Here is a 53,498-nt window from a genome sequence, read left to right as displayed (position 1 = left end):
GGCCATGTCATAAGGCGCGGCCAGCTCGCCGACGCTGGCGGGACCCTGGCCCAGACGGCTCAGAATGGCCCGCCGCGTGGGATCGGCCAGCGCCTGGAAGGTGTCATCGAGGGCGGCGGCATGCTTATCCATACGGCTAAGCATGCCCGCTAAGCGCCTATTTTGCCAGAGAAATCCCCAGCACCTTCCGCAGAAACTGGGTCTCCACCTCGCGGCGGCGGTCGTTGTTGGCTTTCTTGAGGAAGCCGTGACCTTCGTCCTTGAACTGGACGTACCAGGTCTCGACGCCCTGGCCGCGCAGCTTGGCGACGACCTGGTCGGATTCGGACTTGGGCACGCGGGGATCGTTCCAACCCTGCATGACCAGCATCGGCTTTCTGATCTTATCCACGTTGTTCATCGGCGAGATGGTCTCGAAGGCCTTCAGCATCTTCGGGTCGCGCTCGTCGCCATATTCGACGCGGCGCAGGTCGCGGCGATAGGCCTCGGTGTTCTGCAGGAACGAGACGAAGTTGCTGATGCCGTAGCGCTCGACCCCGCCGGCCAGACGGTCGGAATAGTGAGTCATCACGGCCAGCGACATGTAGCCGCCGTACGACTGGCCGTAGACGACGACGCGCGACGGATCGAGATCCGGCTGCGTCTTGATCCAGTCCAGCAAGGCGCCGATGTCCTTGACCGAGTCTTCGCGCTTCTCGGCGTTGTCGAGGTTCAGATAGGTCTTGCCGTAGCCGCTCGAGCCGCGAACATTGGTGACGATCACCGCCGCGCCCAGCTCGGCCACCGTGTGCTGGTGGAAGGCGTTGAAGGTCGGGCGCGACTGACCCTCCGGCCCGCCGTGGATGTCGATGATCACCGGAGCCCGCTGGCCAGCGGCCAGCTTGGGCCGATAAACAAAAGCCGGGATCGAGCGCTTGTCGAACGACGGGTAGCGGACCAGCGTCGGGGTCGCCAGGGCCTTGGCGTCCAGGCCGCCCAGCTCCGAGGCCGTCCAGCGCTCCAGCTTGGCGTCGGTCACGCCCCAGCTCCAGACGTCGCTGGCGGCGGTCGGGGTGGCCAGGCTGAAGCCCAGCTTCGACCCGTCCGGCGAGAAGGCAATGTCGCCGACCACCCCGGCCGGCAGCTCCGGCCGCGGCAGCGCGCGACGGGTGCGGAAGTCTTGCACCACCAGCTTCGAATAGCCGTCCTCGTTGACGACATAAGCCAGGATGCGGCCGTCGTCGGACAGAGCGAAGTCCTCGATGTCCCAGGGACGCTCACCCGAAAGGGTAACCTTCGCGCCCGTCGCCAGGTCGATCTGCACCAGGCGCTGGAAGTCCGAGCCCTCGTCCGACAGCAGCAGCACGCTACGGCCGTCCGGCGTGAACTTGCCGCCGCTGTAGGCGATTTTGGTCTTGCCGGGGGTTGAGCTCGGTCAGCTTGCCGGTGGCCACGTCCAGTAGCCAGCGCTTGGACTCCGAGATCGAGAAGTAACGGCCCAGCAGCACCGTCTTGCCGTCGGCCGACACCGCCAGCGGCGAGACCTGACCCTGACCCTTGTGGATCACCTTCGCCCCGCCGGCGCCGTCGCGCATCAGCACGTCGGAGTCGCCCGAGCCCTTGGTCAATCGCGACCAGACCAGGACCGCGCCGTCCTTCGACCAGGCCGGCGAGCCGTTGCGCGTGCCGGTCTCGGTCAATTGCGTGGTCTTGCCGTCGGGGCCGCGCAGGAAGAGCTGGAACCACTCGTCGCCGCCGGTGTCCTTGGAGAACAGGATCTGCCCCCCCGGCAGGGCGTGGGCGCCGCCGACGGGCTCGTCATAGAAGGTGATCTGGCTACGGTCGGAGCCGGGCGCGGCGACGATATGCAGCTGGTTGGTGTTGCCAAACCGGGTGGTGATAATGACACCACCATTGGGCGCCCAGTCGCCGAAATAGGCCGAGCGAGCGTTCTGGTAGCGGGCCAGGCTCTCGTGGATCGCCGGCGGCGCGACCGGCACGTTCTCGAGAATCTGATTGCCCATCTCCCGGCGATCCACCGCCTGCTGGGCAAGCGCGGGAACGGCGGCGGCGAGGGCCAGCACGGCGGCCGAGGCGGCGAGCAGCTTCTTCATGACGGGACCCCAACAGCAGAACGGGCGCCCAAGAGCGCCCGTTCATTGTTCTCACAAAACCAGCGCGGATCAGACCCGCAGCGGCATCAGCACGTACTTCACGCCCGGATCGACCGGATCGACCACCAGGGTCGGGCTGGCCGGGTCGGCGAAGCGGAACTCGGCTTGCGGACCGGCGATCTGGCCGCAGACGTCCAGCAGGTAGCGGGCGTTGAAGCCGATCTCGAAGGGCTCGCCGTCGTAGTCGACCTCGACCTCTTCGACGGCCTGGCCGGCTTCCATGTTGCGGACGGTCAGGGTGATGCGGCCCGGCTCGATGGCCAGCTTCACCGAACGGCTCTTCTCGGCCGAGATGGTGGCCACGCGGTCGACGGCCTTGGCGAACAGGTCGTTGTCCAGGGTCAGGATCTTGGCGTTGTCGCGCGGGATGACGCGCAGATAGTCCGGGAAGGCGCCGTCGATGACCTTGGAGGTCAGGGCGGCCTGGCCGAACTCGAAGCGGACCTTCTGGGGCGACAGCTGCAGGTCGACCGTCTCGCCGGCCGATTCCATCAGGCGGCGGGCCTCGGCGATGGTCTTGCGCGGGATGATCACGCCGGGCAGGCCGGCCGCGCCTTCCGGCGCCGGCATCTCGGCCAGGGCCAGGCGGTGGCCGTCGGTGGCCACGGCGCGCAGCTTGGTCTCGCCGCCCTCGTTGACCGTGTGGACGTAGAGGCCGTTCAGATAGTAGCGGGTCTCTTCGGTCGAGATCGCGAAGCGGGTCTTGTCGATCAGGCGGATCAATTCGTTGGTGTCGACCGCGATGCGGCCCGACAGGCCGTCGCTGCTCATCACCGGGAAATCGCCGGCCGGCAGCACCGGCAGGTTGAAGCGCGAACGGCCCGCCTGGATGACCAGGCGCGGATCATCGCCGCTGAAGCTCAGCGAGACGTCGGCGCCGTCGGGCAGCTTCCGAACGATTTCATACAGGGTGTGGGCCGGCGCGGTGATCTGGCCGGGAACGTCGATCTGGGCGAAGCCCTCGTCGATGATCTCCATGTCCAGGTCGGTCGCCGAGAAGGACAGACGATCGCCCTCGGCCGACAACAGGATATTCGACAGGATCGGGATGGTGTTGCGGCGTTCGACGACGCTCTGCACGTGACCCAGCGCCTTCAGGAGCGCCGCCCGTTCGATGGTAAGCTTCATAGTCGGTCCAGATCGCGCGGGCGGCCGATGGAATCGCCCGCTACCCCCGTTGAGAATGGACCGCCGACATTATCGCAATGCGCGAACGGGGAAAGGGGGCGCGGCGGTCATTTCCGCGCCCGCTAGACCTAAAGTCAGGCTTTCGTGTCGAACGAACCGCCCGAATTGTCGCCATCCGCGCCGGCGCCGGCATAAGGGTTGGCCGAAGCGCCCGACGGCTCACCGGTCGTCGATCCCGCGGAGGGGCCCGTGGAACCCTTGGCCGCCACGGCGACCATGGCCGGGCGCACCAGGCGGCCCATCAGCTCGTAGCCGGCCTGCAGCACGGCGACCACGCCGCCAGCGGCGACCTCGGTCGACGGTTGCTCGGTCACGGCCTGGTGCAGGTGCGGGTCGAACTTCTCGCCCTTGGCCGGGTCGATCTTTTTCAGGCCGTTGCGTTCGAAGGCGCCTTGCAGCTCCTTCTCGGTCATCTCGACGCCGATGATGAAGTTCTTCACCGCCGGGTCGGTCGACTCGCGCGGGCTGTGGGCCGTGGCGCGCGACAGATTGTCGGCGACGCCCAGCAGGTCGCGGCCGAACTTCTGGATCGCGTAGGCGCGCGCGTCGTTCATCTCGCGCTCGGCGCGGCGCTTGGTGTTCTCGGCCTCGGCGGCGTAGCGCAGAGCCTGCTCCTTCAGAGCGGCCACTTCCAGCTTCAGCGCCTCGATCTCTTGCGACGCGTCATCAGCCTCGAAGGCGACGTCTTCAGCCGGCGTTTGCTCGTCGGTCATCTCGTAAAGTCCTTATCCATCCATCATCCGCCCCAGCACCCGGGCGGTATAGTCCACCAACGGAATGACTCGAGCGTAGTTCAATCGCGCCGGACCGATCACGCCGATCGCGCCCAGCACCTTCTGTCGGCCCGTCATATAGGGCGCCGCGATCACCGAGGAACCCGAAAGCGAAAACAGGCGCGTTTCGGCCCCGATATAGATGCGCACGCCCTCGGCGTCACGAACGTCGTCGAGCAGGCCGATCAACTGACCCTTCTGCTCCAGGTCATCGAACAGCTGGCGCACGCGGTCGATGTCCTCGCGAGCCCGGGCGTCGGCCAGCAGGTTGGCCTGTCCGCGCACGATCAGCGAGCGGGCGTCGCCCTCCCCCCCGCTCCAGGCGGCCAGGCCGTCCTCGACCAGGCGGGCGGCGGTCTCGTCCAATTGCCGGCGGGCGATGTCCAGCTCGCCGCCCATCTCGGTCCGCGTCTCGGAAAGGGTGCGGCCGCGCAGGCGGGCGTTGAGGAAGTTGGAGGCCTCCTGCAGGGCCGAGGGCGTGACGCCGGGAGCCTGGCGCATCAGCCGATTCTCGACCTGGCCGTCCTCGAACACCATGACCGCCAGCACCTGGCCGCCGCCCAGCGGCACGAACTCCACATGCTTGACCCCGCCCTCGCGGACCGGGGTGACGACGATGCCGGCGCCGCCGGCCAGGCCCGAGAGCACGGACGAGGCCTCGGACAGCGCCTCCTCGAACGAGCGGCCCTTCACGGCCAGCCGCGCCTCGATGGCCCGCTTGTCGGCCTCGGCGACGTCACCGACCTCCAGCAGGCCGTCGACGAACATCCGCAGGCCCGCATGGGTCGGCATCCGGCCGGCGCTGGTGTGAGGCGCGTCCAGCAGGCCCAGCTGCGCCAGGTCCTGCATGGTGTTGCGGATCGACGCCGGCGACAGCGCCAGCCCGGCCTTGGACAGGGTGCGCGAGCCGACCGGATCGCCGGTCTCCAGATACGACTCGACCACGCGCCGGAAAATGTCGCGGGCGCGGGTGTCCAGCTCGGTGAGGCCCGGCGTACGGACGATCGGACCCGGGAAAAGATGCGTCATGCTCTAAAAGGCCATAGGGGCGTGTTCTTTGGGGGCGTGTCGTTTGGGACCCGGTCGGCGGACAAAAGCTGTCGGCCTCTTTCAAGTTCGGCTCTCAATAGGATAAGCGCCAGCCCACACACATTCAAATAGCCCTGAAATCAGGAGTTTCCCATGCGTCCGTCCGAACGCGCCCCCGACCAGCTGCGCGCCGTCACGCTGGAAACCGGCGTCAACCGCTACGCCGAAGGCTCGTGCCTGGTCAGCTTCGGCCACACCAAGGTGCTGGTCACCGCCACGGTCGAGGAAAACGTCCCCGGCTGGATGCGTAACAAGGGCGCCGGCTGGGTCACGGCCGAATACGGCATGCTGCCCCGCGCCACCCACACCCGCGGGCGCCGCGAAGCCGCCGCCGGCAAGCAGAGCGGCCGCACGCAAGAGATCCAGCGCCTGATCGGCCGCTCCCTGCGCGCCGTGGTCGACCTGAAGGCCCTGGGCGAACGCCAGATCAGCCTGGACTGCGACGTCATCCAGGCCGACGGCGGCACCCGCACCGCCGCCATCACCGGCGCCTGGGTCGCCCTGCGCCTGGCGGTCAACTACCTGCTGGAAGAGGGCGTGCTGAAGGCCGACCCGATCCTGGGCCAGGTGGCGGCCGTCTCGTGCGGCGTGTTCAAGGACACCCCGGTCCTCGACCTCGACTACGAGGAAGATTCCAGCGCCGAGGCCGACAGCAACTTCGTCCTGACCGGCGTGGGCGACATCGTCGAGATCCAGGCCACCGGCGAAAAGCGCGGCTTCACCCGCGCCGAATTCGAGTCGCTCTACGCGCTCGCTGACAAGGGCATCAACGAGCTGTTCGTGATGCAGCGCGCGGCGATCGGCGGTTAAGCCGCCCGTCACTCTTGTTCGAACGGGGTAACGGTCCCAGATTCCTAGTCTGAAGATCAGGAGTTTCGCGTGACCACCCCGTTCGAAGGCTACGAAGTCGAAGCCCGTCTGCGCCCGTCGGCCGAGGCGTATCGCTTCGACCTGGACCAGGCGCTGGCCTCGATGGTCGCGCTGGAGGCCCAGGTCCCGCCCGACGCCTACACGGCCGGCATCCTGGGAACCGAGCGGGTCGGCAACGGCGTGGTCGTCGGCCCCGGCGGCCTCGTCCTGACCATGGCTTACCTGATCACCGAGGCCGAGGAAGTCACCCTCACCCGCAACGATGGCCGGCGCGTGCCGGCCCACGTGCTGGGGCTGGACGTCCGCTCGGGCCTCGGCCTCGTCCAGGCGCTGGAGCCCCTAGACCTGCCCGTCATGACCATCGGCTCGGCCAAGGATCTCGAGGCCGGCTCGTCGGTCATCGCCGCCGGCGCCGGCGGTCGCGCCCACGCCGTGGCCGGCAAGGTCCTGGCCCGCATGCCCTTCGCCGGCTACTGGGAATATCTGCTGGACGACGCGATCATCACCGGCCCCGCCCACCCGCACTGGAGCGGCGCGGCCCTGATCGGTCCCAAGGGCGACCTGGTGGGCCTGGGCTCGCTGACCCTGGAGGGCCGCGACCAGAACGGCGACGCCAAGCCGATCAACATGTTCGTGCCGGCCGAACTGCTGCCGCCGATCCTGGACGAGCTGGCCCGTGGCCGCAGCCCCCATCCGCCGCGTCCGTGGCTGGGAGTCTTCGCCCAGGAGATGGAGAACCACGTCGTCATCGTCGGCATCTCGCCCAAGGGTCCGGCCGCCCGCGCCGAGCTGCGGGCCGGGGATCTGATCCTGGCCGTCGACGGCCACCCGGTCGCCGACCTGGCCGAGTTCTACGACCGGATGTGGGACCTTGGCCCCGCTGGCGTCAGCGTGCCCCTGAAAATCCTGCGCGAGGGCGACGCCTTCGAGCTGGAAGTGCGCTCGATGGACCGCGCCAGCCTGCTGAAGAAGCGGCGGCTGAATTGACCAAGGGTCCCTGGGAGCAAGCCGATCCGCCGGCCGTAGCGCCGTCCCGGCCGCCGTCGCCACCTCGTCATCGCCTGTGGCTGTGGCTGGGCCTGCTGGCCGCCGTCGGCGTGCTGGCCCTGGCCCTGATGCGCGCCTATCCCGAGGCGATCCAGACGGGCGACGACCAGGCCAGCCTGTTCCTGCGCCTCGGCATGGTCGTGCTGGTCTCGACCGTCCTGCTACGCGGCCTGCACGGCTCGCCGCGCCAATACCTGAAATACGCGGCGATCTGGACCAGCATCATCGCGGTCCTGGCCCTGGGCTATGCCTATCGCGCCGAGCTGATGCAAATCCCGCAGCGGCTGCAGTTGGCCTTCAACGTCGGCACGCCGGTGACCGTCGGCGAGCGCACGCTGGTCGTGCCGCAAGGCGAGGACGGCCACTATGTCGTCGACGGCCTGATCAACGGAAAGCGCGTGCGGTTCATGGTCGACACCGGCGCGACCGAGACCGTGCTCAGCCCCGCCGACGCCCGTCGCTTGGGAGTCCCCGTCGACACCCTGACCTACGGCTACGAGTCCGAGACCGCCAACGGCAAGGGCTACAGCGCCGCCTATGACGCCACCAGCCTGGAGGTCGGCGCCATCCGGCTGGAGGGTTTCCGGGTGATGGTCAACAAGGCCCCGATGAGCGGGTCGCTGCTGGGGATGAGTTTCCTCAAGCGCCTGGAGGCCTTCGAGTTCCGAGACCGCCAGCTGATCCTGAAGTGGCGCGAGGACGGCCAGGGCCGCGCCTACTAGTCCTCGTCCTGCCCGTCGGCGGGGCCGTATTCGAAGGTCAGGAGATCGCCGGGCTGACACTGCAGCTCTCGGCACAGGGCGTCCAGGGTGGAGAACCGCACCGCCCTCGCCTTGCCGGTCTTCAGGATCGAGAGGTTGGCGATCGTCACGCCCACCCGGTCGGAAAGCTCGGTCAGCGACATGCGCCGTTCCAGCAGCACGCGGTCGAGGTTCACGCGGACAGGCATGCGGCGATCGCTCCGGTTCAGATCGTGAGTTCGGCTTCGCGACGAAGGCGGGCGCCCTCGCGGAAGACCTCGGCCAGGACGAAGACGACCAGCACCGAGAACCAGGCGGTCAGGGTGAAGCTGTCGTCGATGACCTTGGCCTTGGGGGCCAGCCAGCGGGCCATGCCCGAAAAGACGTAGCGCCCCACCTCCAGACCGGCCAGGACGAGGCCGATCAGGCGCAGGCGCACCACATTGTCGGGATGGAAGGGGTCGCCCGCCGTCAGGGTCGCGAAGATCTTGCGCAGCCGCTCGACGATGATCATCCAGCCGCCCAGCAGCAGGGCGTAGGCCGCCAGCGCGCCGGCGAACAGCGCGCCATTGCGGCTGATGGCCTCGACGGCGTCGCTGATCGGCAACATCGAGGCCAGCAATTCGGGATTGAAGCTGAACAGCAGGGCGACCAGCGTGAACAGCGACAGAAGGCTCACGAAGATCCACAGCCCGACGTAGATGACGTCGAGGATGATCTTCAGGAAACTCGATACGGAGCCGGGCCCCAACGCACGCATGGCTGCTCCCCAACAGCGACGCTCAAACATGCCCCGCGTCGCGAGGAGACGTCAAAAGCTCGGGCTTGAAAACCCTGGAAACTCTTGGCTCGCCTTAAAGCGTCTGCGCCACGAACGCCACAGCCGACACCGGAACAGCCACGATCAGGGCGGCGGTAATGGCGGTCATGACGACCTTGTCGGCGATGCGGAACAGGCGGGCGGCGGACATCTTGTTTTCCAGTTTGAGAGACGTGGTTGGGGCCGAGCCATTCGGCCCCTCGCCACACGTCAACAGATAGGCGGCGATTTGGGTTCCGCCAATCTCGATTATCGAAAAACGATATTAAACTACGGTAATGATACACAAGGGTTTGGAACAGTTGCCCTTGGGTCACACCGCGGGTTTGGAGCCGGCGAGGCCTTTTTGAGGGCCATGACACGAACCTTGCGGGCAAAGGGCGAAATTGGAGAGTAAAGGAGCCGCGAGACCTGACTTTTCCGGAGTTGATGACATGGCGCTGAAGCTTGAAATGGGATCGAGGCTGGTGGCCGCCACCCACAATCCCGGCAAGGTGCCCGAGATCGCCGCCCTGCTGGACGGCCGCTTCGAGATCGTCACCGCCGGCCAGCTGGGTTTGCCCGAGCCGGACGAGACCGAGAGCACGTTTGTCGGCAACGCCCTCCTGAAGGCCCGCCACGCCGCCGACCTGTCGGGCCTGCCGGCCCTGGCCGACGACAGCGGCCTGTCGGTGGTGGCCCTGGATGGGGCTCCGGGCGTCTATTCCGCCCGCTGGGCAGGTCCCGGCAAGGACTTCGCCATGGCCATGGACAAGGTCGCCGAGCGGATCGAGGCGACGGGGAAGGAAGACTACGCGGCCTGGTTCACCTCGGCCCTGGCCGTCGCCTGGCCGAACGGGCCGGCCGTGGTCGTCGAGGGGCGCGTCGAAGGGACCCTGGTGTTCCCTGGCCGCGGCACGCGCGGCTTCGGCTACGACCCGATCTTCGTGCCCGCGGGCGAGAGCCTGACATTCGGCGAAATGGACCCCTCCGCCAAGGACGCCATGAGCCACCGCGCCCGCGCCTTCGCCAAGCTGAAGGCGGCGCTGTTTGACTGATAGCCTCGGCGTTTATGTCCACTGGCCGTACTGCGCCCGCATCTGCCCCTATTGCGACTTCAACGTCGTTCGCGACCGGGGCAAGACGCGGGAGCAAGCGGCTCTGGCCGACACGATCGTCGCGGATCTGATCGCCCAACGCGCGCTGACGGGCGAACGCCAGTTGCTCTCGATCTTCTTCGGCGGCGGCACGCCCTCGCTGATGGATCCGGCCCAGGTGGCGCGGGTCATCGAGACAGCCAAGCGCCTGTGGTCGCCCGTCACTGATCTCGAGATCAGCCTGGAGGCCAATCCCACCGACGCCGAGGCCGACCGCTTCGCCGCGCTCGCGGACGCCGGCGTCCAGCGACTGTCCCTGGGCGTCCAGGCGCTGGACGACGAATCCCTGAAGGCCTTGGGCCGCAACCACGACGCCGGCGCGGCGCGACGGGCGATCGCGGCGGCGACCAAGGCCTTCCCGCGCCTGTCGATCGACCTGATCTACGCCCGCCCCGGCCAGACCGACGCGGCCTGGCGCGCCGAGCTGGCCGAGGCCATCGCGCTCGGCCCCGAGCACGTCTCGCCCTACCAGCTGACCATCGAGCAAGGCACGGCCTTCGACCGCGCGGTCGGGCGCGGGACCCTGGTCGTGCCCGACGAGGACCTGGCCGCCACCCTGTTCGAGACCACGCAGGAGCTCTTGGAGGCCGCCGGCTTCGACGCCTACGAGGTCTCCAACCACGCCCGGGGCGCGGCGGCCCGCTCGCGGCACAACCTCGTCTACTGGCGGGGTGTCGACTATGTCGGCGTCGGTCCCGGCGCGCATGGCCGTCTGGCCTTGCCCGAAGGCCGCGCGGCCACCGTCGCCCATCGCGCCATCAAGGACTACATCGCCGCCGTCGACACGACCGGCCTCGGCTTCGAGCGCGAGATCCTGACCCCGCGAGAGGCCGCCGAGGAGCGCCTCGTCCTGGGTCTGCGCATCGACGACGGCGTGGGGTTCGATGAGATGGCGCCGCTGGGTCTGAACCCGGATCTGCCCAAGGTCCGCGACCTGGTGCAGACCGGCCTGGTCGTTGACGACCCCAATCGATTGCGCGCCACTCGCGCGGGCCGCCTCGTTCTGGATAGGCTGACAGGGACGCTCGCGACCTGATATGCCTTCATTTTGAGCGCCAAGGACATCGACACGTTGAGCCGCCAGCTTCCCCCGCCAGCCCTGTCCGACGCGCCCCTGGCGCCCGGCCTCTATCTGGTGGCGACGCCGATCGGCAACCTGCGTGACATCACCCTGCGGGCCCTGGACGTGCTGGCCGCCTGCGACGTGCTGCTGGCCGAGGACACCCGCGTCACCGGCAAGCTGCTGTCGGCCTACGCCATCAAGACCAAGCTGGAACGCCACGACGAACACGTGGCCGAACGGGCCATCCCCGGTATCCTGGAACGGCTGGAGGCCGGCGAGCGCGTGGCCCTGGTCTCGGACGCCGGCACGCCGATGGTCTCCGACCCCGGCTATCGCCTGGCGAAAGAGGCGATCGCCGCGGGCCACGCCGTCATCCCGATCCCCGGCGCCTCGGCGGCCCTCGCGGCCCTGACCCTGGCGGGCCTGCCCACCGACCGCTTCCTGTTCGCCGGCTTCCCGCCGCCCAAGAGCGCCGCGCGCCGGACCTTCCTGGAAGAATTCGCCAACACCCGCGCCACCCTGATCTTCTACGAAGGCGCCTCGCGGGTCGACGACTGCCTGGCCGACATGGCCGTCGTGTTCGGCGGGACGCGCCAGGCGGCCGTGTGCCGTGAACTGACCAAGCTCTATGAGACCTGCATCCGCGGGACCCTGGCCGAGCTGGCCGTCGACCCACGCTTCGAGGCCCCCAAGGGCGAGATCGTCATCCTGGTGGGACCCGGCAGCGAGAAGGTCGCCACCGCCGCCGACGCCGAGGCCGCCCTGCGCGAGGCCATGGCCCGCCTGCCCCTGGGCGAGGCCGCCTCCGAGGTCGCCAAGGCCCTGGGCCTGTCGCGCAAGGATCTTTACCGCCAGGCCCTGGCCCTAAAAGACCAAGACATGAAGGAGCAGGCCTGATGGTCGCCCCGGTCCGTCAGGCCATCCGCCAGGTGCGGGGCGCCGCGGCGCGCAGGCTCGGACGGCGGGCCGAGGTCTGGGCGGCGTTGTGGCTGATGGCCAAGGGCTACCGCATCCTGGGCTTCCGCCTGGCCACGCCGCTCGGCGAAATCGACCTCCTGGCGCAACGCGGCAAGGTGCTGGCCGTTGTGGAGGTCAAGCAAAGGACGACGATCGAGGACGCCCTGGACGCCGTGACGCCCACCCAGCGCGAACGCCTGCGCCGCGCCGCCGCCCATGTCAGCGCGCACCGCGCCGGCCTGCGCGACCTCTTCGTGCGCCTCGACCTGATCGCACTGGCTCCCGGCCGCGCCCCGCGCCACCTGCCCGACGCCTGGCCAGATGGTCTTGGGTTGGGAGCATAGGCGATGACCCGCGAGGACGCCGAGGAAATCCTGACCAAGGCCGGCGAAGGAACCGACGCGGACTTCCCGCTGTTCGACGCCGCCCTGGCCTGCGCCGTCCATGACGACCCCAGCCGCGACACCGCGCCCGCCATCAACCTGGCCCGGGAAGCCGTCGACCGCCTGCGCCGCCGGGCCGAGGCCGAGTCGCCCGAGGAGGCCGTGGCCGAGACCCTGGCCGGCGACCTGCGCCTGACTGGCGACGTCCTGACCTACGACCACCCCGACAACGCCGATGTCATCGCCATCGCCGACCGCCGCAAGGGTCTGCCCGTGGCCTTGGGCGTCTTCTACCTGCACGCCGCCCGCCAGGTCGGGCTGGAGCTGCACGGCGTCGACTTCCCCGGCCACTTCCTGCTGCGCATCGAGACCGAGGAAGGCCCGCTGGCCCTCGACCCGTTCAGCGAGGGCCGGGTGGTGCTGCCGTCGGAGCTGTCGCGCAGGGCCCTGCGCACCGGGCTGATGCCCGACGTCGCCTCGCGGCTGGAGCTCTTGATGGCGCCGATCTCGGATCGCGCCGTGCTGATCCGCCTGCAGAACAACATCTTCGCCCGCGCCCAGCAGGCCAAGGACTGGCCCCGCGCCGAACGCTCGGCCCTGCGCCGCGCCCTGCTGAACCCCAACGACCACCGCCCCTGGCTGGACGTCGCCGCCGCCCGCGAAGGCCAGGGCGCCCTGGCCGGCGCCCTCCAGGCCCTCTCCCGCGCCCAGGTCCTGGACGGCGGCGCGGCCATCGCGGCCCGAGCGGCGCGCGAACGGATGCGGTTGCGGTTGAACTAGCGTTCCCGGGAAATCGGCTTAACTACACAGCCACCGCCTTACCGGCCGCTTCACTTCCGGAGTTCCCATGTCGCTGCGAGTCGCCGTCCAGATGGATCCCGTGCTGGGGATCAACATCGACACCGACACGACCTTCCTGATGATGATGGAGGCGCGGCGGCGCGGCCATAAGCTGTGGGTCTACACGCCCGACAAGCTGTCGCAGGAAGACGGCCGGGTGTTCGCTCGCGCTCAGCCGCTGGAGGTGTTCGCCGAGAAAGGCGCGCACGCCAAGCTGGGCGAGACGGGGGTCATCGACATGAAGGACGACATCGACGTCGTCCTGATGCGCCAGGATCCGCCGTTCGACATGGCCTACATCACGGCCACCCACTTCCTGGACAAGATCCATCCGCACACCCTGGTGGTGAACAACCCGACCGAGGTGCGCAACGCGCCCGAGAAGCTGTTCGTCACCGACTTTCCCGGCGTGCAGCCGCCGACCCTGATCACCTCGGACCACGAGGCGATCTATGACTTCCGCGCCCGCCACGGCGACATCGTGCTGAAGCCCCTCTATGGCGGCGGCGGCTCGGGCGTGGCCCGTCTGCTGGCGGACGATCCCAATCTGGACGCCCTGCTGGAACTGCACGCCATGATCGGCCGCGAGCAGGTCATCGCCCAGAAATTCGTGCCGGCCGTCAGCAAGGGCGACAAGCGCGTCCTGCTGGTCGACGGCGAGCCCGTGGGCGCCATCAACCGGGTGCCCGCGGCCGGCCAGGTGCGATCGAACCTGAGGGTCGGCGGCCGCGCCGAGGCCGTGGCCCTGACCGCCCGCGACCTGGAGCTGTGCAAGATCATCGGACCGGAACTCAAGCGCCGTGGACTGATCTTTGTCGGCATCGACGTCATTGGCGAGTATCTGACCGAGATCAACGTCACGTCGCCCACCGGCGCCCAACAGCTGAAGCGCTTTACGGGTATCAACGCCGCGGCCGTACTCTGGGATCGTATCGAGGACATTCGCCGCGCCGGTGGGTAACTCTGCGGAAAGACGGACATTTCCCGAAACGTTCGTTTTTCGTTCTTGCTCCATTTCGCAAGCTATGCTGTGACTTGTGGATAAAGTTCATTGTCCATGAGGGTTTGCGATGGCCGCGAGCGTGGTCACCGTCGCGTTCGAAGGCGTCGAGGCCCGGCGCGTCGACGTCGAGGTGCAGCTGACGACGGGGCAGCACGTCTTCGTGGTCGTGGGCCTCGCCGACAAGGCTGTCGCCGAGAGTCGTGAGCGGGTGCGCGGCGCCTTCGCGGGGCTGGGCCTCTCGCTGCCCGGCAAGCGCATCGTCGCCAACCTGGCGCCCGCTGATCTGCCGAAAGAGGGCACGCACTTCGACCTGCCGATCGCCCTGGCGGTAATGTCGGCCATCGGCGTCATCCCGATGGACGCCCTGGACGGCTGGGCGGCGATGGGCGAGCTCTCGCTGGACGGTCGTATCGTGCCGGCGGCCGGCGCGCTGCCGGCGGCGATGGCGGCGGGGGCCATGGGCCTGGGCCTGATCTGTCCAGAAGCCTCCGGCCCCGAAGCCGCCTGGGCCGGTGAGACCCGCATCCTGGCCCCGCGTTCGCTGGTGTCGCTGATCAATCACTTCCGGGGCAGCCAGATCCTGACCGCCCCGGCGCCCGGCCCGATCGTCGAGGGCGAGCGCCCCAAGGACCTGCGCGACGTCAAGGGTCAGGAGCAAGCCAAGCGGGCCCTGGAGATCGCCGCCGCCGGCGGTCACAACCTGCTGTTCGTCGGCCCGCCCGGCTCGGGCAAGTCCATGCTGGCCCAGCGCCTGCCCGGCCTCTTGCCGCCGCTGAGTTCCAAGGAGCTGCTCGAGACCTCGATGGTCCATTCGGTGGCGGGCTTGATCGCGCGCGGCGCCTTGACCCGCGATCGGCCATTCAGGGCCCCGCACCACAGCGCTTCGATGGCCGCGCTGACGGGCGGCGGGCTGAAGGCCAAGCCGGGCGAGGTGTCACTGGCCCACAATGGCGTGCTGTTCCTGGACGAGTTGCCCGAGTTCGGCGTCCAGGCGCTCGACAGCCTACGAGGGCCGCTGGAGACCGGTGAGGTGATGGTCGCCCGCGCCAACGCCCACATCCGCTACCCAGCTCGCGTTCAACTCATTGCCGCTCAAAACCCGTGCCGATGCGGACATGGAGGCGCCGGCCGGGGCTATTGCGGCAAGGCCCCACGCTGCCAGCGCGACTACCAGGGCCGCGTCTCCGGGCCGCTGATCGACCGTATCGACCTCTCCGTCGACATGCCCGCCGTCACCGCCGCCGACCTTTCCCTGCCGCCGCCCGGCGAAGGTTCGGCCGAGGTCGCCGCGCGGGTGGCGCGGGCTCGGGCTTTGCAGCAGACACGCGCGGAAGATCTCGGCGCGGATGACGGCCTGAACGGCCGGGCCGAAGGCGCATTTCTTGAAAAGATCACCGCCCTGGACGATCGCGCCCGCGCCCTGCTCACCCAGGCCGCCGAGGCCGGCCGGATCAGCGCTCGCGGGTGGACCCGCACCCTGCGCCTGGCCCGCACCATCGCCGACCTGGAAGGCGCGTCTGGCGTCCAGCGCGTCCACGTCGCCGAGGCCCTGGCCTATCGGCGGAGCAGCACGCCGGGCGAGGAAAAGGCCCTGGCTTGACCGCCCGTTAAGCCGGGCCGGGTAAGCTTGATCTCCATGAGCGATCAAAGACCCGACAACAAGAAACCCGGCGTCACGCCCGAACAGCTGGCCACCCTGAGCCATGAGTTCCGCACGCCGCTGAACGGCGTGCTGGGCATGGCGCGCCTGCTGGAAAACACCAAGCTGACGGCCGAGCAGCGGTCCTATGTCACCGCCCTGCGCGAGAGCGGCGATCACCTGCTGTCGCTGGTCAATGACGTGCTGCACTTCGCCCGCCTGGGCGCGGCCTCGATCGAGCTCAGCCTGGCGCCGGTCGATGTCGAGGGTCTGCTGCGGCAGGTCGCCGAGCTGATGAGTCCGCGCGCGCATGAGAAGGGCGTCGAGATCGCCTGGGCCGTGCCCGCGACCCTGCCGACCATCCTGACCGACGAGGGCCGCCTGCGTCAGATCCTGCTGAACTTCGCCGGCAACGCCGTGAAGTTCACCGAGGCCGGCGGCGTCATGCTGACTGCGACGGCTACCGCCGAAGGCCGCATCCGCTTCTCGGTGGCCGACACCGGGCCGGGGGTCGCGCCCGAGGCCCGTCAGCGAATCTTCGAGGCCTTCGTCCAGACCGATATCACCCACGCCACCCAGCTGGGCGGGGCGGGCCTGGGCCTGGCCATCGTCGCCCGCCTGGCCGGGGCCATGGACGGCGAGGTCGGGGTCGGCGGCGAACTGGGCCAGGGCGCCGAGTTCTGGTTCGAGGCGCCTTTTGAGATTTCCGCCCCCGCGCCCCGCGCGGCCCCGCTGGACGGCCGCGGCGTCGCCATCGCCTCGCCCAACGCCATCGTCCGCGCCGCCACCGTGCGCCAGATCGAGGCGGCGGGCGGCCGCGCCTTCGCCGCCGTCGATGTCGCCTCGGCCCTGTCGGGCGCGCCGGCCGACGCCGTGCTGCTGATCGACGCCGCCCTGTCCGGCCCACGCGGAGCCATCAAGCCGCCCGCCGGCCGCAAGGCCGTGGTGCTGCTGACGCCCGAGCAGCGCGACCGTATCGACCGACTGAAGGCCGCCGGCTTCTCCGGATATCTGATCAAGCCGCTGCGCGCCGCCTCGCTGGTCGAGCAGGTGCTGCGAGCCGGCGCCGCCGAATCCGCCGAAGTCGCGGCCCCTGTCCACGATGACCGCATCTCCGGGGCCGTGGCCCAGGGCGTGCGGGTGCTGCTGGCCGAGGACAATCCGATCAACGCCCTCTTGGCCCGCACCCTGCTAGAGCGCGAAGGCTGCAAGGTCGACCGCGTCGCCGACGGCGAACAGGCCGTGGCCGCTGCTGTCGCCGGGGCCTACGACCTGATCCTGATGGACCTGCGCATGCCCGGCATGTCCGGCGTCGAGGCCGCCAAGGCGCTCCGCGCGAAAGGCGTCGCCGCCCCGATCGCCGCCTTGACCGCCGACGCCTTCGACGAGGATAAGCGCGCCTGCCTCGCCGCTGGCATGGACGACTTCCTGGTGAAGCCGCTGACGCAGGAAGCCCTGCGCGACGCCCTCAAGCGCTGGACGACCAGCGGCGCGTCCTCCGGCTGGACGAAAACCGCGACGCGAGCCAAGGTCGCCGGCTAAAGCGCGGGGTCGGTTTTCCCCGCAGGGGGACGCCATGACCGACGCCGCACCGCAGGAAAAGAAGACTCTTCTCCAGACCCTCGCCTTCTTCGGCGAGCGGCGCAGCCTGGTGATGCTGGGCCTGGGCTTCGCCTCGGGCCTGCCGTTCATGCTGATCTTCGACACCCTGTCGCTGTGGCTGCGCGATGCGGGCCTGTCGCTGGCGGTGATCGGCTTCTTCAGCCTGGCCACCCTGTCGTTCTCGTTCAAGTTCCTGTGGGCCCCGCTGATCGACCGCACCCGCGTGCCGGTGCTGCACAACCTGTTGGGCCATCGCCGCGCCTGGCTGCTGGTGTTCCAGGTCGCCATGATCCTGGGCCTGTGGGCGATCTCGACCATGAACCCGGTGAACCAGCTGGGCGTGCTGGCCGCCGCCGCCGTGGCCGTCGGCTTCGCCACCGCCTCGCACGACATCGTCCTGGACGCCTGGCGCATCGAGGTGGCCGACAAGGAAGACCAAGGCCCGATGGTCGTGGCCTACCAGTGGGGTTACCGCGTCGCCATGATCGCGGCCGGCGCCGGTCCGCTGCTGCTGGCCGAGCGGTTCGGCTGGAACTTCTCGTACGCCGTGATGGGCGCGGTCGTCGGCATCGGCGTCCTGGCCACCCTGTGGGCCCCGCGCGAGGCCGAGCACACCATCCGCCCGATCCCCACCGACGACGTCAACCAGCCCAGGGCGCTGGAGATCCTGGAATGGCTGACCCGCCTGGCCGTGCTGGTGCTGGGCGCCCTGGTGCTGGGCTCGGGCCTGTCGGGCGACGCCAGCCTGCTCTCCAAGCTGGTCGGCGGCGAAGCCCTGGCCAAGGCCTGGAGCGCCAAGCCCAACGGCGTCTGGCTGCAGCTCCTGGGCGTGATCGCCGGCCTGGCCATCGTGGTCGTCGCCGCCTGGCCGATCCCCAAGGTCCGCACCAAGCCCGGCGTCTACATGTCCAAGGCCTTCGGCGAGCCGCTGGGCGAGTTCCTGACCCGCTTCCACGGCGTGGCCGGCCTGATCCTGGCGGCGATCTGCGTCTATCGCGTCTCGGACTTCGTGCTGAACATCATGAACCCGTTCTACCGGGACATGGGCTTCTCGCTCACCGAGATCGCCGAGATCCGCAAGGTGTTCGGCATCATCGCCTCGATGATCGGGGTGTTCCTGGGCGGTGTCGTTGTCTCGCGCCTGGGCCTGATGAGGGCCCTGGTGATCGGCGCCTTCGCCCAGCCGATCAGCAACCTGATGTTCGCCCTCCTGGCCATGAGCGGCCACAGCATCCCCATGCTGTTCACCTCGATCTGCCTGGACAACATCGCCGGCGGCATCGCCGGCACCGCCCTGATCGCCTACATGTCCAGCCTGACCTCGGCGGGCTTCACGGCCACGCAGTATGCGCTGTTCTCATCGCTCTACGCCCTGCCCGGCAAGCTGGTGGCTTCGCAGTCAGGGCGGATCGTCGAGGCCTCGGCGCAAGCCGCCGAGCACGGCGGGCCGATCGGGCTGCTGAAGGGTCTCTTCACCCGCCTGCCGCCCGAAAGCTTCACCGCCGCCGGCGCCAAGCTGGGCGTCAGCGCCCAGGCCATGGCGGCGGGCTACACGACCTTCTTCATCTACACGGCGTTGATCGGCGTGGTGGCGATCGTGCTGTCGTTCGCGGTGGCGGCGCGGCAGGGGAAGGTCGAGGCGGCGGCCTAAACCGCCAAGCAGACCACCTGGGCCACCCGCAGGTCGCGCCGCAAGCCGTCGGCCACGCGGCCGTAGTTCTCGGTGGTGATCGGCTCGCTGGGCGCGAACTCCGATGGCGAGGGCCGGCGGTGCGGGCCCAGCAGGACCTTCAGGGTCTCGGGCGCGGTCGTGTAGATGCGGCCCCGGCGCGGAGCCTCGGCGACGGTGACCCCGATAACCCGGCCGGCGGCGTCCAGGGCCGGCGCGCCCGACAGGCCCGACAGCGTGCCCTTCAACGTATCGGTGCGGCCGACCTCGGCCCAGACCAGCACCGGCTCGGTGCGCGCGCCCCGCCCGTGGACAACCAGGTTCTCGCGGCCCAGCAGGCGCGAGGCGGCCTCGCCCGGATGGCCCTGCGGGAAACCCGGATGATAGGCGCGCGCGCCCCGGCGCAGCGGCTGGTCCAGGCCCAGCGGCACGGACGGCGCCCCTCCCTCGGTGGTGAGGATGGCCGCGTCGGCGCGAGGATCGACGGTGATCTTGGCGGCCACGCCCCGGCCGTCGGCCACGACGATGGCGGCCGACTTGCAGCCGTCGACCACATGGCGGGCCGTCAACCAGGTGCCATCGTCGCCAACCGAGAAGGCGGTGCCCGACCCGGGTTCGGGCCGATCGGGCACCTGGACCACGATCGACGGGTCGAACGGCGAGGACGGCCCCAGCGGCAGCCCTTCCTCGCCCGGCACCGGCGGCGGCGGCGGCGGCGCGTCCGAGCGCTCCTGACGACCGACGGCGACGATCAGCAGGGCGCTGACCGCCGCGGCGTAGACCAGCCAATCGGGAAGCTTGGGGAAATGCACTGGAAGGTCCCCCGACCGCGCCGGCTCAGCCAGCCACGGCGGCGGCGAGGATCAGGGCGGTGGCCAGCTTGGCGCCGACAAGCAGGGCGGCGGCGGCGACCTCGCCCTCCTGGATGCGCTCCGGCAGACCCTTCAGCACCATGTCGGTGACCCGGAAGACCAGCAACTGCACGGCGATGGTCGCCGCGCCCCAGATCATGATCTCGATCACCGAGGTCGAAGCGGTCAGCGATATGGCCAACGGAATCGCCAGGCCGACCATCACCCCGCCCAGCGACAGGGCGGCGGCCGAATTGCCCTCGCGGATCAGGGTGATTTCCTTGTGCGGGGTCAGCAGGGCGTAGAGCGTCGCCCCCAGGATCAACATGACCAGGGTCACGCCGGCGTGCAGCAGGGTGACCGGGAAGCCGGTGGCGAAGGCCTGGACCTCGGGCGACTGGAGCTGGGACGGCATGGACGCGAACTACCCCGATAGACTTGCGGCCCACTGACTAACACGGGTCAGCGAGTTTTGCGTAGGGGGCGCCCGCGCCAAGAGATTTCGCGGAGAAAAGGCGACCTACTTGTAGAAGCCCTCGCGCAGGTTGAGACCGTGCTCGACGAAGACCTTCATGGCGCACAGCATGCCGGTCCAGCCTTCGCAATTGCCGAACGCGGCCTTCTCACCCGCCGGGGTGTCGCTCCAGCCCGCCTCGTGGATCTTGACCAGGGTGCGGCCGTCGCCGGTGTCGGCGAAGGTCATGGTGACGGTGGTGCCGTAGGTCGCGTTCGGCTCGGCCGAGCCCCAGCGCAGGACGATCTTCTCGTGCGGCGTGACCTCGACCACCTCGACCGGGAAGGCGCCCGGAAAGTCATGAAAGTCCCAGGTGACCGTCGCGCCGGTCTCGAGCCGCCCCTGGGCGCCGCCGGTGGTGAAATAGCCCGACAGCTTCTTCGGATCGGCGACAGCCTCGAAGACCTCGGCGACGGGCTTGGCGATCCGGCCGCTGACGGTGAATTCGTGCGCCATGGGACATCTCCATCCTTGATGGTGGAGACCATATGTTATAATCTCATAACATGTCAAACGAGGACGAAGCGGACCTGATCTTCAAGGCGTTGGGCCACCGGGTCCGGCGGCGGATCCTGGATCTGTTGAAGGCCGAGCCGCGCACGACCGGCATGTTGTGCGCCCTGATCCCGGAGCTGGACCGTTGCACGGTGATGCAGCACCTGTCGGTGCTGGAAGAAGCCGGTCTGGTCGTGGCTGAAAGGCGCGGACGCGAGCGCTGGAACCACCTGGACGCCCTGCCGATCCACGGTATCCACGAACGCTGGATCGGCCCGTACGCGGCCTATGCGGCGGGGATGCTGAGCCGGCTGAAGAAGGCGGTGGAGGACCCCCCTACCCCGCTCATCCCCGCGAAAGCGGGGACGAGCGGATGGGAGCGCGGCGAGGAGGAGCCTTAGGCCGCCTCGTCCTCGTCATCATCAGACAGCACCCCAGCCATCGCCGCCAGCGACAGCTTGCGCAGGGCCGAAGCGCGGACCTTCTCGCTCTCGCTCTTCAGCTGGCCGCAGGCGGCCAGGATGTCGCGGCCGCGCGGGGTGCGGATCGGCGAGGAATAGCCGGCCTTGTTGAGGATCGCGGCGAAGGCCTCGATCGTGGCCCAGTCCGAGCACTGGTAGTCGCTGCCGGGCCAGGGATTGAACGGGATCAGGTTGACCTTGGCCGGGATGCCCTTGATCAGCTTGACCAGGGCGCGGGCCTCGTCGGGGCTGTCGTTGACGCCCTTCAGCATGACGTACTCGAACGTCACGCGGCGGGCGTTGCTCAGGCCCGGATAGGCGCGGATGCCGGCCATCAGCTCGGCGATCGGATATTTCTTGTTCAGCGGCACCAGCTCGTCGCGGAGCGGGTCATTGGTGGCGTGCAGGCTGATCGCCAGCATGGCCTGGGTCGTATTGCCCAGCTTTTCCAGCATCGGCACGACGCCCGAGGTCGAGACCGTGATCCGGCGACGCGAGATGCCGATGCCCTCGTTGTCGCTGATGATCTCGATGGCGTCGGCCACCTGGCCCAGATTGTACAGCGGCTCGCCCATGCCCATGAACACGATGTTCGAGAGCACGCGGTCTTCCTTGTCCGACGGCCATTCGGCCAGGTCGTCCTTGGCCACCTGCACCTGGGCGACGATCTCGGCCGCGGTCAGGTTGCGGACCAGCGGCTGGGTGCCGGTGTGGCAGAAGCTGCAGTTCAGCGTGCAGCCGACCTGGCTGGACACGCACAGCGCGCCGGCGCGACCGACGCCGGGGATGTAGACGCTCTCGACCTCGATACCCGGGGCCATGCGGATCAGCCACTTGCGGGTGCCGTCCTTGGACACCTGGCGCTCGACGATCTCCGGACGGGCGATGCTGAAGGTCTCGGCCAGGCGGGCGCGGGTCTCCTTGGCGACGTCGCTCATCAGCGCGAAGTCGGTGACGCCGCGATGGTGCATCCAGCGGAAGATCTGAGTGGCGCGCATCTTGGCCTTGCCGTGCTCGACCACGCCGCTCTCGACCAGGGCCGCGACCAGCTGCGGGCGCGTGAGGCCCGACAGGTTGACCATGGGTTTGGTGACGGGAGTTGCGGGCGCGGCGTCGGTGGAGACGCGCGACAGGTCGAGGGTGACGCTCAAGGGGGTGTCCGGATCTTCGGGGGTCGAGGCGGACATATAGCAGGTCCGAGGCCGTTTTCCAAAAACGCCCCTAGAGACCTCTCGTCACACCTTCCGGAACTTGCCGCCCTGGTTGGCGATCAGGGCCAGGGCCCAGTCGTCGGGGACGATCTTGGCGATGGCGGCGATGGCCTTGTTCGGGGCGCCGGGCACGCAGATCGAGCGGTTGGCCTCGGCGGCCTCGTAGCCGGCGGCGGCGACCTCGTCGGCGCCCAGCCACATCCATTCGGGCACGCCCTGGGTGACCTGGGCGCGGGTGCCGTTGACGTCGTGGAATTCCGAATAGGTGAAGCCCGGGCACAGGGCGCTGACGTGGACGCCGGTCTGCAGGTTCTCCAGGTGCAGGCTCTGGGAGAACTTCACCAGGAAACCCTTGGTCGCCGCGTACAGCGTGTGGCCGGCCGCGCCGGGGACCAGACCCGCCAGCGACGAGACGTTGACGATGCGGCCGAACCTGCGCTCGACCATGCCCGGCAGGACCTTGTGGGTCATCTCGGTGATCGAGGTCAGCATCAGCTGCAGGAACTTCGCCTGATCGGCCCAGGTCGTGGAATCGTAGGTCCCCGGCAGGCCGTAGCCGGCGCTGTTGACCAGGGCGTCGACGACGCGGCCCTGCTCGGCGATCGCGGCCAGAACCGTATCGGTCCCGGTCGGCTGGGAGAGGTCGGCGGGAATGGCGTAGGCCTCGACGCCGGACCGCAGCTTGATCTCGGCGGCCAGGCCCTCCAGGCGATCGGCCCGGCGCGCGGTCAGGGCCACGTCATAGCCGTGGCTGGCGTAAATGCGGGCGGAGGCGGCCCCGATGCCGGCGGAAGCGCCGGTGATCAGGGCGAGGCGGCGGGCCATGCTGCGGATGATCCAGTCAAAGCGAAACTTCGCTGGAGACGAGCACGGCCCGTGATTTGGTTCAAGCAGCCCTCGAGAATAGGGACGGAAGGGGCGCGCGATGGGGGTCGGGCGCGCCCCTTCCGAGGCCGACGCGGGGAGGGAGACCGCGCGGCCTTAGGGCATTCGTTCTAAGCCGCCTTGTCGAGCGCGGCGGCGGCGCTGGCGCCGACCACCCAGCGGACGGCGGCCTTGGCCACGCGCTCGCCCAGCAGGCGGGCGGTCTCGCGGTCGCCGGCCGGCGGCGTGATCTCGGGCGAGGCGTTGTCCGACTGAGCGGCCAGGCCGATGAACGAGCCGACGCGGTTGATCGTGTCGGGGCCACGTTCGGCCGCGGTCACGTTCGGCGGGGCGAGGCCGAGGTTGATCCAGTTCATGCCGTGCTGCGCGGCCAGGATCGTCAGGCTCTCCAGGGCATGGCCCTTGTCGCCGGCGAAGCTGTGCGAATTGGTGAAGCCGGCGGCCAGCTTGTCCTTCCAGGCGCCAGTGAAGAAGGCGCTGGCGGTGGCGTCGGCGAACACTTTGAACACGCCCGAGACGTCGCCCATATAGGTGGGCGCGCCGAACACGACGGCGTCGGCGGCCGTGATCTGGTCGATCAGCGGCGCGAAGTCCTGGGCGGCGCTGTCGATCTTGAGCAGCACCGGGGTCTGGCCGGCGTCACGGACGCCTTCGGCGACCTTGTCGGCGAGGACGGCGGTGTGGCCGTAGCCCGAATGATAGACGATGGCGACGGTGGTCATGGTGGTTATCCCTCGTTTGGAAACTGAAACGGTAGCGATTACGTAAGATCGCTAAGCGGCCTCGCCAGAGGATCAGCAACAAGGTCGGGTGCAATTTTTCTGTGGGTCGGAATCAGTGGCGCTGAAAGCGGTTTCTGGCCGAACGACGAAATGCCTACGCCGCTTGCGACAACGTTGTCATTTCTTTATGCAGAAGGGACTTCTGCCAGCAGCATGATCTCCGGCGCGCCGTTTCGACGCGTCGCGTCCGTGTTGCGCCACGTGTGTGTGTGAGGCGCCGACATGACCACCAAGACCGTCCACCCCGGCCTCGTCCTCGCCGCCCTGGCCCTTGGGGGCTTCGCGATCGGCACGACCGAGTTCGCGTCGATGAGCCTGCTGCCCTATTTCGCCAGGGACCTGGGCGTCGACGCGCCCACGGCGGGTCACGCGATCAGCGCCTATGCCCTGGGCGTGGTGGTCGGAGCCCCCGTGATCGCGGTGGGCGCCGCACGCCTGCCCCGCCGGGTGATCCTCACGGTGCTGATGGCGGTGTTCGCCGTCGGCAATCTGCTGTCCGCCCTCGCCCCCGACTTCGGCTGGATGATCGCCTTCCGGTTCTTCTCCGGGCTCCCGCACGGGGCTTATTTCGGCGTCGCGGCCCTGGTCGCCGCCAGTGTCGCGCCGCCGGAGAAGCGGGCCCAGTCGGTGGCCATGGTGATGATCGGCCTGACCATCGCCACCATCGTCGGCGTGCCGATGGCCAATGTCGTGGGCCAGTGGATCGGCTGGCGCTGGGGCTTCGTGATCGTCGCCGTGCTGGCCAGCCTGACCGCGCTTTCGGTGTGGCTGTACGCCCCGCGTGTCCCGGCCGACGCCGACGCCAGCCCGCTGCGCGAGCTGTCGGCCCTGGCCAAGGGCCGGGTCTGGCTGACCCTGGCGATCGGCGCGATCGGCTTTGGCGGCCTGTTCTGCGTCTACACCTATCTGGCCAACACCCTGATCGACGTCACCCACGCTTCGCCCGCCATGCTGCCGGTGGTGCTGGCGGTGTTCGGGGCGGGCATGACGGTGGGCACGCTGGTCTGCGCCTGGGCCGCCGACCGCGCCCTGATGCCGGCCATCGGCGCCATCCTGCTGTGGAGCGCCGGGGCTCTGGCGCTATATCCGCTGGCGATCGGAGATTTGCGGACCCTGCTGCCGGTGGTCTTCCTGATCGGCTGCGGCGGCGGACTGGGCGCGGCTCTGCAGACCCGGCTGATGGACGTGGCGGGCGAGGCCCAGACCTTGGCCGCGGCCCTGAATCACTCGGCCTTCAACTTCGCCAACGCGCTCGGCCCCTGGCTGGGCGGCCTGGCCATCGCCGCCGGCCATGGCTGGGCGTCGACCGGCTGGGTCGGCGTGGCCCTGGCCATGGGCGGCTTCGCGATCTGGGTGGTGGCGGCGATCGACGCACGCCAGCAGCGGCGGCTCACGCTCGCGGCGGCGGAATAGGGCTCAGCAGCCCTCGACCGCCTCATGCGCGCCGTTGAGCAAGTCGGCCACGGTGATCTGGCCCAGACGCTCGTGCGCCGCGCGGTCGGCGGCCTGGATGGCCGAGCGGACGGCGTCGGGGATCTTCTCCCCCACCGGGCAGCCCTTCACGCCCTTGGGCGCGACGCCGAGGTGGGCGCAACCGTTGACGGCCTTCAGCACGATGTCGAGCGTGATCGTATCGGCGGGCCTCAGCAACCAGGCGCCGCCGTTGGCGCCGGCGCGCGCGCCGATCAGTCCCGCCTTGCCCAGCATGGCGGTGACCCGGCGGACCACGACCGGATTGGTCGGGACCGAGGCGGCGAGCTCGGCGCTGGCCACGGCGCGGTCGGCGGAAAACGCCTCCTTGTGCGCCAGATAGGCCAAGGCATGGGCCGCGACGGGAAATTTCTGACTGTCAGACATATCGCCTGGGAACGTAAGGTTGTCGCCCGCGCGTTCAACTGAAAACTGTTTCATCCTCGCAACGGAGCCCATTCCTTCTTAAGAGGGGCTACGTCAGGGGATGATTGAACCCGTCGCGGATTGGGTGTATCGCGCCGCGCTTGATCGATATGGGTTGGCCAACCGCATTTTGCGAGAGGGCCGCCCGGAGGGATTGAATGGCTTCCGAAGCCTCCAGCGCTGCCGGCAACGATTGCGCGCCCGCCTCTACCGACATTCCGCAACAGGACGGCGCCGCCCAAAACGGCGGCGGCAATGATCATGGGCCCAAGGGACACGGCTTCTTCGCCCTGGCCCTGGGCTCGATCGGCGTCGTGTTCGGCGACATCGGCACCAGCCCGCTGTACGCGCTGCGCGAGGCCTTGAGCCACGCCCGCTCGTCGGCGTCGACCGAGCACGCGGTGCTGGGCGTGGTGTCGCTGGTCCTGTGGACCATGACCCTGTTCGTGACGATCAAGTACGTCATCTTCTTCATGCGCGCCGACAACAAGGGCGAGGGCGGCACCCTGGCGTTGATGGCCCTGGCCCAGAAAGCCCTGGGCAATACCGGCCGCAAGCGCTCGGTGGCGATCTTCTTCCTGGGCGTGGTCGGCGCGGCGCTGTTCTACGGCGACGGCATCATCACCCCGGCCATCTCGGTGCTTTCGGCGGTGGAAGGCCTGAAGGACGCGCCCGGCCTGGGCCATAGCCTGTCGCCCTATATCGTACCGATCTCGGCCGGCATCCTGATCCTGCTGTTCGCGGTCCAGTCGCGCGGCACCCACAAGATGGCCTCGCTGTTCGGGCCGATCACGGCGGCCTGGTTCCTGATCCTGGGGGCCCTGGGCGTGCTGCACCTGACCGACGACCCGTCGATCTTCCGCGCCTTCAATCCCTGGTACGGCCTCCGTTTCCTGTTCGAGAACGGCTTCATCGGCTTCGTGATCCTGGGCAGCGTGTTCCTGGTCGTGACCGGGGCCGAGGCGCTGTACGCGGACATGGGCCACTTCGGAAAGCGCCCGATCCAGGCCTCGTGGCTGTGCCTGGTCTTCCCGTGCCTGGCCCTGAACTATCTGGGCCAGGGCGCCATGGTGCTGGACAATCCTGCCGCCGGCCGCAACCCGTTCTGGGAGATGGTGCCCGAGTTCGCCTACTGGCCCGTGCTGATCATGGCCACCATCGCCACCGTCATCGCCAGCCAGGCGGTGATCACCGGCGCCTTCTCGATGACTCAGCAAGCCGTGCAGTTGGGCCTGCTGCCCCGCATCGAGATCAAGCGCACGTCCGAGACCCAGGCCGGCCAGATCTTCGTGCCCGCCGTCAATCAGTTCCTGCTGATCGGCGTGCTGGTGCTGCTGTTCATGTTCCAGAGCTCGCACAAGCTGGCCAGCGCCTACGGCATCGCCGTCACCGGCGCGATGTTCGTCGACACCTTGCTGGCCTATGTCGTCATCCGCCGCGTGTGGAAGTGGTCCCTGTGGCAGACCGGTCTGCTTCTGATCCCGCTGGTGGCGCTGGATCTGGTGTTCATCGCCTCGAACATGCTGAAGATCCCGGACGGCGCCTGGCTGCCGCTGGTGTTCGGCGCCGTGCTGGTGCTGATCATGTGGACCTGGACCCGCGGCGCCGGGATCCTGACCGCCAAGACCCGCCGCGACAGCGTGCCCCTGGTCGACCTGATGGAGATCCTGCGCGCCCGCGCCCCGCACCGCGCCCCTGGCACGGCGATCTTCCTGACGTCCGACCCGGAAATGACCCCGGTCGCGCTGATGCATAACCTCAAGCACAACAAGGTGCTGCACGAGCGCAACGTCATCCTGACCGTCCGCACCACCGAGACGCCGCGCGTCAACGAGGAGGACCGGGTCAAGATCGAAAAGGTCAACGACGACTTCAAGAAGGTCATCGTCAACTACGGCTTCATGGAAAGCCCGAACATCCCCAAGGCCCTGGCCGTGTGCCGCAAGCAGGGGCTGAAGTTCGACATCATGGCCACCAGCTTCTTCCTGGGGCGCCGCTCGATCGTGCCGTCGGCCAATAGCGGCATGCCGCTGTGGCAGGACCGATTGTTCATCTACCTGATGAAGAACGCCGCCAATCCGACCGACTTCTTCAAGATTCCGCCCGGCCGCGTGGTCGAGCTGGGCGCCCAGGTCACGGTTTAAGGGCTAAAGTACCGGCTTATGGAAACGACCCTGCGCGTGCTGGGCGACGGTCTTTCGATCGCCGCCCTGGCCATCATCGCCGCCACCGCCCAAGGCGCCTGGAAACGCATCCCCAAGGACGTCGCCATCCCGATGCAATGGGGTTTCGACGGCAAGCCGACCTGGCGCGCGCCCAAACCCGTGGGCCTGCTCAGCATCCCGATCCTGTCGATCGTCGTCCTGCTGTCGTTCACCCTGACCCAGGCGACGTTCACCGACGACCCGACCCGGGCGACGATCATCTTCCTGGTCCGCGCCACCATCGCCGCCAGCCTGGCGCTGTCGCAGCTTTTCCACCTGCGGTTCGTCATCAAGACGTTGCAGGACGAAGGTCAGCTTTAAAGCGCCCCATTTGGCGCTTGACCGGCGCGCCCTGATCCCGTTGAAGGCGCGCGACTTTGTGTTTCTCTCCGGAAGGACTCCCTCATGGCCGACAAGTCCGTGAAGAAGGTCGTGCTCGCCTATTCGGGCGGTCTCGACACCTCGATCATCCTCAAGTGGCTGCAGACCGAGTACGGCGCTGAGGTCATCACCTTCACGGCCGACCTGGGCCAGGGCGAAGAGATCGAACCGGCGCGCGCCAAGGCGCTGGCCGCCGGCGTGAAGCCCGAGAACATCTTCATCGAGGACGTCCGCGAAGAGTTCGTGCGCGACTTCGTGTTCCCGATGTTCCGCGCCAACACGGTGTACGAAGGCCAGTACCTGCTGGGCACCTCGATCGCGCGTCCGCTGATCGCCAAGAAGCAGATCGAGATCGCCCGCGAGATGGGCGCCGACGCCGTCAGCCACGGCGCGACCGGCAAGGGCAACGACCAGGTCCGCTTCGAGCTGGGCTATTATGGCCTCGAGCCCGACATCACCGTGATCGCCCCCTGGCGCGAGTGGGACTTCAAGTCCCGCGAGGCCCTGCTGGACTTCGCCGAGAAGCACCAGATCCAGATCACCAAGGACAAGCGCGGCGAGGCGCCGTTCAGCGTCGACGCCAACCTGCTGCACTCGAGCTCGGAAGGTAAGGTCCTGGAAGACCCGGCCGTCGAGGCTCCCGAGTTCGTCCACATGCGCACGATCGCTCCCGAGGACGCGCCGGACGCCCCGACCATCATCACCATCGACTTCGAGAAGGGCGACCCCGTCGCCATCGACGGCGTGGCGATGAGCCCGGCCACCCTGCTGACCAAGCTGAACGAGCTGGGCCGCGACAACGGCATCGGTCGCCTGGACCTGGTCGAGAACCGCTTCGTCGGCATGAAGTCGCGCGGCGTCTACGAGACCCCGGGCGGCACCATCCTGCTGGCCGCTCACCGCGGCGTCGAGAGCATCACCCTCGACCGCGGCGCCATGCACCTGAAGGACGAGCTGATGCCGAAGTACGCCGAGCTGGTGTACAACGGCTTCTGGTTCACGCCCGAACGCGAGATGCTGCAGGCGGCCATCGACTACAGCCAGCAGAAGGTCACCGGCCTGGTGCGCGTGAAGCTGTACAAGGGCAATGTCACGGTCATCGGCCGCAGCAGCCCCTACTCGCTGTACGACCAGGATCTGGTCACCTTCGAGGAAGGCAAGGTCGCCTACGACCACCGCGACGCCGGCGGCTTCATCAAGCTGAACGCCCTGCGCCTGCGCGTGCTGGCCAAGCGCGACAAGCGCGGCTAGACGCCCTTCCGATCCATCCGGATACGAGAACGCCCCGGCCGATGGCTGGGGCGTTTTTCGTTATTCGTCGTGCGACGCCGTGCGGGCTAGCTCGGCGCAATAGCGGCCGAAGTGCTGCGCCAGGGCCTTGCCGGGCCCGGGGAAGGCCGTGACCCTGTCACCATATTCGACCGACACCGTCGGGGTGGTGGCCAGCGACCGAAGATAGCCGTCCGGCATGTCGCCCTGCCCGTCCACATAGCTGCGGCCCTTGAAGGTTTCGATGCCGCGTCGCACGCGGAATACCGTGTCCTGTGTGCGCACGCGCAGTTGAACCGCATCGACCTGGGGCTCGTAGAGATGGGCCACGACGCCGCCCGACCGTAGTCCCGAGCAGGTGAGCACCAAGCCCACGTTCGAACCGTCCGCGCGCGGGGGACCGCTCATGATCAAACCACCGGTCACGCCGTGCGCCACGCCCCATTGGTAGGTCTGGCCATACTGCGTGAAGGTCTTCGGCGGCGGCGCGCGATCGACGCCCATCGCCACGGCCTGAAACACGAAGGCCGCGCCCGCGATCGCCAGGATCGCGCCGCTGGCCAGAAGAGCTGAAGTCGGAATGCGCATCGGCGTCTCCTCTTGGAGAGGGACGCTAACCCAACTCAACCCTTGAGCGCAAGACTACACTCGGTTGTACGGATAGCGATCCCGGATGATCCGCTGGAAGAACCGCCCCTTGGAGGGCGCGCGGAAGAACGCCTGGCTGACCCGTTCGGGGACACCGACATAGACGTACTCGTCGCCGTCGTGGAAGGTCACGAACAGCTTGCCGTGTTCGGGGGTGTAGTCGATCTCGGTGATCGCCGTGGAGTCCACACGCATGGCTTCAAGCCTCCGCGAATGAGGATCGTCAGCCTAAGAGCGAATGGCGGCCGATGGAGTTCCTAGGGCGCCGCTCGCCGCGCAGGCGACGCCTTTGTCTAAGCGGCGGCGGAACACGTGCAAACTCAGGACGAATACGGCTAGGGTCTCCCCTGAAGCGGCGGGAGTCCGCGGGAGGAACACAAAAAGATGCATCAATCCCACGCGCTGGTGGCGATCGTCACCCTGCTGTCGCTGCTGGTCTATGTCTGGATGATCCTGCGCATTCCCGGCGCGCGCCGGCGGTCCGGCATCGACGCCCCGGCCATGAGCGGCGATCCGGAGCTGGAGCGTCACCTGCGTGTCCAGGCCAACACCGTCGAGTGGCTGGTCATCTACCTGCCTTCGCTGTGGCTGTTCGCCATCTACTGGAACGACCTGATCGCCGCCGCCCTGGGCGTGGTCTGGATGCTGGGCCGGATCGTCTACGCCCTGGGCTATGCCGCCGATCCCAAGAAACGTGAGGTCGGCTTCATCATCCAGGCCCTGGCCACCGCCATCCTGCTGTTCGGCGCCCTGGGCCGGGCGATCTGGGTGTTCATCGTCATCGGCAACTAGCTAGGCCTTGGACGGTTCTGGCGCGGAGGCCTATATCCGCGCCATGGACCACCTGCCCGTCGATCCCGCCCGCTACGGCGCCTTCCTGGTCGCCATGTTCGTCATGGCCATCACGCCGGGCCCGGCCAACCTGTTCGCCATCGCCACCGGCATGGAGCGCGGCAAGGGCGCGGCGCTGATCAGCGTGGTCGGCATGAACACCGCCACCCTGGTGTGGTTCAGCGGCTCGGCCCTGGGCCTGGGCGCGCTGATCCTGGCCTTTCCCAAGGCCTTCCACGTGCTGGCCCTGGTTGGCGCGGCCTATCTGGTCTGGCTGGGGCTGAAGTCGTTGTGGGCGGGGATCAAGAACGTCGAGAGCCACGCCAGCGCCACGGTGCGGGCCAATGGACCACGGGCCCGCTCGGCCTTCTTCGACGGCTTCATGGTCCAGATCGCCAATCCGAAGATCCTGCTGTTCTTCTCGGCCGTGCTGCCGCCATTCCTGGACGTCCAGCGGCCGCTGGTCCCGCAGCTGATCATGTTCGCCTGCGCCACCATCGGCATGGACCTGATCAGCATGTCCTCCTACGGCCTGGGCGGGGCGGCGCTGTCGACCCGGATGAACGCGCCGGGCTTCCGCCGGATCTTTTCGATTCTGGTGGGCGTCCTTCTGATCATGGCCGCCGTACTTATTGTATCCCGAGGGTGATTGGTTTCAGCGCCGTATCAAACTGCGCCTTGGCGAAACCACAAAGCCCGGCCAGAGTTGTCCTAAACACCGAGGACTCCGCTTGAAGGAGCAGATCATGTCCATGAAGAAGGTCGCCTTAGCCGCGTCGCTGGCTCTCGCCGCGACCTTAGCGGCTTGCGCGACGCCCACGCCCTATCAACCCCGTGTCACCTCCGGCTCGACCACCGGCGGCTTTTCCGAGCAGAAGCTGGAGGGCGATCGTTATCGTGTCAGCTTCGCCGGCAACAGCCTGACGTCGCGCGAGACGGTCGAACGTTATCTGCTGTTCCGCTCGGCTGAACTGACCGTGCAGCAGGGTTACGACTGGTTCGAGACCGCCGACCACCGCACTGATCGCACGGCCCGCTCGTATGTCGAGCCCGATCCGTTCATGCGACCCGGCTTCGGCTACGGTTACCCGTACGGCTACTGGCGCCCGTCCTGGCGTTATTACGGCGGCGGCTATGGCTGGCGCACCTGGGACCCGTTCTGGGGCGACCCCTTCTTCGCCGACCGCGCCCAGATCCGCACCATCGAGCGGTTCGAGGCCGGCGCCGAGATCGTGATGCACAAGGGCAGGAAGCCGGAAGGCGACCCGCGCGCCTACGACGCCCGCGAGATCATGAGCAACCTGGCCAGCTCGATCCAGCGGCCGATGCCGGGGAAATAATCCCCCTTCCCCCTTGATGGGGGAAGGGTCGGGGATGGGGGCGCCGCGGCGGTTCAGCTTGCAGCGCCCTATCTCACCCCCACCCAACCCTCCCCCATCAAGGGGGAGGGCTTTTTATTGCCTAACGCGGCGCCATGCGGATGCCGCCGTCCAGGCGCACGTCCTCGCCGTTGAAGTAGCCGTTGGTGATCATGGTCACCGCCAGCTGGGCGTACTCTTCCGGCAAGCCCAGGCGCTTGGGGAACGGCACGCTGGCCGCGAGGCCAGCCTTCACCGCTTCCGGCGCGTTGTTCATCAGCGGGGTGTTGAAGATGCCCGGCAGGATGGTGTTGACGCGGATGCCCTCGCCCATCAGGTCGCGGGCGATCGGCAGGGTCATGCCGACCACGCCGCCCTTGGACGCCGAATAGGCCGCCTGGCCCATCTGGCCGTCCTCGGCCGCTACCGAGGCGGTGTTGACGATCGCGCCGCGCTCGCCGTCTTCCAGCGGCGCCAGGTCCAGCATGCCCTTGGCCGACTTGGCGATGCAGCGGAACGTGCCGACCAGGTTGATCTGGATGATGCGGTCGAAGGCGTCGAGCGGGAAATGCTTGGTCTCGCCGGTGGTCTTGTCGCGGCTGGCGGTCTTGGCCGCGTTGCCGGTGCCGGCGCAGTTGACCAGCACCCGCTCCTGGCCGTGGGCGGCGCGGGCTTTCTCGAAGCCGGCGTCGACATCGGCGTCGCTGGTGACGTTGACCTTGCAGAACACGCCGCCGATTTCCTTGGCGACCTCTTCGCCGCGAGTCTCGTTCATGTCGAAGATGGCGACCTTGACGCCCTGGGCGGCCAGGGCGCGGGCGGTGGCTTCGCCGAGGCCCGAAGCGCCCCCGGTGACGACGGCGGCGACGGTGTTGTCGAGTTTCATGGACGTTTCCCCTTGGGTTCGCGTTTGCAGCGTTTAGGATCGTGCTTGAGCCTGTCCATTTCGGATGGACATCCGAAATGGATGAACAGGCTCATTTGAACGTTGGAGCGTGGCAGACGCCGAAACCGGCATCCACTTTCGGCTGCCACGCTCTGTGAGGGTTTAAACCGATGAGCCGCGACGCCAAACCGTCCCCCGACGTAAACGTCAACGAGGTGCTGGATCCGAAAAAGGCCCTGGTCCCCCAGACCGTGAAGGTCAACGAGGAACGGGTGCGCGAGGGTTTCCTGCCCAAGATCCGCAAGGTCGCCGCCAAGATCCCGTTCGCGTCCGACGCCCTGTCGGTCTGGTGGTGCGCCCGCGATCCCGAGACGCCCACGGCGGCCAAGGGCATGATGCTGGCGGCCCTGGCCTATTTCGTGCTGCCCGTGGACGCCATCCCCGACATCCTGCCGGCCATCGGCTTCACCGACGACGCGGCGGTGTTCGCGACCCTGGTGGCCATCCTCGGCAGGACCGTGAAGCCGCGCCACAAGGAGGCCGCCCAGGCCTTCCTGCGAAAACTCTCCGATGACGCCTGAGACCCTCCTGTGGGCGATCGCGGCGGGTAGCGCCCTCGCCTACGGCCTGGTCTTGGTTCATCAACCGGTGTCCGTCCTCCGGACGGTCGTCAAGACCAGCGCCGTCGCGGCCCTGGCCGTGCTGGCCTATCTGGACGGCGGCTCGGTGCTGCTGGCCCTGGCCCTCGCGTTCTGCGCCCTGGGCGACACCTTCCTGGCGGGAGATCCCAAACGTTGGCTGCCGGCCGGTCTCGGCGCCTTTCTGGTCGGGCATCTCGTCTACATCCCGCTGTTCCTGGAGCGCGAGGGCGCGCCGCCCGCCTGGTTCTGGCCGGCCGCCGCCGGAATCGGCGCCGTGGCGGGTCTGATGCTGCGGTCGCTGTGGGGGTCGCTGGGCAAGCTGCGGATCCCGGTGACCGTCTACGTCCTGGCCATCGTCGGCATGGTCGTGACCAGCCTGCTACTGCCCCAGAGCGCCTGGCCGGCGACCGCCGGGGCCCTGGCCTTCATGGCCTCGGACGCCATCCTGTCCTTCGACCTCTTCAAGAACGCCAAGCTCTTCGGTTCGCCGCGCCTGAGCGCCTGGGCCGTCTGGTTCCTTTATTGGGGCGGACAGGCCGCCATCTGCTGGGGCATGCTCAGCTAGACCTTTTGGAGACCGCCATGCTCGCCCTCGTGATCGCCGCCCTCGTCCAGACCGCCGCCCCGCCGCCGCAGGCCGAGTCCGAGGACAAGGCCGTCCTGGCGGTCGCCCAGGCCTTTTTCGACGGCATGGAGAAGGCCAGCCCCGAGGCGATGCGCGCCACGGTCCTGCCGGGCGCCCAGTTCATGGGCGTGCGCCAGCAGCCCGACGGCTCGGTCAAGATCGGCCGCGTCGCCTTCGAAGACAGCTTCGGCAAGCGCGCCGACCCGGGCGTCAAGGAATGGATGTGGTCGCCGGTGATCATCCGCCGCGGCGCCCTGGCCACGGTGACCGCGCCCTACGAAGTCTCGCGCGACGGCAAGACCCTGCATTGCGGCATCGACGTCTTCACGCTCGCCAAGCAGGACGGGGCCTGGAAGATCGCCAGCATCAGCTGGACGGCCGAACCCGACGCCTGCCCCGAGCTGCGGAAGCTCTAACCCACCCTGAACCGCAGCACCGACCCGTCCCAGCGCGTATCGTGGCGGTCTTCCTCGACCAGGTCGCGGACGCCGGGATAGGTCGCCGCCGCGCGGCGCCAGAAGGCCATGGCGCCGGCGTTGCGGCGGACCACCGCCGCTTCCCACACGCCCCAGGCGCTGGCGAACAGGGCGTGGGCGGCGGCGATCCCCACCCCACGCCGGCGGTGCTTGCGGACCACGAAGAACTCGGCCACCGCGCGGTCGATCGGGGTCGGGGCGTGGGCCACGTCATTGACCAGGGCGAAACCCACCGGCAGCCCGTCGACCCGGAACAGCCAGGGTTCGCGCGTCGGATCGGTCCAGTAGGTGTCCAGACCCGGATAGCCGGAATAGCGCCCGTCCGGCCCCAGCTCGCCCTCGCCGGCGCGGTCGAACCACAGCTCCGAAAAGTCGTGGATGTAGAGCTGCATCAGGTTGGCGATGATCGGCGCCTGGGCCGGGCCGGCGCGGCTGACGACCAGGCTATCGCTCGACATCTCGCATTTCCTCCGTATGCGACAGGTTGTCGCGGACGAACTTGAGCTTAGATTACCCCCATGATCGAAGCCCTGCTCAGCAAGATGATCAAGACCGGTGACTTCACGGCGCGCCTGCCCGGGGGTCGGGTCGTCAAGGCGGGGGACGGCACGGGACCACCCGTCGTCATCCGGGTCAACGGGCGCGGCCTGCGCCGCCTGGCCAATCCCAGCCTGGGCCTGGGCGAAGGCTACATGGAAGAGGATATCGTCTTCGAGCAGGGGACGATCGACCAGCTGCTGACCATCGTCGGCGAGAGCGGCGGACGCAAACCCAAGCGCGGCTCGGCCCTGACGCGTTTTCGCAAGGCGCTGAAGCGGCGAATCCAGCAGGTCAACGACCGCGTGGCCTCGCGCCGCAACGTCTCGCACCATTACGACCTGTCGAACGAGCTGTACCGGCGGTTCCTAGACACCGACATGCAGTACAGCTGCGCCTATTTCGAGCGTCCGGACATGACGCTGGAAGAGGCCCAGGAAGCCAAGAAGGCCCTGATCGGTCGCAAGCTCCTGATCCAACCGGGCATGAAGACCCTGGACATCGGCTCGGGCTGGGGCGGCCTGTCGATGACCCTGGCCAAGGACTTCGGGGCCCGGATGACGGGGGTCACGCTCTCCACCGAGCAGCTAGCCCTGGCCAAGGAACGCGCCGAGAAGGCGGGCCTGGCCGACAAGACCGACTTCCGCCTGACCGACTATCGCGACCTCGACGAGAAATTCGACCGTATCGTCTCGGTCGGCATGCTCGAGCACGTGGGCGCGCCGAACTTCCTGACCTATTTCGAGACCATCGCCCGGCTGCTGGACGAGGATGGCGTGGCCCTGGTCCACTCGATCGGCAAGATGCACGGCCCGGGCGCGACCAACGCCTTCACCCAGAAATATATCTTCCCGGGCGGCTACATCCCCGGTCTGTCGGAGATCGTCACGGCCATTGAGCGGGCGGGCCTGTGGATCACCGACGTCGAGATCCTGCGGCTGCACTATGCCGAGACCTGCCGCATCTGGCGCGAGCGGTTCATGGCCGATCCCGACATCCCGACGATGTTCGACGGCCGGTTCCGGCGGATGTGGGAGTTCTATCTGGCCGGCGCGGAGCTGGGCTTCCGGCACGGCGGCCACATGGTCTTCCAGATCCAGCTGGCGAAAAAGCGCGACGCGGTTCCCCTGACGCGGGACTACCTGCTGAAGACCGCGGGATAACCCCAATACCGACGATCCCCGCTTTCGCCGGGATGATCGGATGTGTCCGGGGAGGCTGGTTGCTTGGCGTGGAAGGCGCGGCTATTAGCGCCGCCTGACCTTCCCAAGGACACGCCATGTCCCCGTTTCGCGCGGCCGATCTCTTCCGCCGCAAGCCCGTCGCCCAGCTCGAGGGCGAGCATCCGCCCGAAAGCCTGCCGCGTACGATCGGCCTCTTCCAGCTGACCATGCTGGGCGTGGGCGCGACGATCGGCACCGGCATCTTCGTGGCCCTGACCACGGCCGTGCCCGCCGCTGGTCCGGCGGTGATCGTCTCGTTCGTGCTGGCCGGCGTCACGGCGGCCTTGACGGCCCTGTGCTACGCCGAGCTGGCCTCGACCATTCCAGTGTCGGGCTCGTCCTATTCCTACGCCTACGCCACCCTGGGCGAGTTCGTCGCCTTCATCGTCGGCGCGTGCCTGCTGCTGGAATACGCCGTCTCGGCCTCGGCCATCGCGGTGGGCTGGGGGCAGTACCTGAACGAGATGCTGGTCGACCTGATCGGCGTGAAGATGCCCGACGCCATCGCCAAGGCTCCCGGCGCGGGCGGGGTGGTCAACCTGCCGGCCGTGGTGCTGGTCGGGGCCTGCATGATCCTGCTGCTGCGCGGCGTGAAGGAGTCGACCACGATCAACGCCATCCTGGTGGTGCTGAAGCTGCTGGTGCTGCTGTTTTTCGTGGTCATCGCCTTCAGCGGCTTCCACGCCGACAACCTGACGCCGTTCATGCCGATGGGCGTGGCGGGCGTGGGCGCGGCGGCTTCGTCGATCTTCTTCTCCTACATCGGCATCGACGCGGTCTCGACGGCCGGCGAGGAGGTCAAGGACCCGCGCAAGACCCTGCCGCTGGGCATCGTGCTGTCGCTGCTGATCGTCACCGCCATCTACATCCTGGTGGCCCTGGCCGCCGTCGGAGCGCAGCCCTGGACCGCCTTCGCCGGCCAGGAGGCGGGGCTGGCGGTGATCCTGCGGAATCTCACCGGCGCGTCCTGGACCTCACTGGTGCTGTGCGTCGGGGCGATCGTGTCGATCTTCTCGATCACCCTGGTGGTGATGTACGGCCAGACGCGGATCCTCTACGCCATGAGCCGCGACGGGTTGCTGCCCAAGCTGTTCCAGCGCCTGGACCCCAAGACCCACAGCCCGGACCTCAACACCTATATCGTCGCGGCCTTCATCGCCGTGCTGGCCGCCTTCGTGCCGCTGGACGTGCTGGTCAACCTGACCAGCATGGGCACCCTGATCGCCTTCGCCATCGTCTCGCTGGGCGTGATCATCCTGCGCCGCACCCAGCCGGAGCTGCCGCGCGGCTACAAGGTCCCGCTGTACCCGGTGGTCCCGGCGCTCAGCGTGGCCTTCTGCGGCTATCTGATCATCGGCCTGCCGCTGGACACCTGGCTGCTGTTCGCGGTCTGGGTCGCGGGCGCCTGCGCGATCTATTTCGGCTATTCGCGCAAGCACTCGCGGCTGAACGCCTAGGCGCTATTCCACCGTCACCGACTTGGCCAGGTTCCGCGGCTGATCCACGTCCGCGCCCTTCACCACGGCGACGTGGTAGGCCAGCAGCTGGATCGGGGCCGACATCACCAGGGTCGAGACCAGCGGGTCCGAGGCGGGCGCCGTGACCACCACCTTGGCCCCCGCCGGCGCGTGCTTGGCGCCCTCGGTGTCGGTGATGAAGATCACCTGGCCGCCGCGCGCCATCACCTCGCTCATGTTCGAGGCCGACTTCTCGAACCAGGCGTCGTAGGGCGCCAGGATGACGATCGGGGTCTGGTCGTCGACCAGGGCGATCGGGCCGTGCTTGAGCTCGCCGGCGGCATAGCCCTCGGCGTGGATGTAGCTGATTTCCTTCAGCTTCAGCGCGCCTTCCAGGGCCAGGGCCGACATCGGGCCGCGGCCCAGGTAGAGCACGTCGCGGGCCTTGGCGACCTCGGCGGCGATGTCCTTGATGGCGTCTTCCAGGCCGATGGCCTCGGCGATCAGGCGCGGGGCTTCCAGCAGCACCTTCACCAGGCGCCTTTCCTCGGCCTCGTCGATGGTCCCGCGCGCCTTGGCGGCGGCCACGGCGATGGCGATCATCACGCTGACCTGGGCGGTGAAGGCCTTGGTCGAGGCCACGCCGATCTCGGGACCGCAGTGGATCGGCCACACGACGTCGACCTCGCGGGCCATGGTCGATTCCGTGGCGTTGACGACCACGGCGCTCTTCATGCCGCGCTCCTGGCAGTAGCGCAGGGCCGCCAGGGTGTCGGCCGTCTCGCCCGACTGCGACATGGCGATGACCAGCGCGTCCTTGCGGATCGCCGGCTGGCGGTAGCGGAACTCCGAGGCGATCTCGACGTCCACCGGCAGGTCGGCCAGCTGCTCGATCAGGTAACGACCGATCATGCCGGCGATGTAGGACGTGCCGCAGGCGACGATCTGGATACGGTCCAGGCCGTTCCAGTCGATGTCGCCGCTGACCGCCACGCGGTTCTCGATGGCGTCGACATAGGCCGCGATGGTGCGCTGGCAGCCCTCCGGCTGGTCATGGATCTCCTTTTCCATGAAGTGCCGGTAGTTGCCCTTCTCCATCAGCACGGCCGAGGCCGGGACGATCTTGATCGGGCGGTCGACGGGCGTGTTCGTGGCGTCGAAGATCCGCGCGCCGGCGTGGTCGACGATCGCGTGGTCGCCGTCGTTCAGATAGGCGATGCGGTTGGTGAACGGACCCAGGGCCAGGCCGTCGGAACCGACGAACATCTCGCCCTGGCCGTAGCCGATGGCCAGCGGCGGGCCGTTGCGGGCGGCCAGGATGGTCTCGTCCTCGCCACCGACCAGGATGCAGAGGGCGAAGGCGCCGCGCAAGCGCGCCAGGGTCGCCTGGAAGGCCTCCAGCGGCGCCAGGCCCGTGGCCAGCTCGGCGTCCAGCAGGTGGGCGACGACCTCGGTGTCGGTGTCGCTGGCGAAGGTGCGCCCCGTGGCGATCAGCTCGGCCTTCAGCTCCGCGAAGTTCTCGATGATGCCGTTGTGAACCACCGCCACGCGGCCGACGATGTGCGGGTGGGCGTTGCGTTCGGTCGGGGCGCCGTGGGTGGCCCAGCGGGTGTGGCCGATGCCGGTGGTGGCGACCAACGGCTCATGGGCGACCACGCTCTCCAGCTCCCGCAGCTTGCCCGGCGCGCGACGGCGCTCCAGCTTTCCATCGATCTGGGCCGCGATCCCGGCCGAGTCGTAGCCCCGATATTCCAGCCGCTTGAGGCTTTCGATCAGACGGTCGGCGACGGGCTCTTTTCCGACGATGCCGATAATGCCGCACATGGGCCATGATCCCTTGTAGAACGCGTCAGCCGGCTTATCCCTGGCCGACGAGACTTTCGAAGCGGCCTTTAGCACTCGCTCAAGACCGCTTCCCATAAATCTGCATTTCGGATCGTTTCGCGGTCCTGAAGAGACGCCCTGAAGAGATCGGCAAGACCATGAGCAAGCGCGCCTATTTCGGCACCGACGGCATTCGGGGCCAGGCCAACAAGCATCCGATGACGGCCGAGGTCGCCCTGCGCGTCGGCCTGGCCGCCGGCAAGCTGTTCCGCTCGCAGGACGAGCGCCGCCACCTGGTGGTGATCGGCAAGGACACCCGTCTGTCGGGCTACATGATCGAGCCGGCCCTGGTCGCAGGCCTGACCAGCGTCGGCATGGACGTGCGGCTGTTCGGCCCGCTGCCCACCCCGGCCGTGGCCATGATGACCCGCTCGATGCGCGCCGACCTCGGCATCATGATCTCGGCCTCGCACAACAATTTCGCCGACAACGGCATCAAGCTGTTCGGCCCCGACGGCTACAAGCTGTCGGACGAGCAGGAGCTGAAGATCGAGGCCCTGATGGACGAGGGCCTGCAGGAAGGTCTCGCCACCCCGCGCGAGCTGGGCCGCGTCAAGCGCATCGACGACGCCCAGGCCCGCTATGTCGAGATCGTCAAGGCGACCTTCCCGCGCCACCTGAACCTGTCGGGCCTGCGCATCGTCATCGATTGCGCCCATGGCGCCGCCTACAAGGTGGCCCCGACCGCCCTCTATGAACTGGGCGCCGAGGTCATCGCCCTGGGCGACAATCCGGACGGCACCAACATCAACGAGGAGTGCGGCTCGACCCATCCCGAGGCCATGGCCAAGATGGTCCGCGAGTACCGCGCCGACATCGGCATCGCCCTGGATGGCGACGCCGACCGCCTGGTGATCTGCGACGAGAAGGGCGTGGTCGTCGACGGCGACCAGATCATGGCCATCATCGCCGCCGCCTTCGCCTCCGCCGGCGCGCTGAAGGGCGGCGGGGTCGTGGCCACGGTGATGTCGAACCTGGGCCTGGAGCGCCAGATGAACGCCCTGGGCCTGACGCTGGAGCGCACCTCGGTCGGCGATCGCTACGTCATGCAGCGCATGCGCGAGGGCGGCTTCAATGTCGGCGGCGAACAGTCGGGCCACCTGATCCTGTCGGACTTCTCGACCACCGGCGACGGCCTGATCGCCGCCCTGCAGGTGCTGGCGGTGATGATCCAGAGCGGCAAGCCGATGAGCGAGCTGGGCCGCCAGTTCGAGCCGGTGCCGCAGCTGCTGGAAAACGTCCGCTTCGCCGGCGGCAAGCCGCTGGAGGCCAAGACCGTCAAGGAGGCCATCGCCGACGGCGAGAGCCAGCTGAACGGCTCGGGCCGCATCGTCGTCCGCGCCTCGGGCACCGAACCCCTGATCCGCATCATGGCCGAAGGCGACGACCCGGCCCTGGTGACCAAGGTGGTGAAGTCGATCGTCTCGGCGGTGAAGGCGGTCTAGCCTTTGCTTTCCGGTGAAAAGACTCCATCATGTAGAAAACCGTCTCACATCTTGAGACGCGCATGATGGAGGAAACGATGACGGCAGCCAGCAAGACGCCCTGTGAGGCGCGCGCATGAATCCGTTGCTTGGCGTTCTCTTCCACTGGCTGGGCGGTCTCGCCTCGGCCAGCTTCTATGTCCCCTATCGCGGCGTGAAGCGCTGGTCCTGGGAGATCTACTGGCTGACCGGGGGGATCTTCTCCTGGCTGCTGGCCCCGTGGCTGTTCGCCTCGATCCGCACCAACGACCTGATGGGCGTCATGTCCCAGGTGCCGTCGAACGTCGTGGGCCTGTGCGTGCTGTTCGGCGTGCTCTGGGGCTTCGGCGGCCTGACCTACGGCCTGACCATGCGCTATCTGGGCCTGTCGCTGGGCATGGCCGTGGTGCTGGGCCTGTGCACGGTGTTCGGGACCCTGATCCCGCCGATCGTGCGCGGAACCTTCGCCCAGACCCTGCTGGGCTCGACCTCGGGCAAGATCATCCTGCTGGGCCTCTTGATGACCCTGGCCGGGATCATCGTGGTGGCCATGGCGGGCGCCAAGAAGGACGCCGACCTGTCGCCGGACCAGAAGGCGGAGGCCGTCGCCGAGTTCGACTTCAAGAAGGGCGTCGCCGTGGCGATCTTCTCTGGGATCATGTCGGCCTGCTTCGCCTTCGGCCTCGCGGCCGGCGAGCCGATCAAGGCGCTGTCGGCCGCGGCCGGCACGGGTCCGCTGTGGACCGGCCTGCCCGCCCTGTGCCTGGTCATGTTCGGCGGCCTGATCACCAACGGCGTCTGGTGCGCCGGCCTGATCATCCGCAACAAGTCGGCCGGCCAATGGCTCGGCAAGACTGGCGAGGCCGATACGGGCGAGGCCAAGGCCCCGCTGCTGGCCAACTACCTGCTGTGCGCCCTGGCCGGCGTCGCCTGGTACTTCCAGTTCTTCTTCTACACGATGGGCGAAAGCCAGATGGGCAAGTTCGGCTTCTCCAGCTGGACCCTGCACATGGCCAGCATCATCATCTTCGGCACCCTGTGGGGCTTCGCCTTCAAGGAGTGGAAGGACGCCCGTCCGGCCGTGCGCAACATGGTCTGGAGCGGCGTGGCCCTGCTGGTCGGCGCGACCATCGTCATCGGCTACGGCAACATGCTGGGGAGCTAAAGCTCCTCGGCCGCCTCCACCACCGCCCGCAGATACTCGACGTGCGCCCGGAAGGCCTTTCGGCCTTCCGGCGTCAGCCGCGCCTGGGTGCGAGGACGCTTGCCGACGAAGTCCTTCTCGATCGCCACGTAGCCGGCCTTTTCCAGGGTCGCCAGATGGCTGCCCAGATTGCCGTCGGTGGCCTCGGTGATCGTCTTCAGGCGCGGGAAGTCCAGCGGCTGGCCCCTCTCGGCCGCCAGGGCGGCCATGATCTTCAGCCGCAACGGCTGGTGGATCACATCGTCGAGCCCAGCCATCGTCACGCGCTCCTCAGCCACAGGCCGCTGAGGAACAGCCCGCCCCCACCGACCAGGGCCAGCCACTCGGCCAGGTGCGCGGGCCAGGCGTAGTAGCCAAACAGCGTCGCCACGAACACCGCCGCGCCGATCAGCGCGTAGCGCCAGGCGGCCATCACCACGCCCATCACCGTGTAGATGAAGCCCACGAACAGGCCCGGCAGGGCGATGTAGGGCAAGAGCTCGGTCTTGGGAAACACCGCCACGATCGCCAGGATGAAGGCCACGCACGCGGCCATGCCCATGCTGATCCGCCAGGTCTGGCCGGACGCCCCGCCGACGGCGGACTTGATCCGGGACGACAGCAGCAACGTGCCGCCGACTCCGAAGACGTCCAGCCCGCCCCACATCCAGCCCCAGTACTCCGGTACAAGCCGGGCCATGCCCAGATAACCCAGCCCCCAGATCACACCCCACAGCATCAGAATCGGGCCGGCGTACCGGTAGCTTTTCAGCGCCATGCCCCGACGGGTCACGCTGTCGATCTGCGACAGGGCCGCCTCGGCCTCGTGCTTGGATACGCTCGTCATCACAGCCTCCATGTTCAGAGAACTCTGTAATGCAGAGTTGGTCACGGCGGAGGCGCTCTGTCAAGCAGAGTGCTCTGAATGAAATCCTCCCCACGCCAGGGGAGGATCTACTGCTCCCTACACCCCCACCTTCGGCGACTTCATCCGCCGCTTGTTGACGTGGTGGCTGGGCGCCTCGGCCGCGATCTCCTCGGGGTATTCGCCCTTGAAATAGAACCGCTGCCAGGCCTCCTTGGTCGCCTCCGGGTCGCGGTTGAAGATCAGCTTGTTGAACTCGCTGCGCTTCTCGGCCCAGACGTCGTATTGGCGGCGCAGTTCGGGATTGGCGTTCATCGACTTGATCACCGGCTGGAAGGCCTCCATCGGCTTGTCCTGGATCAGCATGATGAAGCAGAAGGTCTCGCCCTTCTCGAACCGCACCGTGCCGGGGCGGGTGAAGATCCAGTTCATCGTGAACGGGAACGGCAGCCAGTCGGTCTCGATCACCCCAGCCAGCGGCTGGACGCCGTCCTTGACGTGGTTGGGCGGCCCCATGGCCATCAGCGACCAGCCGGGCGGGGTGCGGAACAGATAGCCGGTATGGAAGGTCACCACGCCGCGGGTGAAGTGCGACTTCACGAAGTCGGTGAAGCCCGGATACGGATGGTCGGGCTGGAACTTGATGCACTCCTGGTGCGCCCCGCCGTCCCAGGTCATCGAGAAGCCGACCGGGCAGATGATGTCCCAGCCGGTGGTGTTGGCCATGGTCAGCGGCAGGCAGCGATAGGGATGGCGCTCGGCGAACCGATCCATCCAGGCGCGCTGCGGCCGGCCGGGCACGATTTCCGGCGGACGGTTCTCGGTGGGATAGCACTCCAGTTCCATGCCGGTCCTTTGCTGTTCTTCCTGCCCTAGCTATTCCTCAGGTCTAGCCCTGCCTGCCTCGGGCCGTCTAGTAGAGCCTCATGAAGACCAGAGCCGACCTGTTCGCCTTTTTCGAGGCCCACGGAATCCAGTCGTCCACGCTGGACCACCCGCCGGTGTTCCGCGTCGAGGAAGGCCTCGAGATCAAGAAGGCCCTGCCCGGCGGCCACACCAAGAATCTGTTCCTCAAGGACGCCAAGGGCCAGCTGTGGCTGATCTCGGCCCTGGGCGAGACGACGATCGACCTGAAGAGGCTGCACCACGTGATCGGCTCGGGCCGGCTGTCGTTCGGCCCCCAGGAGATGATGGTCCAGACCATGGGCGTGACGCCGGGCTCGGTCACCGCCTTCGGCCTGATCAACGACACGGAAAAGCGCCTGCGCTTCGTGCTCGACAAGGCGCTGGCGCGGAGCGATCCGGTCAACTTCCACCCGCTGGGCAACGACGCCACCACGGCGGTCAGCCAGGCCGACTTCCGCAAGTTCCTGGCCGCGCTGGGGATCGAGCCGATGATCGTCGACTTCGAGACCCTCACTCTCGCCTGACACGCGAACCGAATGTTGCGCGAGCGGCCGCCAGGGACCATCTTGGCGGCTGACGCGTTCCCTGCCTTGAGTATACGAGAGACCCGATGTCCCTGATCGGCGAAAAGCCCGCTGCCCCCACCGCCTCGGCCAAGAACGAGCACATCAAGGACGGCACGGACGACAGCTTCATGGCTGACGTCATCGAGGCCTCGAAGACCCAGCCCGTCATCGTCGACTTCTGGGCCACCTGGTGCGGCCCGTGCCGCCAGCTGACGCCCGCTCTTGAGAAAGTCGTCGGCGCGGCCAATGGCGCGGTCAAGCTGGTCAAGATCGACGTCGACGCCAATCCGGGCTTCGCCGGCCAGCTGCGCGTGCAGTCGATCCCGACGGTCTACGCCTTCGTCGACGGCCGCCCGGTGGACGCCTTCCAGGGCGCCTTGCCCGAGAGCCAGGTCCGGGCCTTCGTCGAGAAGCTGAGCGGTCCGGCCGGTCCCAGCGCCATCGACGACCTGATCGCGCTGGGCAAGGAATCACTGGAGATCGGCGACATTGGCGGCGCGGCCCAGGCCTTCGCCCAGGCGCTGCGGACCGATCCCGAGAACATCAAGGCCCTGGGCGGCATGGCCCGCGCCTATCTGCTGGGCGGCGACCTGGAAGGCGCGGCCGAGGTGGTCGCCATGGCCCCCGCCGACGCCAAGGACCCCGACCTCGACGCCGCCCGCGCCGCCCTGGCGCTGGCCGAGGACGCCCCGTCCGAGACGGCCGAGTTCGAAAAGCGCCTGGCCGCCGACGCCGACGACCACGAGGCCCGCTTCGAGCTGGCCAAGGCCCTGGCCGGGGCCGGGCGCCTGGACCAGGCCGCCGACCACCTTCTGGCCATCATAGCGCGCGAGCGTACGTGGAACGACGACGCCGCTCGCAAGCAACTGCTGACGGTGTTCGAGGCCGCGGGCCCGACGTCCGAAACGGCCAAGCAAGGTCGACGCAAGCTGTCGACCCTTCTCTTCAGCTAGACCAGGAGCGTCCATGCAGGGGAACTATCGCAAGCTCGCAGACTTGCCGCTGGTGATCCCGGTATTCCCGCTGGACGGGGTGCTGCTGCTGCCCGGCGGCCAGCTGCCCCTGAACATCTTCGAGCCGCGCTACCTGAACATGCTGGACGACGCGATGTCGGGCGAGCGGATCATCGGCATGATCCAGACCAAGCCGCACCAGGCCGCCGACAACGAGCGGCCGGCCCTGGCGCCGGTGGGCTGCGCCGGCCGCGTGACCAGCTTCGCCGAGACCAGCGACGGCCGCTACCTGATCACCCTGACCGGCGTCTGCCGCTTCCGGGCGGGCGAGGAACTGCCGGTGCGCACGCCCTATCGCCAGGTCCGCGCCGACTTCACCCCGTTCGAGCCCGACCTGCGCGAGGACGCCGCCGGAGTCCGCACCGCCGCCGACATCGACCGGCTGCTGGTCGCCCTGCGCCGCTACCTCGACCACCGCGGCCTGGCGATCGACTGGGGCGACGCCGAGAGCGCGCCGTCGGACGCCCTGATCAACAGCCTGGCCATGGCCCTGCCGTTCGAGCCCCTGGAGAAGCAGGCCCTGCTCGAGGCCGAGACGATCTTCGAACGCAAGGCGACCCTGACCGCCCTGCTGGAGATCGATGCGGCCGCCAGCGACGATGACGAACCGCATTCGATCCAGTAGAGAGGGCGCATGAGCGAAGCCCCTGCCCCGATTGTCGACGTCGATCCGCGCCTGCTGGAAGTGCTGGTGTGCCCCGTGACCCGGGGTCCGCTGGAATATGACCGCGCCAAGGGCGAGTTGATCAGCCGCTCGGCCAAGCTGGCCTATCCGATCCGCGACGGCGTGCCGATCATGCTGCCGGAAGAGGCCCGCGAGCTGGACGCGTAGTTAAAGCGCCACGCCCCGCAGCAGCTTGGGCAGGTCGCCCACGCCACCGCCAGCCTCGTGCATGAAGAACCGCCGGGCCGGGGCGATCTGGTTGACCACCGCCAGGCCGGCCCCGCGCGCCAGGCGCATCAGCGGGTTGTCGTTCGAGAAGATCCGCACGAAGGCGTCGAAGGCAAGCGCGTTGCTGACCGTGTCGAACCGCCGCCAGCGGGCGTAACGCTCCAGCACGGCCTCGGCGCCCATATCCTCGCCGTTGCGGATCGCCTCGACCAGCACCTCGGCTAGGGCGGCGGCGTCCTTCAGACCCAGGTTCAGGCCCTGTCCGGCGATCGGGTGCACCCCGTGGGCGGCGTCGCCGATCAAGGCGAGGCGCGGCGCGACCATGCGCTCGGCCAGCGACAGCGACAGCGGATAGACGAAGGTCGGCCCCTCGATCGACACCTCGCCCAGGAAGTCGCCGAACCGGCGCATCAGGTGGGCGTGGAAGGCCTCGGGCGAGGCGTTGCGCAAGGCCTCGCCACGCGCGGTGCTCTCGGTCCAGACCAGGCTAGCGCGGTTGTCGGTCAGCGGCAGGATGGCGAACGGGCCGCTGGGCAGGAAATATTCGTGGGCCACGCCCTCGTGCGGACGCTGCATGCGCACCGTGGCGACGACGCCGCTCTGGCGGTAGCTCCAGCCGATGTCGCCGATACCCGCCGCGCGGCGCAGCACCGAGCCCCGCCCCTCGGCGCTGACCGCCAGCGGGGCCGACAGCACCCGGCCGTCGGCCAGGGTCAGCCGGGCGCCGGCGGCGTCGACCGCCAGGCCCTTGGCCGACATCGGCGCGATGACCGGGATTTGCCTTTCGGTCACCGCCTGGGCCAGGGCCTGGCGAATACGGCGGTTCTCGATCAGGTAGCCCAGCGGCTCCCCCTCGATCCGGCCCGAGATCTCGCTGCTGTCGAAGCGCAGGAAGGCGGCCGAAGGCTTGCGGGCCGCGGCGCTGGGCGCGCGGCCGTCGGTGACCAGGATCTGCTCGATGCGCTGGGCGTGGGGGCCGAGGGCCTCGCCCGCCCCGATCGTGCGCCACTGGCGGAACGAGGAATAGGCGATGGCCGAGCTGCGCCCGTCGAAGGTCGGGGCCAGCTGGGCCTCGAACGGCTGAGGGTCGATCAGGAGCGGCCGCAGGCCGCCCGACGCCAAAGCAAGCGCCAGGGTGGAACCGGCCATGCCGGCCCCGGCGATGATGACATCGGCGTCGTGAGCGGGAGAGGGCATGACTATTTCGTCTCCGCGTAGGGGGTCTGGGCGTCCGGACGGACCAGGCCGCGCGTGGCGTCGCCGACGCCGATCAGCACGAACTGCACCGCCAGGGCGCAGAGGATCAGGCCCAGGACCCGCACCACGATGCTCATGCCGATCCGGCCCAGCACCCGGCTGATCAGCGGCGCGGCCCAGAACACCGCCACCAGCACCAGCGACACCGCCGAGATCACCGCCACGCCCAGGCCCACGCCCGCCCAGCCGAACGGCTTGGCCTCGGCGGCGTAGATGATCACCGTCGAGATCGCGCCCGGCCCGATCAGCAGCGGCATGGCGAACGGCACGATCAGGCGCTCGAAGCGCTTCTGAGCATAGACCCGCGCCGACTGACCCTCGATGCCCTCGGCCGCGTCGGCGAACATCGTGGTGAAGTCGTCACGCAGCATGTCCAGGCCCAGAATGAACAGGATGACGCCGCCGGCGATGCGGAAGGCCGGCATCGAGATGCCGAAGAACGCCAGCAACCCCACGCCGGTGAAGAAGAAGAAGATCAGGAACGCCGCGACGAACAGGCCGATATAGACGGCCACCATCCGCCGGCCCGCCGCGGCCGCGCCCAGGGTGGCGGCGGCGAACAAAGGCACGTTGCCGATCGGGTCGATCAGGGCGAACAGGGCGACGAAGAAGTTGACGGCGAGTTTGGCCTCGGTCATTCGACGTCCCTACCTTTATCGATGCGCCAGAAACTTAGCCCTTCCTAGGGCGGACGATCGCGCGCGCCAACCCCTGGGGGCAAAGACATGACCGCCGATCCGCGCCTGATCGTTCCGCTGGACCTGCCGACCGTCGACGACGCCCGCGACATGGTCCAGCGCCTGGGCGACGCGGTGTCGTTCTACAAGATAGGCCTCGAGCTGCTGGCCAGCGACGGCATGACCCTGGCCCACGAACTCAAAGCCAGCGGCAAGTCGATCTTCCTGGACTGGAAGCTGCACGACATCGGCGCGACGGTTGAACGCTCGGCCCGCGTGCTGGCCCAGAGCGGTTGCGACCTGCTGACCGTCCACGCCGAACCGCAGGTGATGCAGGCCGCCGTCAAGGCGCGCGGCGACTCCTCGCTTAAGATCCTGGCGGTGACCGTGCTGACCAGCCTGACCGACGCCGACCTGGTCGAGATGGGTTACGCCTTCGGGGCCCGCGACCTGGTCGAGCGACGCGTGCGCCAGGCCATCGTGTGTGGGGTCGACGGCATCGTCTCCAGCCCGCACGAGGCCGCCCTGGCCCGCGAGATCGCCAAGGGGGCCGGGAAACCGGACTTCCTGATCGTCACCCCCGGCGTGCGCCCCTTCTGGTCGGCCAAGAACGACCAGGCCCGCGCCGCCACCCCCGAAGCCGCCATCCGCGCCGGCGCCAGCCACCTCGTCTGCGGCCGCCCGATCACGGCGGCCAACGATCCGCGCGAGGCGGCGCTGAAGGTGGTGGGGGAGATTGCAGGGCTCTGAAGATCTCTCCCTCCCCCTTGATGGGGGAGGGGCAGGGGTGGGGGTGACTACGGCGCTTGATGCCGGGCGCGGCGGCCGGCTCAGCATCACCCCCCATCCCCAACCCTTCCCCCATCAAGGGGGAAGGGGGCTACCTGACCACCAACGCCACCCCTCGCGCCCTCGGATCCGCCTCGGGCGCGGGCGTGCGGCCCACCACCTGGATCGCCTCCATGTCGCCGCTAAAGTCCTCGACCCAGCGGTACCCCTGCCCCTCCAGCCCCGCCTTCAACGCCGCCGATGGCGGGTAGCCGGGCTCGTAGAAGATCACATTCTCGGGCAGCAGCTGGTGGTGGAAGCGCGGCGCCTTCTGGGCCGCCTTCAGGCTGAGCTTGAAGTCGTAGACATTGGCCAGCACCTGGAACACCCAGGTGAAGATCCGCGAGCCGCCCGGCGTGCCGATGACCATGGCGGGCCGGCCGTCCTTGACCAGGATCGTCGGGGTCATCGACGACAGCGGCCGCTTGCCTGGCGCGATGGCGTTGGCCGCCCCGCCGACCACGCCGAACATGTTGGGCGCGCCCGGCTTGGCCGAGAAGTCGTCCATCTCGTCGTTCAGCAGGAAACCCGCCCCCTCGACCACCACGCCCGAACCGAACCAGCCGTTCAGGGTGTAGGTGTTGGACACCGCATTGCCCCAACGGTCGACGACCGAATAATGCGTGGTCTGCGGCTTCTCCAGCCCCGGCGTCACGGCCTTGGTCGGCGAAGGCTTGTCTGGATCCACCTCCCGCGCCCGCCGCGCCACATAGGCCGGGTCGATCAGGTTCGAGACCGGGACCTTCACGAAATCGGGATCCCCCAGATATTCGGCCCGGTCGGCATAGACGCGCTTTTCGATCTCGGCGAGCAGGTGAATGTACCGCGGGCTGTTCAGGGCCACGCCTTTGAACGTCGGCGCCAGGTCCTGCTTCATCAGCAGCATCTGCATCAAGGCGACGCCGCCCGAGCTGGGCGGCGGGGCGGTGATGACGTCATGGCCACGCCACCTGGCGGTGACCGGCGTCCGCCAGACGGCCTTGTAGTTTGCCAGGTCCGCCTTGGTAATCAGCCCCTTCACCGGCCCACGCTGCATCTGGGCGACGATCAGGTCGGCGGTCTTGCCTTCGTAAAAGGCCTTGTCGCCGCCCTTGGCGATCCGCTCCAGGGTGGCGGCCAGCTCGGGTTGCTTGAACATCGCCCCGGCCTTCCGGGGACCGAAGTAGTCGCGGAAGTTGGTCCTGGAAAACTGCGGCGGGACCTCGCTGGTCAGCATGCCGGCGAACTGGGCGTTGACCAGGAAACCCTCCCGCGCATAGCGGACCGCCGGGGCCAGCACCCGCGCCCAGGGCAGCTTGCCGAACCGCTGGTGGGCCATGGCCAGGCCGCGCACCGTGCCCGGCGTGCCGGCCGCCAGATTGCCAAATAGCGACAGACCCTCGACCGGCTCGCCATCCTTGCCCAGGTACATGTCGGCCGAGGCCGCCGCCGGCGCCGTCTCGCGATAGTCCAGGAAGTAGGGCTTGCCGCTGACGTACAGGGTCATGAACCCGCCGCCGCCCAGATTGCCGGCCTCGGGATAGGTCACCGCCAGCGCGAACCCCGTCGCCACCGCCGCATCGACCGCATTGCCGCCGGCCTTGAGGATCTCCCGCGCCGCCAGCGCGCCGTAGCGATCCGGCGAAGCCACGGCCCCGGCGTCCAGGGCGCGGGCGGCCGCCGCCCCATTTTGTTTGATCGGCGATCTCGCGGGCCCGGCCAGGGCCGGCGACGCGACCAGCAGCAGGGCGGCCGAAAGGCTCGCGGCGATCCGGGACAGCAGACGCAAGGCAGACCTCCGAGGGCGATGGCGAGGCCACGTTAACAGCCCCGGCCGCACCGAGAAGAGTCCGAGATCGGCTGGTCCTCAGTAAAGGGCGAGCGCCTCGAAAGCCGGCGCCCGCGCATCCAGGCTCTTGCTTCGGTTGGCCTGGCCGAACGCGTCGATGAGCATGGTGTTGACCTTGGCGATCAGGCGATCGGCGTCACTGGAGATCAGCTCCGGCGAAATCTTCGCCAGACGTCGGAAGACGGTGAAGGCCTCGGTCGCGTCGTCCTGTTTATTGGCCGCGATCGCGGCGCGGAGCTCCTGATAGGCCTTGCGCAGGTCCTCGATCTCGCCCCAGCGCTCCTGCTGTGTCACGGCGGAGACTCCGAACACCAGATAGGGCTTGTCCGTATAGGGCGCGCCGTTGACCCTGAGCCGGAAGTCGTTCGGATCCAGGTCGAAGGTCGCGCCGTCCAACCTGTTCTTGGCCGCCGCGATGACGGCGTAGTAGCCGGGCTTCGGCGGGGTGAGAGCGATGTCCAGCCCGACCTCCAGCTTGACCGAGCCCTCCTTGGCGGTCAGGGCCTGCACGCCAGCGCCGATGATGTCGATGAACGGCTTGGCCGTCGCGACGAAGGCGCCGCCGACCTTGTCCGAAAGCGCCGTGATCGTCGACAGGAACGGCGCGGCCAGGTCCTGCTCGACGACCGAGAACAGACCGATCTGCAATTGCAGGTCGCCGCCGCTCCATGGCGTGGGGCCGACCACACGCTTGTCGATCGTCAGGACGTTCGAGACATGCTTGGGATCCAGTCCCGCCAGCGCGGCCGGCCGGGTCGCGCTCGAGAACTGCGCGGCCTGGCCGCTCCGGCCCGGCAGGTCGGCGAACGCGTGCACCAGCCCGTGATAACGCGTGACGCCCTCGCGCTTGAACGGCAGTCGCAGCGCCTTGACGTCGATCTGCAGGTAGGTTTCGTCGGCGGTGAGCGTGGCGAGACTGGGCGCCTGGCCATTGACGGTCAGCGCGGGCGTCAGGACGAAGTCCACGGTTTCGGCCCGCGACACCTTGCCGATGAGATCGTTGAACCAGCCCATGCTCAGGTCTCCTCCAGGGTGAGTTGCAGTTCGTCCAGCGCCGAGGCCGCCCAGATCCAGCTGGCGAAGGCCATCGGCGACGGCGAGCCGAAGGGTGTGCGTTGGAACGCGAAGCCAACCAGCCGGTCATCCTCGTTGACCAGGGCCGCGCCGGAATCGCCGTAGTCAAGATCGGGACTGGTGTGCACGCAGAGCTGCCGCCCCGGCGACGGGAACGGCACGCCCATATCGGTTCCGACGATCCGCGTCGCCCGCCCGCCGCTGGAGGCGCCCTTGAAACGATGGGCCTCGGCCGCCCCGGGGGCGCGTCGGCTAAGCATGCCAGCCCGCGCCGCGAGGCCCGCCGGCCGCCAGTTGTCGCCGATCGGCACGAAACAGGTGTCCATCAGCGGGCTGGCCAGGGCGACCTCGCTTTCGAACTCGGCGTCGCCCTCGCTGAGCCGGACCTTCGTGCCGACCGGGCCAGCGCCGTGATGGCAGACGGTGACGCCCCGGCGGCCCGCCGCGTCGCGGACCAGC

Annotated in this window: 61 protein-coding genes (2 of these 61 only partly in view); 32 read left to right on the top strand and 29 right to left on the bottom strand. The window is 68.3% G+C overall.

Annotated elements, in window-relative coordinates; translation table 11 throughout:
* The 6 genes from ACW173_RS08540 to hrcA all read right to left on the bottom strand — a co-directional run.
* A protein-coding gene (locus ACW173_RS08540) for an ArsR/SmtB family transcription factor (protein WP_492085951.1) crosses the window boundary here: on the bottom strand, positions 1–132 show its 5' portion. Its footprint begins 156 nt before the window's first position; the window shows 132 of its 288 coding nt (coding positions 1–132); its start codon is at positions 130–132; its stop codon lies off the left edge, out of view.
* 25 nt (positions 133–157) lie between these two features.
* Entirely contained in the window at positions 158–1,345 is a 1,188-nt protein-coding gene (locus ACW173_RS08535; protein WP_492084581.1) for an alpha/beta hydrolase family protein, read from the bottom strand.
* A gap of 1 nt (position 1,346) precedes the next feature.
* Positions 1,347–2,093 carry a TolB family protein gene (locus ACW173_RS08530; protein ID WP_492084579.1) on the bottom strand — a complete coding sequence of 249 codons (747 nt, stop codon included), beginning with the start codon at positions 2,091–2,093 and terminating at the stop codon, positions 1,347–1,349.
* Positions 2,094–2,162: 69 nt separating this feature from the next.
* Positions 2,163–3,281 (bottom strand): DNA polymerase III subunit beta, encoded by a 1,119-nt coding sequence (dnaN, locus tag ACW173_RS08525; RefSeq protein ID WP_492084577.1) that lies wholly within the window; start codon positions 3,279–3,281, stop codon positions 2,163–2,165.
* A gap of 134 nt (positions 3,282–3,415) precedes the next feature.
* On the bottom strand, positions 3,416–4,054 hold the full coding sequence (grpE, locus tag ACW173_RS08520) for a nucleotide exchange factor GrpE (RefSeq protein ID WP_492084576.1): 639 nt from the start codon (positions 4,052–4,054) through the stop codon (positions 3,416–3,418).
* 12 nt (positions 4,055–4,066) lie between these two features.
* Complete coding sequence (gene hrcA / locus ACW173_RS08515) at positions 4,067–5,143, bottom strand: heat-inducible transcriptional repressor HrcA (RefSeq protein ID WP_492084574.1); 1,077 nt, start codon at positions 5,141–5,143, stop codon at positions 4,067–4,069.
* A gap of 153 nt (positions 5,144–5,296) precedes the next feature.
* Between hrcA and rph the strand changes: the two genes are divergently transcribed.
* From rph to ACW173_RS08500, 3 genes are all read left to right on the top strand, one after another.
* Positions 5,297–6,013: a ribonuclease PH gene (gene rph / locus ACW173_RS08510; RefSeq protein ID WP_492084573.1), complete on the top strand. Its 717-nt coding sequence runs from the start codon at positions 5,297–5,299 to the stop codon at positions 6,011–6,013.
* 69 nt (positions 6,014–6,082) lie between these two features.
* Positions 6,083–7,060: a S1C family serine protease gene (locus tag ACW173_RS08505; protein ID WP_492084572.1), complete on the top strand. Its 978-nt coding sequence runs from the start codon at positions 6,083–6,085 to the stop codon at positions 7,058–7,060.
* Positions 7,057–7,842 (top strand): retropepsin-like aspartic protease family protein, encoded by a 786-nt coding sequence (locus ACW173_RS08500; RefSeq protein WP_492084571.1) that lies wholly within the window; start codon positions 7,057–7,059, stop codon positions 7,840–7,842. The genes ACW173_RS08505 and ACW173_RS08500 overlap by 4 nt, the downstream gene beginning before the upstream one ends.
* Here ACW173_RS08500 and ACW173_RS08495 read toward each other — a convergent pair.
* From ACW173_RS08495 to ACW173_RS08485, 3 genes are all read right to left on the bottom strand, one after another.
* Positions 7,839–8,069, bottom strand: coding sequence for a helix-turn-helix domain-containing protein (locus ACW173_RS08495; RefSeq protein WP_492084569.1), 231 nt, complete (start codon positions 8,067–8,069; stop codon positions 7,839–7,841). The two genes, ACW173_RS08500 and ACW173_RS08495, sit on opposite strands and share 4 nt — an antisense overlap.
* A 17-nt stretch (positions 8,070–8,086) precedes the next feature.
* Positions 8,087–8,620, bottom strand: coding sequence for a DUF2975 domain-containing protein (locus ACW173_RS08490; protein ID WP_291874712.1), 534 nt, complete (start codon positions 8,618–8,620; stop codon positions 8,087–8,089).
* Between the two features lie 94 nt (positions 8,621–8,714).
* Complete coding sequence (locus ACW173_RS08485; RefSeq protein WP_310214328.1) at positions 8,715–8,831, bottom strand: hypothetical protein; 117 nt, start codon at positions 8,829–8,831, stop codon at positions 8,715–8,717.
* Between the two features lie 283 nt (positions 8,832–9,114).
* On the opposite strand from ACW173_RS08485, the gene rdgB reads away from it, so the two are divergent.
* The 9 genes from rdgB to ACW173_RS08440 all read left to right on the top strand — a co-directional run bounded on the left by rdgB (position 9,115) and on the right by ACW173_RS08440 (position 18,954).
* Complete coding sequence (gene rdgB / locus ACW173_RS08480) at positions 9,115–9,717, top strand: RdgB/HAM1 family non-canonical purine NTP pyrophosphatase (RefSeq protein ID WP_492084568.1); 603 nt, start codon at positions 9,115–9,117, stop codon at positions 9,715–9,717.
* Positions 9,710–10,852, top strand: coding sequence for a radical SAM family heme chaperone HemW (gene hemW / locus ACW173_RS08475; RefSeq protein ID WP_492084566.1), 1,143 nt, complete (start codon positions 9,710–9,712; stop codon positions 10,850–10,852). The genes rdgB and hemW overlap by 8 nt, the downstream gene beginning before the upstream one ends.
* 36 nt (positions 10,853–10,888) lie before the next feature.
* Positions 10,889–11,776 (top strand): 16S rRNA (cytidine(1402)-2'-O)-methyltransferase, encoded by an 888-nt coding sequence (gene rsmI / locus ACW173_RS08470; RefSeq protein ID WP_492084564.1) that lies wholly within the window; start codon positions 10,889–10,891, stop codon positions 11,774–11,776.
* The gene (locus ACW173_RS08465; RefSeq protein ID WP_492084563.1) at positions 11,776–12,180 is read left to right on the top strand and encodes a YraN family protein; all 405 of its coding nucleotides are present in this window, start codon (positions 11,776–11,778) and stop codon (positions 12,178–12,180) included. Before rsmI ends, ACW173_RS08465 begins: the two co-directional genes overlap by 1 nt.
* Positions 12,181–12,183: 3 nt before the next feature.
* Positions 12,184–12,999 (top strand): SirB1 family protein, encoded by an 816-nt coding sequence (locus tag ACW173_RS08460; protein WP_492084561.1) that lies wholly within the window; start codon positions 12,184–12,186, stop codon positions 12,997–12,999.
* A gap of 67 nt (positions 13,000–13,066) precedes the next feature.
* Complete coding sequence (gene gshB, locus ACW173_RS08455) at positions 13,067–14,020, top strand: glutathione synthase (protein WP_492084559.1); 954 nt, start codon at positions 13,067–13,069, stop codon at positions 14,018–14,020.
* A 109-nt stretch (positions 14,021–14,129) separates the two neighbouring features.
* Positions 14,130–15,662: a YifB family Mg chelatase-like AAA ATPase gene (locus ACW173_RS08450; protein ID WP_492084558.1), complete on the top strand. Its 1,533-nt coding sequence runs from the start codon at positions 14,130–14,132 to the stop codon at positions 15,660–15,662.
* Between the two features lie 36 nt (positions 15,663–15,698).
* A complete protein-coding gene (locus ACW173_RS08445; RefSeq protein ID WP_492084556.1) occupies positions 15,699–17,243 on the top strand; it encodes a response regulator in 1,545 nt (514 codons plus the stop codon).
* A 34-nt stretch (positions 17,244–17,277) separates the two neighbouring features.
* Positions 17,278–18,954: an AmpG family muropeptide MFS transporter gene (locus ACW173_RS08440; RefSeq protein ID WP_492084555.1), complete on the top strand. Its 1,677-nt coding sequence runs from the start codon at positions 17,278–17,280 to the stop codon at positions 18,952–18,954.
* Here the strand turns inward: ACW173_RS08440 and ACW173_RS08435 are convergent.
* From ACW173_RS08435 to ACW173_RS08425, 3 genes are all read right to left on the bottom strand, one after another.
* Positions 18,951–19,784 carry a S1 family peptidase gene (locus ACW173_RS08435; RefSeq protein WP_492084554.1) on the bottom strand — a complete coding sequence of 278 codons (834 nt, stop codon included), beginning with the start codon at positions 19,782–19,784 and terminating at the stop codon, positions 18,951–18,953. The genes ACW173_RS08440 and ACW173_RS08435 overlap by 4 nt on opposite strands.
* Before the next feature lie 25 nt (positions 19,785–19,809).
* Complete coding sequence (locus ACW173_RS08430) at positions 19,810–20,238, bottom strand: DUF350 domain-containing protein (RefSeq protein WP_492084553.1); 429 nt, start codon at positions 20,236–20,238, stop codon at positions 19,810–19,812.
* Between the two features lie 105 nt (positions 20,239–20,343).
* Positions 20,344–20,793, bottom strand: a complete 450-nt coding sequence (locus tag ACW173_RS08425; protein ID WP_492084552.1) for an SRPBCC domain-containing protein — start codon at positions 20,791–20,793, stop codon at positions 20,344–20,346.
* 50 nt (positions 20,794–20,843) lie between these two features.
* On the opposite strand from ACW173_RS08425, the gene ACW173_RS08420 reads away from it, so the two are divergent.
* Positions 20,844–21,233 carry an ArsR/SmtB family transcription factor gene (locus tag ACW173_RS08420; RefSeq protein WP_492084551.1) on the top strand — a complete coding sequence of 130 codons (390 nt, stop codon included), beginning with the start codon at positions 20,844–20,846 and terminating at the stop codon, positions 21,231–21,233.
* On the opposite strand, the gene rlmN is transcribed toward ACW173_RS08420, so the two are convergent.
* From rlmN to ACW173_RS08405, 3 genes are all read right to left on the bottom strand, one after another.
* Positions 21,230–22,444 carry a dual-specificity RNA methyltransferase RlmN gene (gene rlmN, locus ACW173_RS08415; protein ID WP_492085949.1) on the bottom strand — a complete coding sequence of 405 codons (1,215 nt, stop codon included), beginning with the start codon at positions 22,442–22,444 and terminating at the stop codon, positions 21,230–21,232. The genes ACW173_RS08420 and rlmN overlap by 4 nt on opposite strands.
* Before the next feature lie 84 nt (positions 22,445–22,528).
* Positions 22,529–23,329 carry an SDR family NAD(P)-dependent oxidoreductase gene (locus ACW173_RS08410; RefSeq protein WP_492084549.1) on the bottom strand — a complete coding sequence of 267 codons (801 nt, stop codon included), beginning with the start codon at positions 23,327–23,329 and terminating at the stop codon, positions 22,529–22,531.
* Positions 23,330–23,499: 170 nt separating this feature from the next.
* Positions 23,500–24,111, bottom strand: a complete 612-nt coding sequence (locus ACW173_RS08405) for a flavodoxin family protein (protein WP_492084547.1) — start codon at positions 24,109–24,111, stop codon at positions 23,500–23,502.
* A gap of 282 nt (positions 24,112–24,393) precedes the next feature.
* Here ACW173_RS08405 and ACW173_RS08400 point away from each other — a divergent pair, with 282 nt between their 5' ends.
* Entirely contained in the window at positions 24,394–25,584 is a 1,191-nt protein-coding gene (locus ACW173_RS08400; RefSeq protein WP_492084545.1) for an MFS transporter, read from the top strand.
* A 3-nt stretch (positions 25,585–25,587) separates the two neighbouring features.
* Here the strand turns inward: ACW173_RS08400 and ACW173_RS08395 are convergent, their stop codons facing one another.
* A complete protein-coding gene (locus ACW173_RS08395) occupies positions 25,588–26,028 on the bottom strand; it encodes an Rrf2 family transcriptional regulator (protein WP_492084544.1) in 441 nt (146 codons plus the stop codon).
* Positions 26,029–26,225: 197 nt separating this feature from the next.
* Between ACW173_RS08395 and ACW173_RS08390 the strand changes: the two genes are divergently transcribed.
* From ACW173_RS08390 to ACW173_RS08380, 3 genes are all read left to right on the top strand, one after another.
* Positions 26,226–28,211, top strand: a complete 1,986-nt coding sequence (locus tag ACW173_RS08390) for a potassium transporter Kup (protein WP_492084543.1) — start codon at positions 26,226–26,228, stop codon at positions 28,209–28,211.
* An 18-nt stretch (positions 28,212–28,229) separates the two neighbouring features.
* Entirely contained in the window at positions 28,230–28,592 is a 363-nt protein-coding gene (locus tag ACW173_RS08385; RefSeq protein ID WP_492084541.1) for a hypothetical protein, read from the top strand.
* An 84-nt stretch (positions 28,593–28,676) separates the two neighbouring features.
* Positions 28,677–29,903, top strand: a complete 1,227-nt coding sequence (locus ACW173_RS08380; RefSeq protein ID WP_492084539.1) for an argininosuccinate synthase — start codon at positions 28,677–28,679, stop codon at positions 29,901–29,903.
* 60 nt (positions 29,904–29,963) lie between these two features.
* On the opposite strand, the gene ACW173_RS08375 is transcribed toward ACW173_RS08380, so the two are convergent.
* Positions 29,964–30,509 carry a hypothetical protein gene (locus ACW173_RS08375; protein ID WP_492084538.1) on the bottom strand — a complete coding sequence of 182 codons (546 nt, stop codon included), beginning with the start codon at positions 30,507–30,509 and terminating at the stop codon, positions 29,964–29,966.
* A gap of 54 nt (positions 30,510–30,563) precedes the next feature.
* Positions 30,564–30,764, bottom strand: a complete 201-nt coding sequence (locus ACW173_RS08370; protein ID WP_492084536.1) for a KTSC domain-containing protein — start codon at positions 30,762–30,764, stop codon at positions 30,564–30,566.
* A gap of 189 nt (positions 30,765–30,953) precedes the next feature.
* On the opposite strand from ACW173_RS08370, the gene ACW173_RS08365 reads away from it, so the two are divergent.
* The 3 genes from ACW173_RS08365 to ACW173_RS08355 all read left to right on the top strand — a co-directional run bounded on the left by ACW173_RS08365 (position 30,954) and on the right by ACW173_RS08355 (position 32,740).
* Positions 30,954–31,361 (top strand): MAPEG family protein, encoded by a 408-nt coding sequence (locus ACW173_RS08365; RefSeq protein WP_492084534.1) that lies wholly within the window; start codon positions 30,954–30,956, stop codon positions 31,359–31,361.
* Between the two features lie 43 nt (positions 31,362–31,404).
* Positions 31,405–32,049 (top strand): LysE family translocator, encoded by a 645-nt coding sequence (locus ACW173_RS08360; RefSeq protein ID WP_492085947.1) that lies wholly within the window; start codon positions 31,405–31,407, stop codon positions 32,047–32,049.
* Between the two features lie 97 nt (positions 32,050–32,146).
* Positions 32,147–32,740 (top strand): CC0125/CC1285 family lipoprotein, encoded by a 594-nt coding sequence (locus ACW173_RS08355; protein WP_492084533.1) that lies wholly within the window; start codon positions 32,147–32,149, stop codon positions 32,738–32,740.
* A gap of 121 nt (positions 32,741–32,861) precedes the next feature.
* On the opposite strand, the gene ACW173_RS08350 is transcribed toward ACW173_RS08355, so the two are convergent.
* On the bottom strand, positions 32,862–33,644 hold the full coding sequence (locus tag ACW173_RS08350; protein ID WP_492084531.1) for an SDR family NAD(P)-dependent oxidoreductase: 783 nt from the start codon (positions 33,642–33,644) through the stop codon (positions 32,862–32,864).
* A gap of 170 nt (positions 33,645–33,814) precedes the next feature.
* Between ACW173_RS08350 and ACW173_RS08345 the strand changes: the two genes are divergently transcribed.
* The 3 genes from ACW173_RS08345 to ACW173_RS08335 are packed head-to-tail and all read left to right on the top strand — an operon-like array spanning position 33,815 to position 35,326.
* Positions 33,815–34,225, top strand: coding sequence for a YkvA family protein (locus ACW173_RS08345; RefSeq protein ID WP_492084529.1), 411 nt, complete (start codon positions 33,815–33,817; stop codon positions 34,223–34,225).
* Complete coding sequence (locus tag ACW173_RS08340; protein ID WP_492084527.1) at positions 34,215–34,850, top strand: lysoplasmalogenase family protein; 636 nt, start codon at positions 34,215–34,217, stop codon at positions 34,848–34,850. The genes ACW173_RS08345 and ACW173_RS08340 overlap by 11 nt, the downstream gene beginning before the upstream one ends.
* 17 nt (positions 34,851–34,867) lie before the next feature.
* Positions 34,868–35,326 (top strand): nuclear transport factor 2 family protein, encoded by a 459-nt coding sequence (locus ACW173_RS08335; RefSeq protein ID WP_492084526.1) that lies wholly within the window; start codon positions 34,868–34,870, stop codon positions 35,324–35,326.
* Here ACW173_RS08335 and ACW173_RS08330 read toward each other — a convergent pair.
* Positions 35,323–35,844 carry a GNAT family N-acetyltransferase gene (locus tag ACW173_RS08330; protein WP_492084524.1) on the bottom strand — a complete coding sequence of 174 codons (522 nt, stop codon included), beginning with the start codon at positions 35,842–35,844 and terminating at the stop codon, positions 35,323–35,325. The two genes, ACW173_RS08335 and ACW173_RS08330, sit on opposite strands and share 4 nt — an antisense overlap.
* Before the next feature lie 60 nt (positions 35,845–35,904).
* Between ACW173_RS08330 and ACW173_RS08325 the strand changes: the two genes are divergently transcribed.
* Positions 35,905–37,086: a class I SAM-dependent methyltransferase gene (locus tag ACW173_RS08325; RefSeq protein ID WP_492084522.1), complete on the top strand. Its 1,182-nt coding sequence runs from the start codon at positions 35,905–35,907 to the stop codon at positions 37,084–37,086.
* Between the two features lie 116 nt (positions 37,087–37,202).
* On the top strand, positions 37,203–38,603 hold the full coding sequence (locus ACW173_RS08320) for an amino acid permease (protein ID WP_492084520.1): 1,401 nt from the start codon (positions 37,203–37,205) through the stop codon (positions 38,601–38,603).
* Positions 38,604–38,606: 3 nt separating this feature from the next.
* On the opposite strand, the gene glmS is transcribed toward ACW173_RS08320, so the two are convergent.
* A complete protein-coding gene (gene glmS / locus ACW173_RS08315; protein ID WP_492084518.1) occupies positions 38,607–40,427 on the bottom strand; it encodes a glutamine--fructose-6-phosphate transaminase (isomerizing) in 1,821 nt (606 codons plus the stop codon).
* Between the two features lie 158 nt (positions 40,428–40,585).
* Here glmS and glmM point away from each other — a divergent pair, with 158 nt between their 5' ends.
* On the top strand, positions 40,586–41,932 hold the full coding sequence (gene glmM, locus ACW173_RS08310) for a phosphoglucosamine mutase (protein WP_492084517.1): 1,347 nt from the start codon (positions 40,586–40,588) through the stop codon (positions 41,930–41,932).
* 115 nt (positions 41,933–42,047) lie between these two features.
* On the top strand, positions 42,048–43,115 hold the full coding sequence (gene rhaT, locus ACW173_RS08305) for an L-rhamnose/proton symporter RhaT (RefSeq protein WP_492084515.1): 1,068 nt from the start codon (positions 42,048–42,050) through the stop codon (positions 43,113–43,115).
* Here the strand turns inward: rhaT and ACW173_RS08300 are convergent.
* The 3 genes from ACW173_RS08300 to ACW173_RS08290 form a co-directional block, all read right to left on the bottom strand.
* Positions 43,112–43,411 carry a winged helix-turn-helix domain-containing protein gene (locus ACW173_RS08300; RefSeq protein WP_492084513.1) on the bottom strand — a complete coding sequence of 100 codons (300 nt, stop codon included), beginning with the start codon at positions 43,409–43,411 and terminating at the stop codon, positions 43,112–43,114. The genes rhaT and ACW173_RS08300 overlap by 4 nt on opposite strands.
* A gap of 2 nt (positions 43,412–43,413) precedes the next feature.
* A complete protein-coding gene (locus ACW173_RS08295; protein ID WP_492084512.1) occupies positions 43,414–43,980 on the bottom strand; it encodes a hypothetical protein in 567 nt (188 codons plus the stop codon).
* Positions 43,981–44,097: 117 nt separating this feature from the next.
* Positions 44,098–44,844 (bottom strand): DUF6065 family protein, encoded by a 747-nt coding sequence (locus ACW173_RS08290; RefSeq protein WP_492084510.1) that lies wholly within the window; start codon positions 44,842–44,844, stop codon positions 44,098–44,100.
* 80 nt (positions 44,845–44,924) lie between these two features.
* Here ACW173_RS08290 and ACW173_RS08285 point away from each other — a divergent pair, with 80 nt between their 5' ends.
* From ACW173_RS08285 to ACW173_RS08270, 4 genes are all read left to right on the top strand, one after another.
* The gene (locus ACW173_RS08285) at positions 44,925–45,428 is read left to right on the top strand and encodes a prolyl-tRNA synthetase associated domain-containing protein (protein ID WP_492084509.1); all 504 of its coding nucleotides are present in this window, start codon (positions 44,925–44,927) and stop codon (positions 45,426–45,428) included.
* Positions 45,429–45,514: 86 nt separating this feature from the next.
* Entirely contained in the window at positions 45,515–46,423 is a 909-nt protein-coding gene (locus ACW173_RS08280) for a tetratricopeptide repeat protein (protein WP_492084507.1), read from the top strand.
* Positions 46,424–46,436: 13 nt separating this feature from the next.
* The gene (locus tag ACW173_RS08275; protein WP_492084506.1) at positions 46,437–47,108 is read left to right on the top strand and encodes an LON peptidase substrate-binding domain-containing protein; all 672 of its coding nucleotides are present in this window, start codon (positions 46,437–46,439) and stop codon (positions 47,106–47,108) included.
* Positions 47,109–47,117: 9 nt separating this feature from the next.
* Positions 47,118–47,315, top strand: a complete 198-nt coding sequence (locus tag ACW173_RS08270; RefSeq protein WP_492084504.1) for a Trm112 family protein — start codon at positions 47,118–47,120, stop codon at positions 47,313–47,315.
* Here the strand turns inward: ACW173_RS08270 and ACW173_RS08265 are convergent, their stop codons facing one another.
* Together ACW173_RS08265 and ACW173_RS08260 are read right to left on the bottom strand one after the other, a co-directional pair.
* Positions 47,316–48,572, bottom strand: a complete 1,257-nt coding sequence (locus tag ACW173_RS08265) for a UbiH/UbiF/VisC/COQ6 family ubiquinone biosynthesis hydroxylase (protein WP_492084503.1) — start codon at positions 48,570–48,572, stop codon at positions 47,316–47,318.
* Between the two features lie 2 nt (positions 48,573–48,574).
* Positions 48,575–49,270 (bottom strand): MarC family protein, encoded by a 696-nt coding sequence (locus tag ACW173_RS08260; protein WP_492084501.1) that lies wholly within the window; start codon positions 49,268–49,270, stop codon positions 48,575–48,577.
* Positions 49,271–49,357: 87 nt separating this feature from the next.
* Here ACW173_RS08260 and pyrF point away from each other — a divergent pair, with 87 nt between their 5' ends.
* Positions 49,358–50,059 (top strand): orotidine-5'-phosphate decarboxylase, encoded by a 702-nt coding sequence (pyrF, locus tag ACW173_RS08255; RefSeq protein WP_492084499.1) that lies wholly within the window; start codon positions 49,358–49,360, stop codon positions 50,057–50,059.
* 130 nt (positions 50,060–50,189) lie between these two features.
* On the opposite strand, the gene ggt is transcribed toward pyrF, so the two are convergent.
* The 3 genes from ggt to ACW173_RS08240 all read right to left on the bottom strand — a co-directional run.
* Positions 50,190–51,905: a gamma-glutamyltransferase gene (gene ggt, locus ACW173_RS08250; RefSeq protein ID WP_492084498.1), complete on the bottom strand. Its 1,716-nt coding sequence runs from the start codon at positions 51,903–51,905 to the stop codon at positions 50,190–50,192.
* Positions 51,906–51,983: 78 nt separating this feature from the next.
* A complete protein-coding gene (locus ACW173_RS08245) occupies positions 51,984–52,979 on the bottom strand; it encodes a hypothetical protein (RefSeq protein ID WP_492084496.1) in 996 nt (331 codons plus the stop codon).
* A gap of 2 nt (positions 52,980–52,981) precedes the next feature.
* A protein-coding gene (locus tag ACW173_RS08240) for a hypothetical protein (protein WP_492084495.1) crosses the window boundary here: on the bottom strand, positions 52,982–53,498 show its final stretch. 632 nt of this gene lie beyond the right edge of the window; the window shows 517 of its 1,149 coding nt (coding positions 633–1,149); its start codon lies beyond the right edge, outside the window — the gene reads right to left on this strand; it ends in the stop codon at positions 52,982–52,984.

It is taken from the genome of Caulobacter sp. ALps2, from assembly GCF_058681635.1.
Note: the sequence above shows the minus strand (reverse complement) of the source record. Positions and strands in the feature narration are given on the sequence as shown.

What these genes read in the sequence shown, in the direction of transcription:
- ACW173_RS08530 (WP_492084579.1), bottom strand. Translation starts at nt 2,093, where the DNA reads ATGAAGAAGCTGCTCGCCGCCTCGGCCGCCGTGCTGGCCCTCGCCGCC.
- dnaN (WP_492084577.1), bottom strand. Translation starts at nt 3,281, where the DNA reads ATGAAGCTTACCATCGAACGGGCGGCGCTCCTGAAGGCGCTGGGTCAC.
- grpE (WP_492084576.1), bottom strand. Translation starts at nt 4,054, where the DNA reads ATGACCGACGAGCAAACGCCGGCTGAAGACGTCGCCTTCGAGGCTGAT.
- hrcA (WP_492084574.1), bottom strand. Translation starts at nt 5,143, where the DNA reads ATGACGCATCTTTTCCCGGGTCCGATCGTCCGTACGCCGGGCCTCACC.
- rph (WP_492084573.1), top strand. Translation starts at nt 5,297, where the DNA reads ATGCGTCCGTCCGAACGCGCCCCCGACCAGCTGCGCGCCGTCACGCTG.
- ACW173_RS08495 (WP_492084569.1), bottom strand. Translation starts at nt 8,069, where the DNA reads ATGCCTGTCCGCGTGAACCTCGACCGCGTGCTGCTGGAACGGCGCATG.
- ACW173_RS08490 (WP_291874712.1), bottom strand. Translation starts at nt 8,620, where the DNA reads ATGCGTGCGTTGGGGCCCGGCTCCGTATCGAGTTTCCTGAAGATCATC.
- ACW173_RS08485 (WP_310214328.1), bottom strand. Translation starts at nt 8,831, where the DNA reads ATGTCCGCCGCCCGCCTGTTCCGCATCGCCGACAAGGTCGTCATGACC.
- rdgB (WP_492084568.1), top strand. Translation starts at nt 9,115, where the DNA reads ATGGCGCTGAAGCTTGAAATGGGATCGAGGCTGGTGGCCGCCACCCAC.
- ACW173_RS08465 (WP_492084563.1), top strand. Translation starts at nt 11,776, where the DNA reads ATGGTCGCCCCGGTCCGTCAGGCCATCCGCCAGGTGCGGGGCGCCGCG.
- ACW173_RS08460 (WP_492084561.1), top strand. Translation starts at nt 12,184, where the DNA reads ATGACCCGCGAGGACGCCGAGGAAATCCTGACCAAGGCCGGCGAAGGA.
- gshB (WP_492084559.1), top strand. Translation starts at nt 13,067, where the DNA reads ATGTCGCTGCGAGTCGCCGTCCAGATGGATCCCGTGCTGGGGATCAAC.
- ACW173_RS08450 (WP_492084558.1), top strand. Translation starts at nt 14,130, where the DNA reads ATGGCCGCGAGCGTGGTCACCGTCGCGTTCGAAGGCGTCGAGGCCCGG.
- ACW173_RS08445 (WP_492084556.1), top strand. Translation starts at nt 15,699, where the DNA reads ATGAGCGATCAAAGACCCGACAACAAGAAACCCGGCGTCACGCCCGAA.
- ACW173_RS08440 (WP_492084555.1), top strand. Translation starts at nt 17,278, where the DNA reads ATGACCGACGCCGCACCGCAGGAAAAGAAGACTCTTCTCCAGACCCTC.
- ACW173_RS08430 (WP_492084553.1), bottom strand. Translation starts at nt 20,238, where the DNA reads ATGCCGTCCCAGCTCCAGTCGCCCGAGGTCCAGGCCTTCGCCACCGGC.
- ACW173_RS08425 (WP_492084552.1), bottom strand. Translation starts at nt 20,793, where the DNA reads ATGGCGCACGAATTCACCGTCAGCGGCCGGATCGCCAAGCCCGTCGCC.
- ACW173_RS08420 (WP_492084551.1), top strand. Translation starts at nt 20,844, where the DNA reads ATGTCAAACGAGGACGAAGCGGACCTGATCTTCAAGGCGTTGGGCCAC.
- ACW173_RS08410 (WP_492084549.1), bottom strand. Translation starts at nt 23,329, where the DNA reads ATGGCCCGCCGCCTCGCCCTGATCACCGGCGCTTCCGCCGGCATCGGG.
- ACW173_RS08405 (WP_492084547.1), bottom strand. Translation starts at nt 24,111, where the DNA reads ATGACCACCGTCGCCATCGTCTATCATTCGGGCTACGGCCACACCGCC.
- ACW173_RS08400 (WP_492084545.1), top strand. Translation starts at nt 24,394, where the DNA reads ATGACCACCAAGACCGTCCACCCCGGCCTCGTCCTCGCCGCCCTGGCC.
- ACW173_RS08395 (WP_492084544.1), bottom strand. Translation starts at nt 26,028, where the DNA reads ATGTCTGACAGTCAGAAATTTCCCGTCGCGGCCCATGCCTTGGCCTAT.
- ACW173_RS08390 (WP_492084543.1), top strand. Translation starts at nt 26,226, where the DNA reads ATGGCTTCCGAAGCCTCCAGCGCTGCCGGCAACGATTGCGCGCCCGCC.
- ACW173_RS08385 (WP_492084541.1), top strand. Translation starts at nt 28,230, where the DNA reads ATGGAAACGACCCTGCGCGTGCTGGGCGACGGTCTTTCGATCGCCGCC.
- ACW173_RS08380 (WP_492084539.1), top strand. Translation starts at nt 28,677, where the DNA reads ATGGCCGACAAGTCCGTGAAGAAGGTCGTGCTCGCCTATTCGGGCGGT.
- ACW173_RS08375 (WP_492084538.1), bottom strand. Translation starts at nt 30,509, where the DNA reads ATGCGCATTCCGACTTCAGCTCTTCTGGCCAGCGGCGCGATCCTGGCG.
- ACW173_RS08370 (WP_492084536.1), bottom strand. Translation starts at nt 30,764, where the DNA reads ATGCGTGTGGACTCCACGGCGATCACCGAGATCGACTACACCCCCGAA.
- ACW173_RS08365 (WP_492084534.1), top strand. Translation starts at nt 30,954, where the DNA reads ATGCATCAATCCCACGCGCTGGTGGCGATCGTCACCCTGCTGTCGCTG.
- ACW173_RS08360 (WP_492085947.1), top strand. Translation starts at nt 31,405, where the DNA reads ATGGACCACCTGCCCGTCGATCCCGCCCGCTACGGCGCCTTCCTGGTC.
- ACW173_RS08355 (WP_492084533.1), top strand. Translation starts at nt 32,147, where the DNA reads ATGTCCATGAAGAAGGTCGCCTTAGCCGCGTCGCTGGCTCTCGCCGCG.
- ACW173_RS08350 (WP_492084531.1), bottom strand. Translation starts at nt 33,644, where the DNA reads ATGAAACTCGACAACACCGTCGCCGCCGTCGTCACCGGGGGCGCTTCG.
- ACW173_RS08345 (WP_492084529.1), top strand. Translation starts at nt 33,815, where the DNA reads ATGAGCCGCGACGCCAAACCGTCCCCCGACGTAAACGTCAACGAGGTG.
- ACW173_RS08340 (WP_492084527.1), top strand. Translation starts at nt 34,215, where the DNA reads ATGACGCCTGAGACCCTCCTGTGGGCGATCGCGGCGGGTAGCGCCCTC.
- ACW173_RS08335 (WP_492084526.1), top strand. Translation starts at nt 34,868, where the DNA reads ATGCTCGCCCTCGTGATCGCCGCCCTCGTCCAGACCGCCGCCCCGCCG.
- ACW173_RS08330 (WP_492084524.1), bottom strand. Translation starts at nt 35,844, where the DNA reads ATGTCGAGCGATAGCCTGGTCGTCAGCCGCGCCGGCCCGGCCCAGGCG.
- ACW173_RS08325 (WP_492084522.1), top strand. Translation starts at nt 35,905, where the DNA reads ATGATCGAAGCCCTGCTCAGCAAGATGATCAAGACCGGTGACTTCACG.
- ACW173_RS08320 (WP_492084520.1), top strand. Translation starts at nt 37,203, where the DNA reads ATGTCCCCGTTTCGCGCGGCCGATCTCTTCCGCCGCAAGCCCGTCGCC.
- glmS (WP_492084518.1), bottom strand. Translation starts at nt 40,427, where the DNA reads ATGTGCGGCATTATCGGCATCGTCGGAAAAGAGCCCGTCGCCGACCGT.
- glmM (WP_492084517.1), top strand. Translation starts at nt 40,586, where the DNA reads ATGAGCAAGCGCGCCTATTTCGGCACCGACGGCATTCGGGGCCAGGCC.
- rhaT (WP_492084515.1), top strand. Translation starts at nt 42,048, where the DNA reads ATGAATCCGTTGCTTGGCGTTCTCTTCCACTGGCTGGGCGGTCTCGCC.
- ACW173_RS08300 (WP_492084513.1), bottom strand. Translation starts at nt 43,411, where the DNA reads ATGGCTGGGCTCGACGATGTGATCCACCAGCCGTTGCGGCTGAAGATC.
- ACW173_RS08295 (WP_492084512.1), bottom strand. Translation starts at nt 43,980, where the DNA reads ATGACGAGCGTATCCAAGCACGAGGCCGAGGCGGCCCTGTCGCAGATC.
- ACW173_RS08290 (WP_492084510.1), bottom strand. Translation starts at nt 44,844, where the DNA reads ATGGAACTGGAGTGCTATCCCACCGAGAACCGTCCGCCGGAAATCGTG.
- ACW173_RS08285 (WP_492084509.1), top strand. Translation starts at nt 44,925, where the DNA reads ATGAAGACCAGAGCCGACCTGTTCGCCTTTTTCGAGGCCCACGGAATC.
- ACW173_RS08280 (WP_492084507.1), top strand. Translation starts at nt 45,515, where the DNA reads ATGTCCCTGATCGGCGAAAAGCCCGCTGCCCCCACCGCCTCGGCCAAG.
- ACW173_RS08275 (WP_492084506.1), top strand. Translation starts at nt 46,437, where the DNA reads ATGCAGGGGAACTATCGCAAGCTCGCAGACTTGCCGCTGGTGATCCCG.
- ACW173_RS08270 (WP_492084504.1), top strand. Translation starts at nt 47,118, where the DNA reads ATGAGCGAAGCCCCTGCCCCGATTGTCGACGTCGATCCGCGCCTGCTG.
- ACW173_RS08265 (WP_492084503.1), bottom strand. Translation starts at nt 48,572, where the DNA reads ATGCCCTCTCCCGCTCACGACGCCGATGTCATCATCGCCGGGGCCGGC.
- ACW173_RS08260 (WP_492084501.1), bottom strand. Translation starts at nt 49,270, where the DNA reads ATGACCGAGGCCAAACTCGCCGTCAACTTCTTCGTCGCCCTGTTCGCC.
- pyrF (WP_492084499.1), top strand. Translation starts at nt 49,358, where the DNA reads ATGACCGCCGATCCGCGCCTGATCGTTCCGCTGGACCTGCCGACCGTC.
- ACW173_RS08245 (WP_492084496.1), bottom strand. Translation starts at nt 52,979, where the DNA reads ATGGGCTGGTTCAACGATCTCATCGGCAAGGTGTCGCGGGCCGAAACC.